This is a genomic window from Mycobacterium pinniadriaticum (genome assembly GCF_026242045.1).
Taxonomy (GTDB): domain Bacteria; phylum Actinomycetota; class Actinomycetes; order Mycobacteriales; family Mycobacteriaceae; genus Mycobacterium; species Mycobacterium pinniadriaticum.
This window is the reverse complement of sequence record NZ_JAPJDO010000018.1, coordinates 1-57,671: the sequence shown is the minus strand read 5'-3', so window position 1 is coordinate 57,671 and position 57,671 is coordinate 1. Positions and strand designations below refer to the sequence as shown.

Annotated in this window: 45 protein-coding genes, 1 pseudogene and 1 riboswitch (1 of these 47 running past the window's edge); of the genes and pseudogenes, 19 read left to right on the top strand and 27 right to left on the bottom strand. The window is 66.8% G+C overall.

All coding sequences use genetic code 11. The annotated features are described in order from the left end of the window. Window positions 1-1,235, top strand: the 3' portion of a protein-coding gene (locus ORI27_RS19505; RefSeq protein ID WP_265998646.1) for a glycosyltransferase. The gene continues 64 nt to the left of window position 1, outside the view; the window shows 1,235 of its 1,299 coding nt (coding positions 65-1,299); the start codon falls outside the window, past its left edge; the stop codon is at window positions 1,233-1,235. On the opposite strand, the gene ORI27_RS19500 is transcribed toward ORI27_RS19505, so the two are convergent. From ORI27_RS19500 to ORI27_RS19480, 5 genes are all read right to left on the bottom strand, one after another. Continuing rightward, window positions 1,158-1,745 carry a MarR family winged helix-turn-helix transcriptional regulator gene (locus ORI27_RS19500; RefSeq protein ID WP_407666369.1) on the bottom strand — a complete coding sequence of 196 codons (588 nt, stop codon included), beginning with the start codon at window positions 1,743-1,745 and terminating at the stop codon, window positions 1,158-1,160. The genes ORI27_RS19505 and ORI27_RS19500 overlap by 78 nt on opposite strands. Before the next feature lie 80 nt (window positions 1,746-1,825). Beyond that, window positions 1,826-2,224, bottom strand: coding sequence for a DUF2784 domain-containing protein (locus ORI27_RS19495; RefSeq protein WP_265998647.1), 399 nt, complete (start codon window positions 2,222-2,224; stop codon window positions 1,826-1,828). Window positions 2,225-2,348: 124 nt separating this feature from the next. Continuing rightward, on the bottom strand, window positions 2,349-3,293 hold the full coding sequence (locus ORI27_RS19490; protein WP_265998648.1) for a phytoene/squalene synthase family protein: 945 nt from the start codon (window positions 3,291-3,293) through the stop codon (window positions 2,349-2,351). Continuing rightward, window positions 3,293-4,810 (bottom strand): phytoene desaturase family protein, encoded by a 1,518-nt coding sequence (gene crtI, locus ORI27_RS19485; protein WP_265998650.1) that lies wholly within the window; start codon window positions 4,808-4,810, stop codon window positions 3,293-3,295. The genes ORI27_RS19490 and crtI overlap by 1 nt, the downstream gene beginning before the upstream one ends. A gap of 19 nt (window positions 4,811-4,829) precedes the next feature. Beyond that, window positions 4,830-5,936 (bottom strand): polyprenyl synthetase family protein, encoded by a 1,107-nt coding sequence (locus ORI27_RS19480; RefSeq protein WP_265998652.1) that lies wholly within the window; start codon window positions 5,934-5,936, stop codon window positions 4,830-4,832. A 667-nt stretch (window positions 5,937-6,603) separates the two neighbouring features. Here ORI27_RS19480 and ORI27_RS19475 point away from each other — a divergent pair. Beyond that, window positions 6,604-8,340, top strand: a complete 1,737-nt coding sequence (locus tag ORI27_RS19475; protein ID WP_265998654.1) for an FAD-dependent oxidoreductase — start codon at window positions 6,604-6,606, stop codon at window positions 8,338-8,340. 12 nt (window positions 8,341-8,352) lie between these two features. Here ORI27_RS19475 and ORI27_RS19470 read toward each other — a convergent pair whose 3' ends face one another. Beyond that, a complete protein-coding gene (locus tag ORI27_RS19470) occupies window positions 8,353-9,327 on the bottom strand; it encodes an alpha/beta hydrolase (protein ID WP_265998655.1) in 975 nt (324 codons plus the stop codon). A 64-nt stretch (window positions 9,328-9,391) separates the two neighbouring features. Here ORI27_RS19470 and guaA point away from each other — a divergent pair, with 64 nt between their 5' ends. Then, window positions 9,392-10,960, top strand: a complete 1,569-nt coding sequence (gene guaA / locus ORI27_RS19465) for a glutamine-hydrolyzing GMP synthase (RefSeq protein WP_265998656.1) — start codon at window positions 9,392-9,394, stop codon at window positions 10,958-10,960. 9 nt (window positions 10,961-10,969) lie between these two features. Here guaA and ORI27_RS19460 read toward each other — a convergent pair whose 3' ends face one another. Next, window positions 10,970-11,854, bottom strand: a complete 885-nt coding sequence (locus ORI27_RS19460; protein WP_265998657.1) for a fructose bisphosphate aldolase — start codon at window positions 11,852-11,854, stop codon at window positions 10,970-10,972. A gap of 120 nt (window positions 11,855-11,974) precedes the next feature. Next, window positions 11,975-12,367 (bottom strand): RidA family protein, encoded by a 393-nt coding sequence (locus ORI27_RS19455; protein ID WP_265998658.1) that lies wholly within the window; start codon window positions 12,365-12,367, stop codon window positions 11,975-11,977. Window positions 12,368-12,574: 207 nt separating this feature from the next. Between ORI27_RS19455 and ORI27_RS19450 the strand changes: the two genes are divergently transcribed. Next, a complete protein-coding gene (locus tag ORI27_RS19450) occupies window positions 12,575-13,261 on the top strand; it encodes a hypothetical protein (RefSeq protein ID WP_265998706.1) in 687 nt (228 codons plus the stop codon). A gap of 31 nt (window positions 13,262-13,292) precedes the next feature. Beyond that, window positions 13,293-14,852, top strand: a complete 1,560-nt coding sequence (locus ORI27_RS19445) for a DNA polymerase Y family protein (protein WP_265998707.1) — start codon at window positions 13,293-13,295, stop codon at window positions 14,850-14,852. Between the two features lie 14 nt (window positions 14,853-14,866). Here ORI27_RS19445 and ORI27_RS19440 read toward each other — a convergent pair whose 3' ends face one another. From ORI27_RS19440 to ORI27_RS19420, 5 genes and pseudogenes are all read right to left on the bottom strand, one after another. After that, window positions 14,867-15,943, bottom strand: a complete 1,077-nt coding sequence (locus ORI27_RS19440; protein ID WP_265998660.1) for a nucleoside hydrolase — start codon at window positions 15,941-15,943, stop codon at window positions 14,867-14,869. A 25-nt stretch (window positions 15,944-15,968) separates the two neighbouring features. Further along, entirely contained in the window at window positions 15,969-18,581 is a 2,613-nt protein-coding gene (locus ORI27_RS19435) for a helix-turn-helix transcriptional regulator (protein ID WP_265998661.1), read from the bottom strand. A gap of 59 nt (window positions 18,582-18,640) precedes the next feature. After that, a pseudogene (locus tag ORI27_RS19430) lies at window positions 18,641-20,441 on the bottom strand (SDR family oxidoreductase). A 31-nt stretch (window positions 20,442-20,472) separates the two neighbouring features. Further along, the gene (locus ORI27_RS19425; RefSeq protein ID WP_265998662.1) at window positions 20,473-20,877 is read right to left on the bottom strand and encodes an acyl-CoA thioesterase; all 405 of its coding nucleotides are present in this window, start codon (window positions 20,875-20,877) and stop codon (window positions 20,473-20,475) included. A 1-nt stretch (window position 20,878) separates the two neighbouring features. After that, entirely contained in the window at window positions 20,879-21,595 is a 717-nt protein-coding gene (locus tag ORI27_RS19420; protein WP_265998663.1) for a histidine phosphatase family protein, read from the bottom strand. 90 nt (window positions 21,596-21,685) lie between these two features. On the opposite strand from ORI27_RS19420, the gene ORI27_RS19415 reads away from it, so the two are divergent. Then, entirely contained in the window at window positions 21,686-22,555 is an 870-nt protein-coding gene (locus tag ORI27_RS19415; RefSeq protein ID WP_265998664.1) for a MaoC family dehydratase, read from the top strand. Window positions 22,556-22,580: 25 nt separating this feature from the next. Here the strand turns inward: ORI27_RS19415 and ORI27_RS19410 are convergent, their stop codons facing one another. From ORI27_RS19410 to helR, 3 genes are all read right to left on the bottom strand, one after another. After that, window positions 22,581-23,306: a VIT1/CCC1 transporter family protein gene (locus ORI27_RS19410; protein ID WP_265998665.1), complete on the bottom strand. Its 726-nt coding sequence runs from the start codon at window positions 23,304-23,306 to the stop codon at window positions 22,581-22,583. Further along, window positions 23,303-23,995, bottom strand: a complete 693-nt coding sequence (locus ORI27_RS19405) for a DUF899 domain-containing protein (protein WP_265998666.1) — start codon at window positions 23,993-23,995, stop codon at window positions 23,303-23,305. The genes ORI27_RS19410 and ORI27_RS19405 overlap by 4 nt, the downstream gene beginning before the upstream one ends. Before the next feature lie 143 nt (window positions 23,996-24,138). Beyond that, window positions 24,139-26,343, bottom strand: a complete 2,205-nt coding sequence (helR, locus tag ORI27_RS19400) for an RNA polymerase recycling motor ATPase HelR (RefSeq protein ID WP_265998708.1) — start codon at window positions 26,341-26,343, stop codon at window positions 24,139-24,141. Between the two features lie 185 nt (window positions 26,344-26,528). Between helR and ORI27_RS19395 the strand changes: the two genes are divergently transcribed. Next, a complete protein-coding gene (locus ORI27_RS19395; protein WP_265998667.1) occupies window positions 26,529-29,846 on the top strand; it encodes an error-prone DNA polymerase in 3,318 nt (1,105 codons plus the stop codon). Between the two features lie 61 nt (window positions 29,847-29,907). After that, window positions 29,908-30,345 (top strand): SRPBCC family protein, encoded by a 438-nt coding sequence (locus tag ORI27_RS19390; protein WP_265998668.1) that lies wholly within the window; start codon window positions 29,908-29,910, stop codon window positions 30,343-30,345. A gap of 35 nt (window positions 30,346-30,380) precedes the next feature. Here the strand turns inward: ORI27_RS19390 and ORI27_RS19385 are convergent, their stop codons facing one another. Together ORI27_RS19385 and ORI27_RS19380 are read right to left on the bottom strand one after the other, a co-directional pair. Continuing rightward, window positions 30,381-34,418: a bifunctional nitrate reductase/sulfite reductase flavoprotein subunit alpha gene (locus tag ORI27_RS19385; RefSeq protein WP_265998669.1), complete on the bottom strand. Its 4,038-nt coding sequence runs from the start codon at window positions 34,416-34,418 to the stop codon at window positions 30,381-30,383. Between the two features lie 73 nt (window positions 34,419-34,491). After that, on the bottom strand, window positions 34,492-35,883 hold the full coding sequence (locus tag ORI27_RS19380) for an MFS transporter (protein ID WP_265998670.1): 1,392 nt from the start codon (window positions 35,881-35,883) through the stop codon (window positions 34,492-34,494). A gap of 466 nt (window positions 35,884-36,349) precedes the next feature. Here ORI27_RS19380 and nirB point away from each other — a divergent pair, with 466 nt between their 5' ends. After that, window positions 36,350-38,902 (top strand): nitrite reductase large subunit NirB, encoded by a 2,553-nt coding sequence (gene nirB, locus ORI27_RS19375; protein WP_265998671.1) that lies wholly within the window; start codon window positions 36,350-36,352, stop codon window positions 38,900-38,902. Further along, the gene (gene nirD, locus ORI27_RS19370; RefSeq protein WP_265998672.1) at window positions 38,899-39,249 is read left to right on the top strand and encodes a nitrite reductase small subunit NirD; all 351 of its coding nucleotides are present in this window, start codon (window positions 38,899-38,901) and stop codon (window positions 39,247-39,249) included. Before nirB ends, nirD begins: the two co-directional genes overlap by 4 nt. Before the next feature lie 27 nt (window positions 39,250-39,276). Here the strand turns inward: nirD and ORI27_RS19365 are convergent, their stop codons facing one another. Then, complete coding sequence (locus ORI27_RS19365) at window positions 39,277-39,687, bottom strand: TIGR03667 family PPOX class F420-dependent oxidoreductase (protein WP_265998673.1); 411 nt, start codon at window positions 39,685-39,687, stop codon at window positions 39,277-39,279. Between the two features lie 23 nt (window positions 39,688-39,710). Here ORI27_RS19365 and ORI27_RS19360 point away from each other — a divergent pair, with 23 nt between their 5' ends. Then, complete coding sequence (locus ORI27_RS19360; RefSeq protein ID WP_265998674.1) at window positions 39,711-40,352, top strand: nitroreductase family protein; 642 nt, start codon at window positions 39,711-39,713, stop codon at window positions 40,350-40,352. Between the two features lie 33 nt (window positions 40,353-40,385). Here ORI27_RS19360 and ORI27_RS19355 read toward each other — a convergent pair whose 3' ends face one another. Both ORI27_RS19355 and ORI27_RS19350 read right to left on the bottom strand, forming a co-directional pair. After that, on the bottom strand, window positions 40,386-40,838 hold the full coding sequence (locus ORI27_RS19355; protein ID WP_407666371.1) for a tRNA (cytidine(34)-2'-O)-methyltransferase: 453 nt from the start codon (window positions 40,836-40,838) through the stop codon (window positions 40,386-40,388). Between the two features lie 63 nt (window positions 40,839-40,901). Further along, on the bottom strand, window positions 40,902-41,231 hold the full coding sequence (locus ORI27_RS19350; RefSeq protein WP_265998677.1) for a hypothetical protein: 330 nt from the start codon (window positions 41,229-41,231) through the stop codon (window positions 40,902-40,904). Window positions 41,232-41,674: 443 nt separating this feature from the next. Here ORI27_RS19350 and ORI27_RS19345 point away from each other — a divergent pair, with 443 nt between their 5' ends. The 5 genes from ORI27_RS19345 to ORI27_RS19325 are packed head-to-tail and all read left to right on the top strand — an operon-like array spanning window position 41,675 to window position 46,155. Beyond that, complete coding sequence (locus ORI27_RS19345; protein ID WP_265998678.1) at window positions 41,675-44,230, top strand: ATP-binding protein; 2,556 nt, start codon at window positions 41,675-41,677, stop codon at window positions 44,228-44,230. Beyond that, complete coding sequence (locus ORI27_RS19340) at window positions 44,227-44,655, top strand: roadblock/LC7 domain-containing protein (protein ID WP_265998680.1); 429 nt, start codon at window positions 44,227-44,229, stop codon at window positions 44,653-44,655. Before ORI27_RS19345 ends, ORI27_RS19340 begins: the two co-directional genes overlap by 4 nt. 6 nt (window positions 44,656-44,661) lie before the next feature. Further along, window positions 44,662-45,033 carry a DUF742 domain-containing protein gene (locus ORI27_RS19335; RefSeq protein ID WP_265998681.1) on the top strand — a complete coding sequence of 124 codons (372 nt, stop codon included), beginning with the start codon at window positions 44,662-44,664 and terminating at the stop codon, window positions 45,031-45,033. After that, window positions 45,014-45,595 carry a GTP-binding protein gene (locus tag ORI27_RS19330; RefSeq protein ID WP_265998682.1) on the top strand — a complete coding sequence of 194 codons (582 nt, stop codon included), beginning with the start codon at window positions 45,014-45,016 and terminating at the stop codon, window positions 45,593-45,595. The genes ORI27_RS19335 and ORI27_RS19330 overlap by 20 nt, the downstream gene beginning before the upstream one ends. Before the next feature lie 8 nt (window positions 45,596-45,603). Further along, window positions 45,604-46,155, top strand: a complete 552-nt coding sequence (locus ORI27_RS19325; RefSeq protein WP_265998683.1) for a pentapeptide repeat-containing protein — start codon at window positions 45,604-45,606, stop codon at window positions 46,153-46,155. 114 nt (window positions 46,156-46,269) lie between these two features. Here the strand turns inward: ORI27_RS19325 and ORI27_RS19315 are convergent, their stop codons facing one another. Genes ORI27_RS19315 through ORI27_RS19305 form a run of 3 tightly spaced genes read right to left on the bottom strand, consistent with a single transcriptional unit; the run spans window position 46,270 to window position 50,268 of the window. Beyond that, window positions 46,270-46,437 (bottom strand): MmpS family transport accessory protein, encoded by a 168-nt coding sequence (locus ORI27_RS19315; RefSeq protein ID WP_410174323.1) that lies wholly within the window; start codon window positions 46,435-46,437, stop codon window positions 46,270-46,272. A gap of 14 nt (window positions 46,438-46,451) precedes the next feature. Next, window positions 46,452-49,031: an ATP-binding cassette domain-containing protein gene (locus ORI27_RS19310; protein ID WP_265998684.1), complete on the bottom strand. Its 2,580-nt coding sequence runs from the start codon at window positions 49,029-49,031 to the stop codon at window positions 46,452-46,454. Between the two features lie 37 nt (window positions 49,032-49,068). Continuing rightward, on the bottom strand, window positions 49,069-50,268 hold the full coding sequence (locus tag ORI27_RS19305; RefSeq protein WP_265998685.1) for an NADH:flavin oxidoreductase: 1,200 nt from the start codon (window positions 50,266-50,268) through the stop codon (window positions 49,069-49,071). 70 nt (window positions 50,269-50,338) lie between these two features. On the opposite strand from ORI27_RS19305, the gene ORI27_RS19300 reads away from it, so the two are divergent. Together ORI27_RS19300 and ORI27_RS19295 are read left to right on the top strand one after the other, a co-directional pair. Then, window positions 50,339-51,199, top strand: coding sequence for a bifunctional methylenetetrahydrofolate dehydrogenase/methenyltetrahydrofolate cyclohydrolase (locus ORI27_RS19300; protein WP_265998686.1), 861 nt, complete (start codon window positions 50,339-50,341; stop codon window positions 51,197-51,199). A 41-nt stretch (window positions 51,200-51,240) separates the two neighbouring features. Next, on the top strand, window positions 51,241-51,525 hold the full coding sequence (locus ORI27_RS19295; protein WP_323055631.1) for a DUF3017 domain-containing protein: 285 nt from the start codon (window positions 51,241-51,243) through the stop codon (window positions 51,523-51,525). Window positions 51,526-51,611: 86 nt separating this feature from the next. Here ORI27_RS19295 and ORI27_RS19290 read toward each other — a convergent pair whose 3' ends face one another. From ORI27_RS19290 to ORI27_RS19280, 3 genes are read right to left on the bottom strand one after another with little or no spacing between them, the layout of a single operon-like run. Next, window positions 51,612-52,346 carry a class I SAM-dependent methyltransferase gene (locus ORI27_RS19290; protein WP_265998688.1) on the bottom strand — a complete coding sequence of 245 codons (735 nt, stop codon included), beginning with the start codon at window positions 52,344-52,346 and terminating at the stop codon, window positions 51,612-51,614. After that, complete coding sequence (metX, locus tag ORI27_RS19285) at window positions 52,343-53,482, bottom strand: homoserine O-acetyltransferase MetX (RefSeq protein WP_265998690.1); 1,140 nt, start codon at window positions 53,480-53,482, stop codon at window positions 52,343-52,345. The genes ORI27_RS19290 and metX overlap by 4 nt, the downstream gene beginning before the upstream one ends. Before the next feature lie 11 nt (window positions 53,483-53,493). Then, window positions 53,494-54,843 carry a bifunctional o-acetylhomoserine/o-acetylserine sulfhydrylase gene (locus tag ORI27_RS19280; protein ID WP_265998691.1) on the bottom strand — a complete coding sequence of 450 codons (1,350 nt, stop codon included), beginning with the start codon at window positions 54,841-54,843 and terminating at the stop codon, window positions 53,494-53,496. Between the two features lie 175 nt (window positions 54,844-55,018). Further along, a riboswitch (SAM riboswitch) is annotated at window positions 55,019-55,138 on the bottom strand. A 182-nt stretch (window positions 55,139-55,320) separates the two neighbouring features. Here ORI27_RS19280 and ORI27_RS19275 point away from each other — a divergent pair. Beyond that, window positions 55,321-57,546 (top strand): NADP-dependent isocitrate dehydrogenase, encoded by a 2,226-nt coding sequence (locus ORI27_RS19275; protein WP_265998693.1) that lies wholly within the window; start codon window positions 55,321-55,323, stop codon window positions 57,544-57,546. Window positions 57,547-57,671: the final 125 nt, after the last annotated feature.

Here is a 57,671-nt window from a genome sequence, read left to right as displayed (position 1 = left end):
TGGTCGAACTGGCGCGGCGGGGTCATCAGGTTCATCTGCGCACAATGGCCGATCAGATCGACACGATGCGCGCGGCGGGTCTACACGCCGAGGCGGTGGATACCCGCATCGAGGCCATTGACGGGCAAGATTGGTTGGCGCGCAACGCCGTGGGAGTACTCAAAAGGTCGACGGATGTTCTGTGCCGCCGGGCGGTCATCGAGGTCGAGGACTATCGTGGCGCGGTCGAGCAAGTGCGCCCCGACGTGGTCATCGTTGATGCGAACTGCTGGGGTGCGATCTCAGCGGCTGAGGTGGGAGGTGTTCCCTGGGCGGTGTTTTCACCGTTCACGCCCTACCTGAGCTCGCGGTATGCGCCACCTTTCGGGCCGGGCCTGCGACCGCGTCCCGGCATTGTCGGCCGCATTCGTGACACGGCAATGCGCCCGATCGTCAGGTATCTCTTCGATCGCCCGATACTTCCGCGACTCAACGCGCTGAGAGCGGCCCTGGCTGCGCCCCCGGTCGACTCCGTGGACGCACTGATGCGCAGAGCCCCACTGCTGTTGGCGGTGGGCGGCGAGCCCTTCGAGTATCCGCACCCCGATTGGCGAGAGAAGGTGCACTTCATCGGCGCCTGCGTCTTCCGGCAGGATCCCAAGCCCGTCCCACAGTGGCTCGCCGCCGTCGACCGGCCGATCGTTCTGGTCGGCACTTCCTCGATCGCCCAGGGCGACGCAAAGCTTGGACATGTTGCGCTGCGGGCGCTGGCCGATCAGCCGGTCCACGTGGTCGCTTCCTTCCCGGCAGGGATACCCGCAGGCCTGCCGCGCACGCCAAATTCGACGGTATGCCGTTTTGTGCCACATGACGTGGTGCTGGAGCGTGCGGTCTGTGTGGTCACGCACGGCGGGATGGGAACGACGGTCAAGGCGCTCGACCGAGGCGTGCCGGTCTGCGTCGTACCGTTCGCCCGCGATCAAGCCGAAGTCGCGCGCAGGGTGCAAGTGGCCTGCTGCGGCACGCGTCTGCCTCCGAATAGGCTTACCCCGAGCCGACTGCGCGGCGCTGTGCTGCGCGCGACGACGATGGTCGATGGTGCGCGACGCGTGGCCAACGGCTTCGCGGCGACCGGGGGTGTGCAGCGGGGCGCGGATCTGATCGAACAGCGAGTGCTCTCACTCGGTGCGAGCGGCGGTTCGGGTTGCTCCCCGCGCTCGTCGCGCCGCCCCGGTGCTTCGCCCGACACCGGGTGATGCGTGGGCGCCGTCTTCAGGGAGTTCGTCCTCGAATACCGTCATCGCGGCGATCATTGCTGTGAAAACCCGGTGAGCGGCCATCAGATCGCTGTCGTCGAGATCGGCGAGCGCCGCGCTGAACCGGGAGCCGAGGGGTCTGAAGAAGTCATGGGCCAAGGCCATTCCGCGCTCCTCGTAGCGCAGTAGCCACTTGCGCCGGTCCGCGGGGTCGGGTTCACGTCGAATGTGGCCCGACTCGATCATCCGGTCGACGAGGTAGGTGATTGCCGGCGGTGAGAGGTTCATCCGCTGCCGAAGCTGTGCCGGGGTCAGGGGCGTCCCCGCGGTCTCGGCCACCATGATGTGCAGCAGCGCGTGAAAGTCGCTGTTGCTGACGTCATTCGCACGAGCGAAGTACCGGCCGACGCGGTCGGACCGGGCGGTCATTGCTCGGACGTCGGCGGACAACTGCCGTTCCAACTCTGCTCGGCCGGGTTGTGGTTCAACTGCGCGGCGCTTGCCGCTCACCTACCCGCATCCTTCATCAGGGTTTCAAGGGTACGGTGTCGCGGACAGAATGTCCGCAACAGGCGCACGCGGCGCGAATGTCACCGATCCGTTCGCCTGCCGGCAGCTGGGCCGTGCCCTGAGCGACTGCGTTGAACGGCCAGCATCACCCATGACACGGCAGCTGCCAGGAACGCCAGCGATTGGGCGACCCTCGTCCGGTCGGCCGGGACCAGAACGCCGGCGACGTAGTGACCGACGAATCCGGTCTCTGGCAGGCGGTCCATCCCGGCCAGTTTCCGTGCCCGCTGTTCGAGCATCGTCAAGGGGCAGGGGAGATCCGTGGCCACCACGCCGATACCCCAACACACGGCCGGTAGATGCAACCAGAATGTCCAGCGCCAGCGCAGCGCCATGAATCCACCGCTGGGCAGGTAGATCAGGTAGCCGAAATGTGCGACGACAGCGGCGATGACCGTGGCGAAATGGACTTTCTTCATGACAGCACCAGGCTATCTCGCTCGTCGCTCGTGCAGCGGGTATCGGCGAGTCGATCCGGCTGCCATGCCGTGGGGTCGAGGCATGTGGTCACAATGCCGTTCGTGTCAGGGGCTCGCCGCAGTGTTAGCGAGCGTGACCCACACCGGCGGTCCTGCGTGCCCGCCATGATCGCACCATTGCAGGCCCCGCGACCTGCAATCGTCGCGTCATCCCGACGGTGGCCCGATGGCCGAAGACCGCGAAGTCGGATTCTTCGATGCGATCCAGAATCTCCGAGTAGAGCGTCATTGCGGTCGTCACACACGGGCGGGAGCGCGGGGCCAGAGCCGTGATCCCCGCAGCGGCAAACCGATATATTGCCCTGGTTATTTCGTGCTGCACGGCCAAGGCGTCTCGCACGCGGGGGTCGGTGCGGCGGTGATTGTGGCACCACTGCAACAGCTCTCGGTCCACGCCGTATGCCGCGAGTTCGTCGGCGGGTAGGTATACGCGGTTGCGCACGAGATCTTCATCGATGTCTCGCAGAAAGTTGGTCAGCTGGAAGGCTTGGCCGAGTGCGGCCGCGTACGGCTCCGCCTCGCGCGGATCGCCAACGGTTCCCAGAACCGGAAGCATCTGCAGCCCGATCACTTCCGCCGAGCCATGCATGTAGCGGTCGAGTGCGGCACGGTCGGGATAGTCGGTGATGGTGAGGTCCATCCGCATGGAGGTCAGGAAATCCTCGAAGAGCTCACGGGAGATCCGGTAGCGCGCCACGGTGTGGTCCACCGCCGTCAGAACCGGCTCGTCGAGACGGCCTCTGCGGCTGAAGAATTGATCGGACAGGCGTTGTAGGCGCACACCTCTTTCCGCGGCGTCAAGGGCAGGGTTGAACTCATCGAGGATGTCGTCCGCGTAGCGAGCGAAGGCATACAGCGCGTGCACGGCTGGGCGTTGATCCGGAGCCAACAGGCGGGTGGCCAGAAAATACGTTCGCCCGTTCTTGGCCGCGATGCGTCGGCAGCGACGGTATGCCGCACGCAGCGCAGGGTCGTCGATACCGGCGGCCGCCAATTCGGTGTTGATCATCAGGGCCGGGCCTTCAGGTCGATTGTGGTCGATGGCCGGGCGGGGGCGCCGGTGATGCGGTCCGCGGCAAGTCGCCCGGAGATCAGAGTGGTCGGTACGCCCACACCTGGGGTGGTCGACGAACCGGCCAGCACGGCGTTGTCGATGCCGCGCACCAGGTTGGCCGGCCGAAACGGTCCGGTTTGAGCGAAGGTGTGCGCGAGCGCGAATGGTGTCCCGGACACCATGCCTTGGCGGTCCCAGTCGGCGGGAGTGTCGAGGTGCAGCAGTTCGACGTCGTCGCGCAGATTCGGGAGCAGCCGTTGCGCGACGGCGTCGAGGATGGATTGCGCGTAAGGCTCGGCGGCACTGGCCCAGTCGATGCGGCCGCGGGCCAGATTCGGCGCGGGCGCGAGCACGTAGAGCAGTTCACGGTCCCGGGGAGCTAGCCTGTTGTCGCTGGCTGTCGGGCAGCTCACCAGTAGTGACGGGTCCCGCATCAGTCGGCCATCACGGATGATGTCGGCGAAGGTCTGTTCCCACGCGTCGCCGAACAAAATGGTGTGGTGCGGCGGACGCGTTGTGGTCGCCCGGCTTCCCAGGTGCAAGACCACCGCTGACGGCGCTGCACGCAGTGGTATCGGCCGCGTCGGTTGGCGGCCCAGCAGTCGGTAGGTGTGCGGCAGTTCGGTGGTCAACACCACCGCGTCACAGGGGATGCGTTCGCCGGCGCCGGTGATCACCGCGGTGACCCGGTCCGCGGAGCGTTCGAGGTCGGTGACCGTCACCTCATAACGGAACGTAACCCCCGCATTCTGCGCCGCGGCGGCGAGTGCGTCGGGGAGTGCTCGAACACCACCCCGGGGGAAGAAGACCCCGGAAACGGTGTCCATATACGCGATCACCGCATATACCGCGAGCGCCTCTCGCGGAGCGACTCCGGCGTAGAGGGACTGGAAGGTGAAGATTCGTCGCAATCGGGGGTCGGCGATGTGCCGCTTGACCATTGTCTCCCATTTGCGGAAGCCGCCGAGGCTCGCCAGCCGCATCAGCTGGGGGGTCAGCATCGACAGCGGGGAGTCGAAATTCGCGGCGATGAACCCCGCGAACTCGGTCCGGTACAACGTTTCCAGCCAGTTCCGCAACGCGGTGTACCCGGCGGCCTCCCGCGGGCCGGCGAACTCGCGCACCGCCGTCGTCATCCGGTCGGCGTCGCAGTGGACGTCGATGCTGGAGCCGTCGGCGAACATGGCGTGGTAAGCCGGGTCCACGGGGATCAGTTCCACTCGTTGAGAACTGCTTTCGCCGACTGCGGCGAACGTCTCGTCGATGATCTCCGGCATCGTGATCACCGTCGGCCCGGTGTCGAGGAGGTATCCGCCGATATCGCGCCGACCGGCACGTCCGCCGGGCCAGGGCTCACGCTCGACGACCGTGACGTCTCGACCGTGGCCGGCAAGGTGAAGTGCCGCGGAGAGCCCGGCGAAGCCCGCGCCGACAACGACCACCCGATCGGTCGGCCCTCCAACCGTGCGCATCAGTCCACCACCTCGCCGCTCATGCGACACGGCACGTGCAGATGCTGGCCATCTCCAATAGCGCGGCCCGGGTCGTTTCGGCGATCCCACTGCCGTCGAGCGCTTCTTGTGCGCTCTGGACGCGTTGCGCGATGAGCCCTTCGATGCGCTGCACGGCTCCGGTCGCGAGGATGAGGCGCCGCCAGCGCTCCAGGTCGGCGTCATCGAGGTGCTCGCTGTTGATCAGCTCGTCGAACTGGTCACGTATCGACGGCCCGGCCATCTGTTGCGCTGCCACCATGACTGAGGTTGCCTTGCGTTCCAGGAGATCTCCACTCGTGGGCTTGCCAGTCTCTGCGGGCGAGCCGAAGGTCCCCAGGATGTCGTCGCGCAGCTGGAATGCCTCGCCAACTGCAAGACCGTACTGCCCGATCCGGGTGAGCATCGCCGTGTCGCAGCCGGCCATCGCGGCGCCGATCTCCAACGGCCGTCGCACGGTGTAGTTGCCCGACTTCATGCGTGCCATGCGCAGAACCGATTCCAGTGTCGGCGATTTCCGGATGTCCAGTGCCAGATCCATGAACTGGCCGGCAGCGAGTTCGGTGCGCATGGCGTCGTAACGGGGCCATGCGCGGTCGAGTTGGTCGGCGCCCAGACCACTTTCCCGCAGCAGGCGCTCGGCCCAGATCAGGCACAGATCGCCCAACAGCACCGCCGCCGATTCACCGAACCGGCGCGACGATCCGGCCAGGCCGCGCGCGGCATGCCAGTCGGCCAGCTGAACGTGTGCCGCAGGACGTCCGCGCCGCGACGGCGAATCGTCCATCACGTCGTCTTGCAACAAAGCGAATGCGTGGACTAACTCCAAGCTTGCCGATGCTGACAGCGCAGAGTTGTCGGGTGGCGCGGCGCACAGCCAGCCCAGGTACATGAACGTCGATCGCAGGCACTTGCCACCGCTCACGAACTCCAAGAGCATCTCGCCGGCCGTATCAACGCCGCATTCCTCCAGCGTGTCTGCACAGCGGTCAGCCATGAATTCGGTGACCCGCGTGCGGATGCGTTCTCGCAAATCGGTGCGCCAGGAATCGAAGTGGTCCACCAGCGGCAGGTGAGCATTGCTCGGGGATGCGCTCTCGGACAACATGATCTGTGGAGATTCACACCCAGTTCCCACCACGACTCCGTTGTGATCGCGGCTCGGCGGTGGCTGGCGATGGACTTGCTGCACCGCTTCGCAACCCTTCGTCGAGAGACGGCCGGCGCACCAGTGTCCTGAGCGCCAGCCGATTTATTCACATAATTAATCGTTAATTTAGTGAATAAATCACCGTCGCGCCAGCCCCGATGGTGGATCAGCCGGCTCGCGTGCTCAACCGCCGAGCAGTCACGCGTTCGGCTCGCTTCGTCCGGTCTGGGCCGGGCTTCGCTCGATGACCAAGGTCGGGCGCCGGGGTTGGCCACGCCGCCGTTGCAGCCGCCGTTGCCGCCGGGGTTGGGGACGCCGCCGTTGCAGCCGACGTCGCTGGTGATGCAGATGCTCGATCGGTGTGTCCAGGTCACGCCTGGGGGAGTCCTGCCCAGCGCATGTGCTGGTGGTGGGGTGACTCCGGTGGGACAACGCGCCGACTTCGCAGTTGGCTCTCATCACCTGCGGTGGGGACTTTGATAGGTCGTTTCGTGCCAGCGAGCACAGCATCGTCGCCTTCGCGGTCGCGGCGTAGGGATCCGTTTCGGCGGATGGACCAGGGATTGGGCGAGGTTTAGATGATCGGCTCTAGCTTGTTACCCGTCGGTAAGTTCATACTGGTTCGATGGAGCCGGATTTTGACGTTCTGATCATCGGTTCGGGTTTCGGCGGCAGCGTCAGCGCGCTGCGGCTGACCGAAAAGGGCTACCGAGTCGGGGTACTGGAGGCCGGTCGCCGATACGCTGACCACGAGTTCGCCAAGACGTCGTGGCGGCTGCGCGAATTCCTGTGGGCGCCGCGGCTGGGTTGCTATGGCATCCAGCGGATCCACCTGCTTCGCAACGTGATGATCCTGGCCGGCGCCGGTGTCGGCGGCGGCTCACTGAACTACGCGAACACCCTCTATGTGCCACCGGACCCGTTCTTCAACGATCCGCAATGGAAGACCATCACCGACTGGCGTGCGGAACTGATGCCGCACTATGACCAGGCGCAGCGGATGCTCGGTGTTGTCAAGAACCCGACGTTCACCGACGCCGACCGCGTCATGAAAGAAGTGGCCGACGAGATGGGAGTCGGCGATACCTACACCCCCACCCCGGTCGGGGTTTTCTTCGGGGTGAATGGCGAGAAGACTCCCGGCAAGACGGTGCCCGATCCCTACTTCGGTGGTGTCGGCCCAGCGCGGACCGGCTGCATCGAGTGCGGTGAATGTATGACCGGCTGCCGCCATGGCGCCAAGAACACTCTGGTCAAGAACTACCTTGCCCTCGCGGAACGTGCTGGCGCACAAGTATTTCCGATGACCACGGTGACCGGGTTCGCGCACCGTGCCGACGGGGTCTGGGAAATCCACACCGCGCACACCGGCCGCTGGGCCCGCAAGGACCGCCGGATGTTCACCGCGCGTCAACTGGTCCTGGCAGCGGGTACCTGGGGCACCCAGCAACTGCTGTTCAAGATGCGCGACACCGGTGCGCTGCCCACGCTGTCCGACAAGCTCGGCGTGCTGACCCGCACCAATTCGGAATCGATCGTGGGTGCCGGACGCCTGCAGGCGCGCCCCGACCTCGACCTCACCCACGGGGTGGCCATCACGTCGTCGATTCATCCCAGTCCCGACACCCATGTCGAACCCGTGCGCTACGGCAAGGGCTCCAACGCGATGGGGCTGCTGCAGACCCTGATGACCGACGGCCCTGGCCCAGAGGGCACCGATGTGCCGCGCTGGAGGCAGTTGCTCATCAACGCTTCCGAGGATCCGCGGGGAATGCTGAGGATGCTCAGCCCGCGCCGATGGAGCGAGCGCACCATGATCTCCTTGGTGATGCAGCACCTGGACAACTCGATCACCACCTACACCAAACGCGGTGTGCTCGGTATTCGCCGGATGACCAGCAAGCAGGGCCACGGCCAACCGAACCCGACCTGGATTCCGGCCGGCAACACGGTCACCCGCCGGGTCGCCGAGAAGATCGACGGTGTCGCCGGCGGAACCTGGGGAGAGCTGTTCAACATTCCGCTGACCGCGCACTTCCTCGGCGGCGCCGCGATCGGCGACACACCCGAGCACGGTGTCATCGACCCCTACCAGCGGGTCTACGGCTACCCGACGCTGCACGTGATGGACGGTGCGGCGATCTCGGCCAATCTCGGCGTCAATCCGGCGCTGTCCATCACCGCCCAGGCTGAGCGGGCAACATCGTTGTGGCCCAACAAGGATGAGGACGATCAGCGTCCGGCCCAGGGGCAGCCTTACCGGCGGCTGGCACCGATCGAGCCGAAGAATCCGGTCGTGCCGGTCGACGCGCCGGGCGGTCTGCGGCACCTGCCGATCGAGCCGATCAACACCGACGGCTAGTGCGCCCCGGCCTCAGAGGTGGTTGCGTAAGAACTCGCTGACGCCGCGCCGGAACGCGCGCATCGCCGGGGCCTTGCGAGCCAGGCCGTCGGCGCCGTGGTACATCCCCGGTACGGTCACCAGCTCGCAGTCGACGCCCGCGGTCCGCAGCCGATCGGCGTAGTCGATCGATTCGTCGTAGAACAGATCAAGGTCGCCGATACCGATCCATGCCGGCGCCAGGCCGGACAAGTCTTCTCGCCGGGCCGGGGCGGCGTACTCCGGTGCGTCCGCCTCGCGCGGTGAGCGGCCGAGGTACGCGGTCCAGCCGAGCCGATTGGACGCCGGAGTCCACAGGAATCGGCCGCGTCCGTCGTGGTCGGCGCGCAGTACGGTGCGGTCGTCGATCATCGGGTAGGCCATTGCCTGTGCCCGCAAGACGATTCCCTCATCGTGGGCGCGCTGCGCGACGGCGGCGGTGAGTCCGCCACCGGCGCTGGACCCGGTGACAGCGATGCGGTCCGGATCGATACCCAGCTCGTCAGCGCTTTCCCGGATCCAGTAGAGGGCCGCCATGCAATCGTCCAGGGCAGCGGGGAACGGGTGTTCCGGTGCCAGCCGGTAGTCGGGGGAGACGACGACGGCGCCGAGTTCGCGCGCGAGCGCGGCGGCGCCCCTGATCTCTGACTGCGGGGAGCCCACCACCATCCCGCCGCCGTGGATGTACAGCACCGCCGCGCGATTCTGGGTCGCCGGCGTCAGCACGAGCACCAGTCGCCCCGCGATGCGGCGTTTGGTCAGGGTGACCCCCGCGCCGGGTGGGATGGGAATACGGCCGACAATCCTGGCGAGCGTCACCGACCGGGCGGTGGTGTCGACGGCCATCATCGGCAGCAACGGACTGCGTAACTCCGCCGGCACGGCGGCGAGGTCATCACGCACGGACAGATAGCGGCGCAACGCCAGTGCGGCGCCCGCCCCGGCCACGGCTAGTGGCAAGGCTCTCATCAGCGGGAGGCTACCTGCGGAGGGTGAGCCGGTCGGCCGATCCGGCGCACTAGACTCAGTACCCGTGACATCCCCATCGCCCCGTCCCGTGTTGGTGGTCGACTTCGGTGCCCAGTACGCCCAGCTGATCGCAAGACGAGTTCGGGAAGCCCGGGTGTTCTCCGAGGTCATCCCACACACTGCCACCGTCGAGGAGATCAAGGCCAAGGATCCGCAGGCCATCGTGCTCTCCGGCGGACCGGCCAGCGTGTATGCCGACGGCGCACCGCAGTTGGATCCCGCGGTGTTCGACCTCGACGTGCCGGTCTTCGGCATCTGCTACGGATTTCAGGCCATGGCCCAGGCGCTCGGCGGCACCGTCGCCCGTACGGGCACCAGCGAATATGGTCGCACCGAATTGGAAGTGCTTGGCGGCGAACTGCATTCGGGACTTCCTGGCAAACAGCCGGTCTGGATGAGTCACGGCGACGCGGTCACCGCCGCGCCGGCGGGATTCGAGGTGGTGGCCGTCAGCTCAGGCGCCCCGGTTGCCGCGTTCGAGGACCGGGCCCGTCGCCTGGCCGGCGTGCAGTATCACCCCGAAGTCATGCACACCCCGCACGGCCAGCAGATCCTCAGCCGATTCCTGCACGATTTCGCCGGAATCGGCGCCCGCTGGACGCCGGCCAACATTGCCGAGAGCCTGATCGAGCAGGTGCGCGAGCAGATCGGCGATGGTAAGGCCATCTGCGGGCTGTCCGGCGGCGTGGACTCCGCGGTGGCGGCCGCACTGGTCCAGCGGGCCATCGGGGACCGCCTGACGTGTGTCTTCGTCGACCACGGCTTGCTACGAGCCGGTGAACGAGCGCAGGTGCAAAGGGATTTCGTGGCGGCAACCGGTGCCCGGCTGGTGACAGTAGACGCCGAAGGACGGTTCTTGCAGGCGCTGTCCGGCGTGCACGACCCGGAGGGCAAGCGCAAGATCATCGGCCGGGAATTCATCCGGGCGTTCGAGGGCTCGGTGCGAGATCTGCTGGCCGAAGGTGACTCCGATGACCACCCGATCGAATTCCTGGTGCAGGGCACGTTGTATCCCGACGTCGTCGAGTCCGGCGGCGGCACAGGGACGGCGAACATCAAGAGCCACCACAATGTTGGTGGCCTGCCGGCGGATCTGAAATTCAAGCTCGTCGAACCGTTACGCTTGCTGTTCAAGGACGAGGTGCGTGCGGTGGGGCGTGAGCTGGGCCTGCCGGAGGAAATTGTTGCCCGCCAACCGTTCCCGGGACCCGGCCTGGGTATTCGGATCGTCGGCGAGGTGACGGCGTCGCGGCTGGATACGTTGCGTCGCGCCGACCTGATCGCCCGCGAAGAGTTGTCGTCAGCCGGTCTGGACGCCCAGATCTGGCAGTGCCCGGTGGTGCTGCTCGCCGACATCCGTTCGGTCGGTGTGCAGGGTGACGGACGCACCTACGGTCACCCGATCGTGCTGCGGCCGGTGTCCAGCGAGGATGCGATGACCGCCGACTGGACGCGGGTGCCCTATGAGGTGCTGGAGCGCATCTCCACCCGCATCACCAACGAAGTGCCCGAGGTGAACCGGGTGGTGCTCGATGTCACGAGCAAGCCACCCGGCACCATCGAGTGGGAGTAGTTGCAGACCTTAAGTCCTCGAAGCGGCCGCGATTTCGGAGATCGCCTCGTCCAGGGTCTTGTCGAACTCGTCGTCGCTCTGCGCAGCGGTCAGGCCCTCGGTCAGCGCCCGGGAGAAGCTGGCGATGACGCCGTGGTTGCGGGCCAGCCGTTCACAGGCCTCGGCGCGAGAATAGCCGCCGGACAGCGCGAGCACCCGCATCACGTTGGGATGCTCGACGAGGTCGCGGTAGAGGTTGTCGGTCTCGGGCAGGGTGAGCTTGAGCATCACCTGCTGGTCGGCATCGAGGGCACCCAGCTGGCGAAGGATTGAGGCCCTGAGCTGATCTTCGGCCTCGCCCTTTTCGGGGGAGTGAATATCGACCTCCGGCTCGATGATCGGTACCAGTCCGACCGCCAGGATCTGGCGGGCGATCTCGAACTGCTGGTCGACCACCGCATCCAGCCCGCCGCCGGGCAGCTTGATGACTGAGCGCATTTTGGTACCGAAGATGCCCTTGTCGACCGCGCGGGCGAGCAGATCGTCGAGGCCGTCGATGGGCTTCATCACCTGAGCGCCGTCCTGTTCGGCGGCCAGGCCCTTGTCCACCTTGAGGATCGGCACGACCTTCTTGACGTTCCAGAGGTAGTCGGCGGTCGGGCGACCTTCGATCTCGCGGTCCATGGTCATCTCGAACAGGATCGCGGCGATGATCCGGTCACCGTCGAAACTCGGGCTGGTGATGATCCGGGTGCGCATCTGGTGCACCAGATCGAACATCTGCTCATCGCCGGAGTACTGGTCCTCGGCGATGCCGTAGAGCTTCAGCGCCTTGGGTGTGCTGCCGCCGCTCTGGTCCAGAGCGGCAACGAATCCGTTTCCAGCTGTGACCTTGCTGGCCTGGTCGGCGTTCATTGTCATCCTTCCCCGTGGTTCCCGTCGTTGGGATGTGCCACCTGTATGCATGCTGCCAGGCCGAAGTCCGGCCGGGTGGCCCCGGGGGCAGGTCGTAGAACGCTCAGAGCGTGATGGGCCCTAGGGCCTACGGGCAACGAAATCGACTTCGACCAGCGCATCCAGCGCCAGTGCGGTGACACCGATGCAGGTGCGAGCCGGCAACTTGCCGGGCTCGAAGTAGGACGCATAGACCTGGTTGAAGGTCTCGTAGTCACGCTTGAACTCGGTGAGGAAGGCCCGGGCTTGGACCACGTTGCCCAATCCGATCCCCAGCTCACCGAGCACGATCTGCAGGTTGTGCATCACGTTGTGGGTTTGGGCCTCGATACCTTCTGGCAGCGGTTTGGTGTCGTCGGCATAGTTGGGCATCTGGCCGGTTATCCAGAGCCAGCCGTCGATTTCGACTGCGTGGCTATATGGCGCGCAGGCTTCGGGGGCAGCATCGAACATCATGAATTTCGGAGTGCCCATCGTGGCTACCTTCCCTGGCCGGCTTTCAACAGGTCAGATCCTCCCTGATCGGACCGCCATTCGCTGTGGGGCGAGCTGAAACCGATCCTTTTCGGAGGTCTGCACCCGAGTCCTCGATCGCTTGACGCTGTCGGGGGGTGGGTGTTTACTCCTGTATCGAACATATATTCGAACATGGTGCAGATTGATCGCAGCTGGAGGTGGGCGATGGTGGCCGCGATTGCCCTGGGGAAGCGTCAGCAAAACCGTGCTGAGCAGCTTGAACAGCTTCGACGTCAGATGGCGGCGGTGCCGGGGAGGGTCGGCGCCACCCCGGCTGTTACGGATGTGGCGAATGGGGTGTTGCCGGCCTCGGAAAGTTTGCTGCCAATCCCCGAATCGCTGGCGGGAGCGCTGCCCACCGGGTTGCCGAGGGGTGCGATCGTGGTGGCGTCGGGGGCCCGTTCCCTGCCGGTGAGCATGGCCGCGGCGGTGACGGTGGGCGGTGGTCACGTGGCGATCGTCGGGGTGCCGGACTTCGGCTTGCTGGCCGCCGTGGAGATGGGTGCGGACCTGAGCCGGTTGGCGGTGATCCCGGACCCGGGTACCGATCCGGTGGAGGTGGCCGCGGTGCTGATGGACGGGATGGATCTGGTGGTGCTCGGCCTGGCGGGCCGGACGGTGACCGCCACCCGGGCGCGGGCGGTAGTGGCCCGGGCCAGGCAGAAAGGCTGCACCCTGCTGATTGCGCGGGGGGACTGGCAGGGTGCGACGATGCGCCTGGATGCGCGGGTGGGTGGCTATGAGATCACCGCGGGCCTCGGGAGCGCGCCGGTGTCGGGCTCCGGCCGTATCGGCCGGGTGCGGTTGTCGGTCCGGGCGCACGGCCGCGCGACACGGTCCAGGGTGAGCTGATGTGACCGGCCGGGCGCTGGCGATCTGGTGCATGGACTGGCCCGCCGTGGCGGCGGCGGCGGCGGCCGGTCTGCCTGCCACCGCTCCGATTGCCGTCACCCTGGCCAACCGGGTGATCGCCTGTTCGGCGGCCGCCCGCGCGGTCGGGGTACGCCGCACCCTGCGCCGGCGCGAGGCGCAGGCGCGTTGTCCGCGGCTGCATGTGGTCACCGCCGACCCGGCTCGCGATGCCCGTTACTTCGAGGGGGTGACGGCAGCGGTCGACGAGGTGGTGCCACGCGCGGAGGTGCTGCGCCCGGGGCTGCTGGTGCTGTCGGTCCGCGGCGCCGCACGTTTTTTCGGTTCCGAACCGGCCGCGGCTGAGCGGCTGGTTGATGCCGTCGCCGCCGCGGGCGCCGAATGTCAGGTGGGTATTGCCGATCAGCTGCCGACGGCCGTTTTTGCCGCCCGCGCCGGTCGGATGATCGAGCCCGGTGGGGACGCCGCGTTTCTGTCGGCGTTGTCCATCCGCCAGCTGTCCGGCGAGCCCAGCCTGTCTGGTCCTGGCCGAGAAGAATTGGCTGATCTTTTGTGGCGCATGGGTATCCGCAATCTTGGCCAGTTCGCGTCGCTCTCTCGCAGTGATGTTGCCTCCAGGTTCGGAGCCGACGCGGTGGTCGCGCACCGCTTCGCCCGCGGCGAACCGGTACGTGGGCCGTCAGGGCGCGAGCCGGCCGCCGACCTCGATGCGGTGCTGCACTGCGACCCGCCGGTCGACCGGGTCGACTCGGCCGCATTTGCCGGCCGGACGTTGGCCAGTGCCCTACACCGAAGCCTGGAGGCGGCGGGTGTGGGATGTACCCGACTTGCCATCCATGCCCTCACCGCGGGGGGCGGGGAGCTGACCCGAGTGTGGCGGTGCGCCGAACCGTTGACCGAAGACGCCACCGCCGACCGGGTGCGCTGGCAACTCGACGGCTGGCTCAATCGGCGCAACCCGGACGACCGGCCGAACTCTCCGGTGACGATGCTGCGGTTGCAGCCGGTGGAAGTTGTTTCCGCAGAAGCGCTTCAGCTTCCATTGTGGGGCGGTATTGGAGAGGAAGACCGGTTGCGCGCCCGCCGGGCACTGGTTCGGGTGCAGGGCCTGTTGGGGCAGGAGGCCGTCCAGCTGCCGGTGTTGTCCGGCGGCCGCGGCCCCGCCGAACGCATCACCTTGACTCCGCTCGGTGACGAGCTGACACCTCAGGCCGACCCGGACCGGCCCTGGCCCGGCCAATTGCCCGAACCCGCCCCGGCGGTAATCCTCGATGAACCGGTGGAATTGATTGATGCCCAAGGTAATCCGGTTCGAGTGACCGGGCGCGGGATGTTCACCGCAGAACCGGCCCGATTGGACGGCGCGGGTCACCGCTACCGCGGAGCGTTGCGTTGGTGGGCCGGGCCGTGGTCGGTGGATGAGCGGTGGTGGGATCAGGGCGAACAGTCGTCGCGGACCGGCCGGACCGCGCGTGTCCAGGTATTGGTGGACAACCAGTCCGGTGAGGCGGGAGTTGCGTTGCTGCTGTGCTACCGACAGCGCCGGTGGTATCTGGAGGGGGTCTACGAATGAGCCAGCCGCACCGCTTATATGTCGGCTTTCAGCCGACGTGCGAACGGCGCCACCCGCTCGATGAATCGATCAAAGAACTCAGCCGGATCGACCCCCACGCCGACGTGCGCATTCGGCTCCCGATCCCACCGCCGGCTCCAATCGGCGATGGTCATGCCGCGAGTCAGGGTCCCGGTGATCTCCACATCGACGGTCGTCGCCCTGGTCTGGACCAGACCGGGATCAAGAGCCACCGCCGCCGCGAGCGGATCGTGCAGATGCGCCAGGAAGCCCTCACCCTGATCGAAGTGGAACTCGAAGTAGAACCGCATCGCGTCCTCGAGCGCACGGATCAACGTGTTGTCGGCCGTCGACCGGGTACCCCGGGAATCGAGCACGCTCATCGCTGTCGTGGCGGTTTCCGAGGCCCCGGCCAACCGGCTGAGGATCGCCGGCGTCAAGGCGACATTTTCCGTCAGGTTCAGTCCGCATACGATCGGAAGCTGATGTGGCTGAATGGTTTTGGCATCCGCGGCCCGCCCCCATGCGTCGAACACCTCAGCCGCGGCCTCCGGGTCGACGCTGATGTTCCACTCGGCCACCGGGGTGGTGTTGCCGCGGTAGTCGAACGAACCACCCATGATGACCAGCCGCCGCAACAGCGACGGCAGGTTGGGTTCGTCGCGCACCGCGAGCGCGAGGTTGGTCAGTGGCCCCGTGACCAGACCGACCAACTCGCCGGGAAGGGCGTGGGCGGCGCGCACCCATGCCTCGGCGGAGTCATAATCGGTGAGTTCGCGGGTGTGTACCGGCAGTTCGGCGTAGCCGAGTCCAGCGGGGCCGTGCGTGTCCTCGGCGGTGCGCATCGCGGCGCTCAGCGGCTGATCGGCGCCTCGGGACACCGGAATCGAGCCGGTTCGGCACAGCTCCAGCAGCCCGAGGTTGTTGCGGCACACCTGATCCACTGCGACGTTGCCACCGGTGGACGCGATTCCCACGAGATCGGCGTCGGGGCTGGCCAGCAGGTACACCAGCGCCATCGCGTCATCGACGCCGGTGTCCACATCAGCAAAAACGGGCAGCGCAACGGCCTGGTCTTCCCCGACAGTCATCGCGGTAAGGATACCCGCCCCGGCATCAACTTCCGGAAGAGCGCTGCCCGCCATCCCGGATGATGGCAGCGAGCCCATCGCGATCGGACACACCGAGTTTCAGGCAGGCCCGGTATACGTGGCCTTCGACGGTGCGGACCGACACCGACAGCTGGTCGGCGATCTCCCGATTCGACGCGCCGGCGGCGACCAACTCGGCGACCTCGAGTTCACGCGAGGTCACCGGCAACGGCCGTGCGGCACCCCGGATCGCGGGGGAGGAGGTGCCGCCGCACTCCGCCGCCAGACGCATTGCGCGGCTGACAGATTCGATCTCCCGGTGGCGGGCACCGCGCTGCCCGTGGACTCCGGCCGCCTGTGCGGCGGCGTCGGCGGCGGACAGCAGCAGCCCGGCCTGTTCGAAATCGATGCTGACCGCGTCCAGGGCATCGGCGTCAGCGCAGGCCACCGCGGCCGCGTGGCGGGCATAAAGCTGCGCCAGGGGACCGTCGACAACCGCCGCCAGCGACTTCAACCGGAGGGACAGTTTGCGGTCACCGAACCGCGTCGCGTCGTGCAATGCCTCGGCTTCCACCGCGTACTGGCCGCTGCGGTGCGCGGCGTCGGCGGCTGACCGGGACAGCTCGATGGCTCGGCGTCCGCCGCCGCGCGCGGCGGCGATCCACGCCTTGACGGCCAGCAGTTGAGGGTCGAACAACGCCACTGTGACACCGGCATGTTCGGCGGCCTCGGCCAGTACCCGGTCGGCATCGTCAGGGCGGCCCGAGCCGGCGTAGGCGCGGGCCAGCAGAAGCCGGCCGGGCAACCGCCAGGGCAGCGAGTTCTCTGCGTTGAGCGCGGCGAGCGCCTGTTCGATCGTCGGGATCGCCTCGGCGAACCTGCCCCGAGCGGTCGCCACGACGGCGGCCATCATCTTGGCGATCGCCCACCCGAGGAACTCTCCGGATGACGAGAACTCGCCATAGGCCACCGCCCGCTTTTCAGCCTTGTCCAGCTCGCCGGTGTACACCAGTGCCAGCACCTCGCCGTACCGGGCGATCATCCGGATCAGGCCGTCGGTGGACTTCTGGGTGTCGAAGCAGCGTTCGGTGATCGCCGTGAAGTCGCAGCCACGCCCGGTCAACGGCATGGCCAGTCCGGCCGCGAATGCGGCCGTCTCCACCGCTTGTTCGGGCGCACCGGGATTGGCCAGCACCGCCTCGGCCATCGCCAGACCTTCGGGCAGCTTGTTCTCGAATATCGTGAAGGCAGCATCGGCCGCATCCACCATCGGCCGAAGAATCGGGTTGCTGACCCGAGTCCGAAGCAGCTCCATGACCTCGTCGGCGCGGGCCACCTCTCCGAGCGACCAGAACAAGATCGACGCCCGAGGGATGCCCCACAACAACAGCTGGGCCTCGTCGAGGTCATCGGGGTTGAAGTGGGCCAAGATCTCGTCAGCCTCGCGGGGCCGGCCCTGCCACAGCAACGCCCTGGATAGCAGATGGGCGGCTCGCATTCCGTATCCGCGCTCGAATGCGGTGCGCGCCAGCCGTTCACCCAGTGGGGCGTTGGCAAGCGACACCGCATCCTTGGCCGCTGCGACCAGCAGGCGGGTGTCGGCGCTTTGGTCGCTATCCAGATACAGCTGCGCAAGCCGGATCCGGCCGGCCGCCGATGTCGGCTTGTGCCGGTTGAGTACGGTGACGATCTTGCCGCGCAGCATCCGGGCCGACGCAGTGCCGATCTGCTGGCGCACCACATCGCCATACAGCGGATGGCTGATCCGTGCGTTGAGACCCGGCCCGTCACGGTCGATCCGGATCAGCTGCGCCTTCTCGGCGGCATCGACCGCCTGCTCGCCGGCGAGCTCCACCAGCGCGTCGATGTCCAGCGGTTCGCACAGCGCCAGCAATCGCAGCACCGTGACGGCTCCCGGGTCGGCGGTGTCGAAGCGGGTCTCCAGCAGCGAGGCCAGGCCGGACGACACCGTGGTCGCCCCGCGTAGCTGCCAGACCCCGTTGACTTCGCTCAGGGTTCCCGACTCCAGCGCTGCCTCCACCATGTGGCGCAGGAACAACGGGTTGCCCGCCGACTGTGACCAGATCACGTTGGCGCTCAGCTCTTCCAGGGTGCCGCCGAGGACCGACTCGACCAGGGCGGTGCATTCCTCAAGGCTGAACGGCTCCAAGTCGATGCGACGCAGGTAGCCGTCCTTCCAGAGGGTCACCACCGAATCGGGCACCGGCTCGCCACTGCGCACGGTCGCCACGATTGACCCGGTGCGTTCCACCGCGATCTGGTGCAGCAGCGTGGCCGACAGTTGGTCGAGTAGATGGGCGTCGTCGACGCCGATCACCACAGGTCCGTCCGCCAACAAGGACTGCCGCGCGGAGACGAGGAGTTCGATCGGATCGCGGGCGTCGGTGGGTTTGACCCACTGGGCGAAAGCCCCGAGTGGGATGCTGGCGGAGGACGCGGTGCAGGCCGCCCACCGGACGCGGCCCGGAAGCGATGCGGTGACCGAGCGCGCCAGAGTCGTCTTGCCGACGCCGGCGGCGCCGGTGATCACCACCCCGGAGACTTCGCTGTCGGACAGCGCGGACTTGATGACCTCGCGCTTGGCGGGCCGCTCCAGTAGCTGCCAAGCCGACGCCATGCGAGCAGCCTAAGTGGCGAGTCCGCCCGCCGCAGACTCTCGCCGGGATCCGGTCGAGCTCACCAGTGCACCCCGGGCACCAGTCGGACGACCCGCTTGACCGGGCGAGGGGCGCGAAGCCGTACCACCGGCCGGCGCGGGGACGGCGCCGAGGGGCGTCGAGCCTCGCCACGCGCGGCCGGTGAGTCGGGATAGCCCAGATAGAGCTGATGGAGCACCCGGCGGGCCAGTTTCGGGGTGAAGTACTGTCCGGCGTCGGCCAGGGTCCCCAGCGGTGTATCGATCCGCACCGGCTTGTCCACCAGTGCGCGGACCACCATCGCCGCGGCGTGTTCGGCGCTGATCGGCGGCACCGGGTTCAGCCGTCCCGACGGTGCGATCATCGGCGTCCGCACCAGTGCTGTATTTGGGATTGCGGGCCTGCACACCGGCACTCGACACATTGACCACGTGGCCGAATCGGCGTGCCCGCCAGTGCGGCAGCAGCGCCAGCACCATCCGGACCGCGCCGAAGTAGTTGACCGCCATGACGCGCTCGTAGTCGTGTAACCGGTCTGTCGAGGCGTTGACCGACCGCCGGATCGAGCGACCGGCATTGTTGACCAGATAGTCGACATGGCCGAACCGGCCGAGGATGTCGGCGACCGTCGTCTCGACCGATTCAGTGTCGGTGACATCGCAACTGAAGGCGAACGCCCGGCCGCCGTCGGCTTCGATCTCCTCGACGAGCTCCCGCAGTGCCGCGCTGTTGCGCGCCAGGGCGAACACGGTGGCACCACGCGCGGCCACCGCGACGGCCGACGCCCGGCCGATGCCGCTGGACGCCCCGGTGATGATCACGTGCCTGCCCACCAGCGGGCCGTCCGAGTCGCCGGAACGGGTGCGTTCGGGATCCAGCTGCTCCGCCCAGTACCGCCAGAGGGCGGGGGCATAGGTCGCGAATGGCGGCGGCTCGATCCCGCTGCTGCGCAGCGCTTCCCGGGTTTGATCCGATCGGAATACCGCGGCCGTCTCGAGGCTCTCGATGGCTTCGGGTGGCACGCCCAGCTGTGTAACCGCCATGTCCCGCAACACCTTCGCGCGACCGCGCACCTCCAGAAGCGGTTCGGCCACCCGCCGGGGCAACCCACCCCGCAGCGACGGCAATCCGGCGCTGCGGGCCACCCCGCGGTAGATCTGCCGCAGCCCGATCGGCTCGAGCGCCGTCAGGTGGAAGGTATCGCCGTCGCGGTTCTCAGCGTGCATCAGTTCGACCAACGCGGTGCCGACGTAGTCGACCGGGACGACATTGATCCGGCCGATGTCGGGCAGCAGCACCGGAGTCATCGGGGGCAGTCCGGCGAGGCGGGCCAGCAGTCCGAAGACGTGGTAGGGCCCGGTGATCCGGTCGGTCTCGCCGGTGCTCGAGTCGCCGACCACCACACCGGTCCGGAAGATGCGGAATCGCACCTCGGATGCCGATCGCACCAGCTGCTCGGCCTCGAACGCGGCCCGCTGCTGACGGCTGGACAGCTGCTGGCCGACGTCGAAATCGTCCTCGGTGTATTCCCCGGCGAAGTCACCGGCCACCGCGATCGAGGAGAGTTGGTGCAAGGTGGCGTCGAACTCGCGACTGAGACTCAGGGCCGCCCGGGTGTCGGCCAGTCTGCAGTTCACGACGTGGTCGGCGCCGGCCGGGGCGGAACCGGCCGACAGGGCACGTACCCGGGGACCCCTATCCGCCGCCAGCAACGCGAAGCGGGCCTGCGCCGACGGGTCGTCGACGTTGACCCACACCTCGGCGTCGTCGTCGCGGTCGAGCAGATGAGTCACGATCCGGCGCCCGATGAACCCGGTACCGCCGGTAACGACATAGCGCATTGCTCATCTTTGATCGGCGATCGGGTCGCGGTCAACCCTGTCCGATCCTTTCCCGAAACCATTCCGGCCACGGTTGCTTCACCAACGTCGCCGCGTCGACACACACGTGAATCATCGCCGCCTCCGCGATCAGCTCCTCGCCGCGACGGATCCGGTAGGTGCTGCGCAACGACGTGCGGCCCAGGGGATCGAATCCCACGCCCACCATCAGGTCGTCGTCGAAGTGCGCGGGCCGGCGGAACTGCAGTTCGGCCGCGGCGACGACGAAATCGATACCCCCGTCGATCAGCGTCTGATAATCGCCGAAGATGTGCCGGACGGCCTCATTGAGGGCCATGTCGACCCACGTCAGGTAGTGGCCGTTGAACACCCGGCCCTGCATGTCGCATTCGACGTACCGCACCCGCAGCGGCATGCCGAACCTGTCCGGCTCCATCTCAGAACTGGGTGATCCCGTCCCAGTCCACCAGCGTCCACCCGGTCACCGGACTGCCGGTGAGCACCACCCGGCCGGTGTTGGGCAGCGGGTGATCGGTCGCCAGGCTGTCCTTGCCGTTGCGCGCATTCATCAAGGTCCACATCATGATCGAGGCGGCGCTGGAGAAGGCGACCGGCTTGCTGTTGCCGCTGTCGTAGATGCGCTGGACGGCCGCGGTGAACTCGGAGTTGAACTCGTTGCCGCTCACCGATCCCGGGATGCTGAAGCTGGTGTCGCCGCGCAGCCAGTCGGCCGGCGCCACCATGAAGGTCCGGGCGGCGCTCTCCACCGAGTCGCCGTTGAACCAACCCGCCGAGATCTCGTCCAGCCCCGGCAGAACGGTCACCTGTTTGCCGAGCTCCTTGGCCATCGGCGCGGCGGTCTGCTGGGTGCGGACCATCTTCGAGGCGTAGACACCGTCATAGCCGTTGCCCTTCAGTCGCTCGGCCAGCGCGGCGGCTTGCTTCTGGCCAGTCGACGTCAGTGCCGGCCCGGGCACCGACGTGTCGATCACGCCGTCGGCGTTGGCCTCCGATTCCGCGTGGCGGATGAACGTCAACGTGATCGTGCGCTCGGTCGGCGTGGACGAACTGCAGGCGCCGAGCAGAACGGCTGCCAACAGCGCGGCGAAGGTCGCGACGAGGGTCCGGGTGCGGGAGACATGCGGTCCGTGCATGGTCTCAGCGTGCCCTGTCCACCAGCGTGGTGGACGCGATTCCGGCAATGCGACGATGAAGTTTGTCCAACCACGACCCAGGAGTGCGGCATGCCCATCGACCCCACGGCAATCGGAGCGGTCACCGAAGCTCAGCGGAACCAGTGGACCGACCGTGACACCATGCTCTACGCGCTCGGCGTGGGCGCGGGCACCGACGATCTGTCCTTCACCACCGACAACAGCCACGACATCGCCCAACAGGTTCTGCCGACGTTCGCCGTGATCTGCTGCCCGGCATTCGGGGCCGCCACGAAGGTGGGCTCGTTCAACTGGGGCATGTTGCTGCATGGATCACAGGAGATCCGGTTGCACGCGCCATTGCCCGCCTCGGGTGAGCTGTCGGTCGTCTCCGAGGTTGCCGACATCCAGGACAAGGGTGAGGGCAAGAACGCGATCATCGTGATGCGCGGCCGGGGCACCGATCCGGCCACCGGCGAACTGATCGCCGAGACACTGTCCACCGCGGTCATCCGCGGCGAAGGCGGTTTCGGTGGACAGCCGGGGCAGCGTCCGCCCGCCCCGGAATTCCCCGATCGCGAACCCGACGCTCGCGTGGCCATGCCCACCCGTGGCGATCAGGCATTGATCTACCGGCTCTCCGGCGACCGCAACCCGCTGCACAGCGATCCCTGGTTCGCCCGGGAGATGGCCGGTTTCGAAACTCCGATCCTGCACGGGCTGTGCACCTTCGGATTCGCCGGGCGTGCACTGCTTTCCGAGCTCGCCGGCGACGATGCCGCGAAGCTCACCGCGGTCAGTGCGCGGTTCTCGGCGCCGGTGTTCCCCGGCGAGACGCTGACGACCTCGATCTGGCGCACCGAGCCGGGACGAGCGGTCTACCGCACCGAGGCCAGCGGCCCGGACGGCGCCAACGCCCGGATCGTGCTCGACGACGGTTCGGCCGAACACACGGTTTGACTCGCGGCGCTGTCGCGCCGACGGGCTAACCGACCGCACCGCCGACGAGGTGGCCGATGCCGAACGTGATCGCCATCGCCAGCGCACCGCCGATCACCACCCGGTAGATCGCCCGTTGCGGGTTCGCGCCGCCGAGGCGCGCGCTGAGCCAGCCGGTGACCGTCAGCGCGATCAACACCGCGACGAAAGTGATGGGTACCCGCGTCGACGGCGGCGGCAACAGGATCGCCAGCAGCGGGAGCAAAGCGCCGACCGTGAAAGCCAATGCTGACGAAATCGCGGCGTGCCACGGGTTGGTCAACTCGTCGGGATCGAGACGCAGTTCCATGTCGACGTGCGCGGCGAACGCATCGTGGTCGGTGAGTTCCTCGGCGACGGTGCGTGCGGTGGCGGGGGACAGACCCTTGGCCTCGTAGAGCGCGGTGAGTTCGTCGAGTTCCTCTGCGGGTTGGGTCTCCAGCTCGCGGCGCTCCTTTTTGAGCATCGCCTTCTCGGAATCGCGCTGGGTGCTGACGGACACGTATTCACCGACGGCCATCGACAGCGCTCCGGCGGCCAGCGCCGCGATTCCGGCGGTGAGAATCGGCGCGCGGTCGATGGTGGCCGCGGCGACGCCGACGACGATTCCCGCGGTGGATACGATCCCGTCATTGGCTCCGAGCACCCCGGCGCGCAGCCAGTTCAGTCGGCTTCCGAATGCTCCGTGGTGTGGCTCATAGGGGTGAGTGGGCTGGTCTGGCGGCGTTGTCACGTGTGCAGCGTAGAACCTTCGCCGTAGTACCGCGCGATGTCCGGCGAGCCGGCCCAGCCGGAATACGTCGGGCGCTGCGGCCAGCCCTCCGGCGAGTCCTGCCACTCCTCCTGTCGGCCCCACGGCAGCAGGTCGATGAGCGCGAACGAATGGCTGAGCTGTTCGGTACCGCGGCCGTTGGTTTGCCAGGTGCGATAGACGGTATTGCCTTCGCGCAGAAAGACATTGACCCCGAATCCTGCTCCGGGCGCGGCATCCACGTCGGCGCCGAAGGCGCTGTCCGACGATGAGTACCAGTCCATCTTGTTGCCGACCTTGACCTTGTAAGCCAAGGCTTCCTTAATCGGTCCGTTGGTGACGATGACGAAGCGGGCGTCGTAGTTGTCCAGAAACTCCAGCCGGGTGAACTGTGAGGTGAACCCGGTGCAGCCCGGGCACTGCCATTCCTCACCATCGGTCCACATGTGGTTGTAGACGATCAGCTGGGAACGCCCGCCGAACACCTCCGCCAACGAGACGGGCCCGTCGGCGCCGATCAGGGTGTACTCGGGCATCCGCACCATCGGCAGCCGCCTGCGCTGCGCGGCGATCGCATCGAGTTCGCGGGTGGCGGCCTTTTCCCGGGTGCGTAGTTCGTCGAGTGCGGTGCGCCAGGTCTGCTGGTCGACTACCGGGGGCAGGGCGGACATGGGGGGCTCCTTGTCGTCGGGTTCCGTCACAAGGATTGACTCGCCCCGCCGCCGTTAGTCATCGGGACCCAGCCGCGCTTGCTGTGGCCCTGTGCCGCCTTGCCACTCCGGTGTTCCGGACAAAGACATGTGGCACGTGGTAACTACCGGCCGGATTCGGCGAGTCCGGCCAGCGCAGCGGGCAGTGGTTGGTGATGTAACACGCCCAACCGCTGGGTGGCGCGGGTGAGGGCGACATACAGCTCAGCCGCTCCACGCGGGCCATCGGCGAGGATACGGTCGGGCTCCACCACCAGCACCGCATCGAATTCCAGGCCCTTGGTCTCCGACGGCGCGACCGCGCCCGGCACGTATGGCGGCCCGATTACGATGCTGGTGCCGTCCCGGCCGGCTTCCTTTGCTGTGAACTCCTCGATCGCGTCCGATAGGCGGTCCGCGGCGACGCGTCGTGACCAGGGGCGGATGCCGCACGCGCGTACCGACTCCGGTGCCCGGACATCGGGCGCGAAGTCGGCGAGCAACGCCGCCGCGACGGCCATGATCTCGGCGGGGGTGCGGTAGTTCACCGTCAGCGACCGGTACACCCACCGGCCGGGCACATACGGCTCCAACATCTCGGCCCACGACGTCGCCCCGGCCATCGAGCGGCGTTGCGCCAGGTCGCCGACCACGGTGAAGGACCGGCTCGGGCAGCGGCGCATGAGTACGCGCCAGTCCATTTCCGAGAGCTCCTGGGCTTCGTCGACCACGACGTGGCGGTACGTCCAGTTCCGGTCGGCGGCGGCCCGCTCGGCAAGATCACGGGTGTCACGCTCTACGAAGCGCTCGGCGAGGCCCTCGGCGTCGATCAAGTCCTGCGCGAGCAGGCGGTCTTCGTCGTCCATCAGATCCTCGTGGGCGACCATATTCTCTAAAACACCTGCGGCATATCGGGTTTCTTCCTTGAGTGCCTGTTCGGCGGCATCGTCGGTCGCTTTGTCGCGGCCAAGCATGTCGATCAGTTCGTCGAGCAGTGGCACGTCCGAGGTTGTCCAGGCGTCACCGACTTCCCGCCATAGCGCCGGGTCGGCACCGGCCGCGCGTAGCCGTTCGGCCGACGTGTACAGGTCGGACAACAGATCTTGCGGAGTCAGGACCGGCCAGAGTTCGTCGAGTGCGGCGACGAACCGGTCGTTGTCGTCGAGATCGGCGAGTAGATCGGCGCGCACCTTCTCCCACGCGTCACGATTGTTGCGGGTTAGCCAGCCACGGCCGATCCGGGCGATCGCGCGCTCGGTCAGCACATAGGTGACGATGTCCCGGAACACCGAACGGGCTGCGTTGTGCGGCAGCCCACTTGCGCGCGCTTCGTCGATCGCCCACTGGGTGGTGTCGGCCGCGAGGTGCATCGTGACGTCGGCCAACGGGATCTCTAGGGGATGTTCGGGCAGGCGTTGGCGGTCTGTGATCGCCGCCGCCAGCACGTCGAGCATCGCGCGAGAGCCCTTGATCCGGGCGACGTGCGGGGCATCCTCGGCGGTGACATGCAGGCCGGGGACGAGGTCACCGACGGTCATGAACACCACCTCCGACTCGCCCAGGGACGGCAGCACGCGGCCGATGTGGTTGATGAACGCGTGGTTGGGTCCGACGACCAGCACCCCGTGGCGTTCGATCCGCTGCCGTTGTGTGTACAGCAGATAGGCGACGCGGTGCAGTGCCACCACGGTCTTGCCGGTGCCGGGCCCGCCCTCGATCACCAGCACGCCCGGGTGATCGAGTCGGATGATGTCGTCCTGTTCGGCCTGGATGGTCGCCACGATGTCGCGCATGCCCTCACCACGCGGCGCGTTGATCGCCGCGAGCAGGGCCGCGTCGCTGCTGAAGGGGCTGTCGTCGCCGGCGTCGGGGTCGGGGCGGCCGAAAACCTCGTCGGTGAAATCGACCAGTCGTCGCCCGTGGGAGTGGAACTGGCGACGCCGGCGCATGCCCTCGGGGCTGGCAGCGGTGGCGACGTAGAACGCGCGGGCGGCCGGTGCCCGCCAGTCCAGCAGCAGCGGTTCGTGGTCGTTGTGCTGGTCGAAGATGCCGATGCGGCCGACGTAGAGGCGTTCACCCGAGATGGCGTCCAGCCGCCCGAAGCACAGTCCGTGGTCGGCCACGTCCAACCGGGCCACTGCCTGGGCCAGAGTCCGCACCTCGGCGTCCCGGGCCACCAGGGTGCCGCCGTCCTGCAGATCGATCGGCCCGCCTAGCGCGGAGCGATACTGCGCCTTGACTCGCATGCGTTTGCCGTCGAGCCATTCGTAGAGCCCGGCCAGATAGTCTCGCTCGGACTGCAGTTCGTGCTCGTGGGCGTGAGTCGACATGGCGTCGGTTTCCCTCAATTTCGTAGTCTGATCAGCGGGTGTGCTCCGACGGATCCCGGACTTGCCGGATGTGCCGGTGGTGGGTCGATGGGGCAACAGTTTGCCGGGTTCTTCAGGCACACCCATCTTCGTCCTCATCCGGCTCGCCGGCCGCATATAGAACATATGTTCGATACACTTGGCCGGTGAGTTGGTTCAACGGTCCGCCCAGCTGGGGCGAAATGGAACGGGTCCTCAACGGCAAGCCACGCCGGCCCGGCCAGTCGCTGGGGGAACCGCACGCCGACGGCGGCGACAGCCCGGCCTGGTCTCGGCGTCGGGAACCCTACGAATCGGCCGGGGAGCGCCCGGTGCGCTCGGCTGTGCCCTATGCCGAGCTGCACACGCATTCTGCCTACAGCTTCCTCGACGGGGCCAGCACCCCGGAAGAGCTCGTCGAGGAGGCCTCGAGGCTGGACTTGCGGGCCATCGCACTGACCGATCACGACGGCCTCTACGGGGTGGTGCGGTTCGCCGAGGCTGCCAAGGAGCTCAACATGCGCACCGTCTTCGGCGCCGAACTATCGCTGGGCAATACCGCCCGCACCGAACTGCCCGACCCGCCCGGTCCACACCTGCTGGTGCTTGCCCGCGGCCCGGAGGGCTATCGTCGGCTGTCCCGCCAGCTGTCCGCCGCGCATCTGGCCGGCGGCGAGAAAGGAAAGCCGCGCTACGACTACGATTCGCTGACCGAGGCCGCGGGCGGGCATTGGCACATTCTTACCGGCTGCCGTAAAGGTCATGTCCGGCAGGCCCTTTCGGAAGGCGGACCGCAGGCGGCGGCGGTGGCGCTGGCCAACCTGGTGGACCGCTTCGGCCACGATCGGATCAGTATCGAACTCGCCTGCCACGGCGATCCACTCGATGACGAACGCAACGCCGCACTGGCCGCGCTGGCGCCGCGGTTCGGCGTCGGTGTCGTCGCCACCACCGGAGCCCACTTCGCCGAGCCGAGTCGCGGCCGATTGGCCATGGCCATGGGGGCGATCCGGGCGCGTCAGTCGCTGGACGAAGCGGCGGGCTGGCTGGCCCCGCTGGGTGGGTCGCATCTGCGTTCCGGTGACGAGATGGCCGAGCTGTTCGCCAGCCATCCCGAGGCCGTCAGCGCTGCAGCCGATCTCGGCGAGCAGTGCGCCTTCGGGCTGGCGCTGATCGCTCCGCAGCTGCCGCCCTTCGACGTACCCGATGGACACACCGAGGACAGCTGGCTGCGCGAGCTGGTGATGGTGGGTGCCGGCCGACGTTACGGGCCGCGTCCCAGCGCACCGGAGGCCTACGCCCAGATCGAACGCGAACTCGACATCATCGCCGCTTTGAAGTTCCCGGGCTACTTCCTGGTGGTGCACGACATCACCCGGTTCTGCCGGGAGAACGACATCCTGTGCCAGGGTAGGGGATCGGCGGCCAACTCCGCGGTCTGCTATGCACTCGGCGTCACCGCCGTCGACCCGATCGCCAACGAGTTGCTCTTCGAGCGGTTCCTGTCCCCGGCCCGCGACGGGCCACCCGACATCGACATCGACATCGAATCGGATCTTCGGGAAAACGCCATCCAGTACGTCTATGACCGCTACGGCCGCGATTACGCCGCACAGGTCGCCAACGTCATCACCTACCGGGGCCGCAGTGCGGTACGCGACATGGCACGTGCGCTCGGTTTCTCCCAGGGGCAACAGGATGCCTGGAGCAAGCAGATCAGTCACTGGCACACGCCGCGAGAGCAGCAATCGGACGGAGTGGCCGATCAACCCGATCTCGAAGACATCCCCGCGGCGGTGGTCGAGCTGGCAACCCAGATCAAGAACCTGCCGCGGCACATGGGCATCCATTCCGGCGGAATGGTGATCTGTGACCGTCCGATCGCCGATGTGTGCCCGGTGGAGTGGGCCCGCATGGAGAACCGCAGCGTGTTGCAGTGGGATAAAGACGACTGTGCGGCAATTGGTTTGGTGAAGTTCGATATGCTCGGCCTCGGTATGCTCTCAGCCCTGCACTACTGCATCGACCTGGTGGCCGAGCACAAGGGCATCGAGGTTGACCTGGCTCGGCTGGATCTCGCCGAGCCGGCGGTCTACGAGATGTTGCAGAAGGCCGACTCCGTCGGGGTGTTCCAGGTGGAGTCGCGGGCCCAGATGGCCACTCTGCCGCGGCTGAAGCCGCGGGTGTTCTACGACCTGGTGGTGGAGGTGGCGCTGATCCGGCCCGGGCCCATCCAGGGTGGTTCGGTGCATCCTTACATCAAGCGCCGCAACGGCCTGGAGCCCGTCACCTACGACCACCCGTCGATGGAACCTGCACTGCGCAAGACTTTGGGGGTTCCACTGTTCCAGGAACAGCTCATGCAGCTGGCGGTGGACTGCGCGGGGTTCTCGGCTGCCGAAGCCGATCAGCTGCGCCGGGCGATGGGGTCCAAGCGCTCCACCGAAAAGATGCGCAGGCTGCGGGACCGATTCTATGCCGGGATGGCACAGCGGCACGGTATCACCGGCGAGGTGGCCGAACGGATCTACGAGAAACTGGAAGCCTTCGCCAACTTCGGTTTCCCGGAGAGTCATTCGCTGAGCTTCGCATCGCTGGTGTACTACTCCTCGTGGTTCAAGCTGCATCATCCGGCAGCGTTCTGCGCCGCGCTGCTGCGCGCCCAACCGATGGGTTTCTACTCGCCGCAGTCGCTGGTTGCCGACGCCCGCAGGCACGGCGTCGCCGTGCGTGGACCCGATGTCAACGCCAGCCTGGCGTACCCCACGCTGGAGAACAACGGCTTGGATGTGCGACTGGGATTGGGTGCTGTGCGCCATATCGGTGACGAACTGGCCCAGTGCATCGTCGACGAACGCGAGGCCGGCGGCCGGTATGTCTCATTGCTGGACTTGACTGGGCGAGTGCAGCTTTCGGTGCCACAAACCGAAGCACTTGCCACCGCGGGGGCGTTGGCCTGCTTCTCGATCACCCGCCGGGAGGGGCTGTGGGCGGCCGGGGCGGCGGCCACCCAGCGCCCCGACCGACTGCCCGGTGTCGGCTCGTCGTCACACGTGCCTACCCTGCCCGGCATGACCAAGGTGGAGTTGGCCGCCGCCGACGTGTGGGCCACCGGCATTTCGCCGGACAGCTACCCGACCCAGTTCCTGCGCGAAGACCTCGACGCGATGGGGGTGATCCGGGCCGACCGGCTGCTGGAGGTGCCCGACGGCAGCCGGGTGTTGATCGCCGGGGCGGTGACGCACCGGCAGCGGCCCGCCACCGCACAGGGCGTGACGTTCATGAACATCGAGGACGAAACCGGCATGGTCAACGTGCTGTGCACTCCGGGGGTGTGGACCCGTCATCGCAAACTGGCTCAGACCGCATCCGCACTGCTGATCCGCGGGCAGGTGCAAAACGCCACCGGAGCGGTGACGGTGGTGGCCGAGCGGATGGGTCGTATCACCATGAAGGTGAGTTCCCGCTCCAGGGATTTCAGGTAGCCCACACACCCCTGACTTATCTGGCTACCCTTACTCGGGTGACGACCTTCCGGTACCCCTGATGGGCACCGTCGCGGTCAGCACCGAGCTGCCGCTCCCGGCGCAGACCGCGGCGGCGCTCGCGCGCAAACCGGAACTCATGCGGTTCGTGCTCAGCCCCATCGTCCAACTGCCCAGGCTGGTCGCCCCCGAGCATTTTGACGTCGGAGCGAGCGCCTCGGCACGGCTGTGGTGGTTCGGCATCATCCCGTCCTGGACGCACCACATCGAAATCAAGCAGCTCGACGATCTGGTCCTCTATACCAACGAACACGGCGGACCCATCAGAACCTGGAACCACCGGCTCACGTTTGTTCCCATCGACGAACACCGCTGTCGCTACACCGACGAGATCGAGGTCGACGACGGCGTGATCGGCTTCGCCACCAGGTTGTTCATCAAGGTGATCTTTGCCCACCGGCATCGTCGCTGGCATACGTTGGCCGCAATCCTGGCCTGAGGTCGGTGTGCTACCACCGCGAAAAGAGTTCCCGCTCAGTACACGTCGCGGACATACCGCTTCTCTGCCACCATTTCACGCTTGTAGTCGGCGGCCACTTGATTCGACATCCCGCCGTGTGTCCGGAGGATCTTGACAAGGGCATCGTCGACGTCCTTGGCCATCCTCGCCGCGTCACCGCACACATAGAAGTGCGCACCTTCGGCCAGCCAGCGCCACACTTCGGCACCTTGATCGATCATCTTGTGCTGCACGTAGATCCGTTGATCCTGATCGCGGGAGAACGCAAGATCGAGATAGCTGAGCAGGCCGTCGCTCACCATGTGCTCGAGCTCTTCGCGGTAGTAGAAGTTCTGGGCACGATGCTGGTCGCCGAAGAACAGCCAGTTGCGTCCGGTATGCCCCAGTGCGCGGCGCTCCTGCAGAAAGCCCCGGAACGGTGCGATCCCGGTACCGGGACCGACCATGATCATCGGGGTCTGCGAATCCTGTGGCGGCCTGAAGTTGGGTGAGCGTTGCAGGAACACCGGGACCCGGGTGTCGTCGGGAAGATCGGCAAGGAAAGTCGAGGCGACCCCGCCGCGCGGGCTTCCGTCGCTGCCGCGATAGCGGACCACCGATACGGTCAGCCCGATCTCATGCGGATGAACCAGGGGACTGGTCGAGATCGAGTACTGGCGCGGGGCCAGCCGCACCAGCGCGGTCTGCCATTCGGCCGGGTCGGCCCGCACGGTGAACTCCCGGACCAGATCCAGCCCGTTGCGGTTGGTCAGCCACGCGTCGAGCTTGGGGCGTGGGGCGCCGAGAATCTGCGCGGCCGAGGGGTCGCCACAGTGCTCGGACACGAAGGAGAGCAGATCGGGCGTCACCCGGCAGATATCGTAGGCCCAGGTCAATGCGTCTCGCAGGCTCCGTTCGGATCCGTCGACGGTGACCGCCGCGTTTGGATCGAGGCCGGTTGCCGACAACCAGCTTTGGACGGAGTGCGAACTGTTGGCGGCCCAGATACCCAGTGAATCGCCGACCGAATAGCCGACGTCATAGGCGGAGATGTCGAATCCGAACTGGCGCACTTCCTTTTCAGCTGTCTCCGGCGTGAGCCGGACGTTACGACTCAACGGCGCGAAGATCGGATCGGACCGGGTGAACGGCCCCGCCGCCTTGGTGACAGTCACGCCGACCGGTGCGGAGGTCGCGAGGGTGGCGCCGCCGGCTTCGCGCATGAGTTCCGCCACCCGCTCAGTCCAGTCGACGACCGGATCCTCGTCGTGGATTTCGCATACCGTGCAGTCGGTCAACCTGGTCGCGCCGAGTTCGGCGAGTCGGGCGTCCACCGATTTCGCATAGCCGCAGAAGTTGTCGTAGGAGCGGTCGCCGATCCCGAGCACCGCGTACCGGAGCTTCGGTAGTTCCGGCGCGTCGGTCGCGGTGATGCGATCCCAGAAGTCTGAGGCGTTGTCCGGTGGGCCGCCGTCACCGAATGTGCTTGTCACCACGATTGCCTGCGATGCCGTCGTCAGCTGGTCGAGGGTGCAATCGTTCATCGTGACCAGGCGCGGCTTGCCGCCCAGTCGGGTGGCGAACTGTGCGGCGATTTCTTCGGCGTTGCCGGTCTGCGATCCCCAGATCACCAGTGAGCCGTCGGTGTCGTCCTCGACCGAGCCGCCTACCCCGGCGCGCGAGTGTGCTCCGGCGAGCATGCCGTCGATCCACAGCCGCGCCTTGCGGCTCACCGGAGCCGACGCGGGCAATACCGGGACCCCCGCCTGGCTGTTCGGTACCCCGGCCAAGAATCCGGCGAGATAGGTCATCTCATCGTCATCGAGAACCGGGGCTGCCTCGGTGATCCCCAGGGCGAGGGCGAGCGGGTGAGTACTGGGTGGCGCGCTGTCAATAGGTAACGGCCGCAGCCGGACCGCGCACACTTTGAACTCCGGCTGCAGTGAGTCGGGGTCGACGGCGTCACTGGTCACCGCGTTGATCGTGAGGTTCTCGCCCTGCTGGTCGTTCCAATGAAAGGGGACGAAGCAGTTGCCGGGCCGCACCCGGTCGGTGATCACCGCCGGCAGCACCGCGCGTCCCCGCCGCGAGACGACTTCGGTGGGCTGGCGATCGACGATGCCCGTGGCCTTCGCGTCATCGGGGTGGATCTCGATGAACGGCTGGCCGTTGAGCTTGTTGAGCTTGTCCACCCGGCCGGTTTTGGTCATTGTGTGCCACTGGTGTTGCAACCGACCGGTGTTGAGGATCGTCGGGTAGTCGTCGTCGGGCAGCTCGGCGGCGGGAAGATGCGGGCGCGGGTGGAACACCGCACGCCGTGACGGGGTCGGAAACGCCAGGCGCGGACGGTAGCCGTTGGAATCGACGTGAAGCTCCTGGCTGACACCGTCGTTGAGATAGCGGATCGGGTTGCGGCCGGTGTCGCCGCCAGCTGGTTCCGGTGGGACCGGCCACTGCAACGGACCCTGTCGCAGCCGCTCGTAGCTGGCGCCGCGCAGATCGTAGCCGGTCTTCGGATTCGCGAACCGGCGGATCTCGTCGAAGATCTCCTCGCTGCTCTTGAAGGAGAACGCCTCGCCGAATCCGAGCTGCTCGGCGACGTCACAGATCAACTCCCAGTCGGGTCGAGCCGACCCTGGCGGTGGAATCGACTCGGCGAGCAGTGTCAGAGTGCGATCGGAATTCACCATCACCGCGTCGGCTTCCGCCCACAGTGTGGCCGGCAAGACGATGTCGGCGTACCGATTGGTCGCGGTGTCGGCGTAAACATCTTGAGTGACGACCAGTTCCGCGGCCTGTAGGCCGGCGGCCACCGTTGCCCGGTTGGCCACGCTGACAACCGGGTTGGTGCAGACGATCCAGCACGCTTTGATATAGCCGGCCGCCATCTGTTCGAACATCGCGATCGTGCCCGGGCCGACATCACTTCGGATGGTGCCGGGCTCGAGGTCCCACTGTTGTTCGACGAATTCACGGTCCCCGGGCGACAGCACCGAGCGCTGGCCGGGCAGACCCGGTCCCATGTATCCCATCTCGCGCCCGCCCATGGCGTTGGGCTGGCCCGTCAGTGACATCGGGCCGCTGCCCGGCCGGCAGATGGCCCCGGTCGCCAGGTGAAGATTGCAGATGGCGTTGGTGTTCCAGGTGCCGTGGGTGCTCTGGTTGAGTCCCATCGTCCAGCACGACATCCATTCGCCGGCATCGGCGATCATGGCGGCGGCGCGCCGGATGTCGGCCTCGGCCAGCCCGGTGATCTCGGCTACTCGGGCCGGTGGGTAGTCGGCCAGGAACTCCGGCATCGCCTCCCAACCCTCGGTGTGCTCGGCGATGAATTCGTGGTCGATGTCGCGCGACTCGACGAGTAGGTGCAGCAGGCCGTTGAGCAGCGCCAGATCGGTCCCCGGCCGAATCGGCAGGTGCAGGTCGGCCTTTTCGGCGGTCGTAGTGCGACGCGGGTCCACCACGATGAGCTTCGCGCCCGCTTTGAGCCGATCCGCCATCCGAAGAAAAAGGATGGGATGGCAGTCGGCCATATTCGACCCGATCACGAAAAACAGTTCGGCACAGTCGAAGTCAGTGTACGAACCGGGCGGCCCGTCGGCGCCGAGCGACTGCTTGTAGCCTGTCCCGGCGCTGGCCATGCACAGTCTGGAGTTGGATTCGATGTGGACGGTGCGCAGGTAGCCCTTGGCCAGTTTGTTGGCCAGGTATTGGGCTTCTAGCGACATCTGGCCGGAGACATAGAGCGCGACAGCATCCGGGCCGTGCTCGGAGATGATGGCGCGCAGTCGATCCGCGACTTCGGCCACCGCATCGTCCACCGGGGTTTCGACGGGTTCTTCGTCGCGTCCGGGCCGGACGAGCGCGGTGGTGAGTCTGGTGTCCCGAGCCGCCATCATCTCCGCGTGGGTGGCCCCTTTGGTGCACAGCCGTCCGAAATTGGTGGGGTGCGACTTGTCTCCGCTGACGCGGGTGATGGTTGCGATCCCGGACTCGGCATCGTGCCGGGTCTGGACCTCGATGCCGCAGCCGACACCGCAGTACGAACACAGGGTCCGTACTGCGGATGTCATCTCGTTCTCACCGGCCACGAACGCCGCGGTCTCCTCTCAGGTCATCGGGCCATGCCGCCCGTCGGCTGGGCGCTCAGACTCCGGCCTGTGCCATCCGGGTGCCCTTGCGCAGATAGCAGAACCAGGTCACGCCCAGCAGCAGCAGGAAGAACACCACGTAAAACTGCAGTGCGGGCTCGATGTTGCCGAAGGTCGCCTTTGACCAGGCGTACGCCAGTGGGACGATGAACCCGCCGAACGCGCCGACCGAGGAGATGATACCCAGCGCGCCCGCCGCCTGCCGCCGCATGGACACCATGGTGTCGGGATCACCGCCGGCGTCGAAGCCCTTGACCTGGAAGATCTTCGAGATCATCCGGTAGGTCGAGCCGTTGCCGATTCCGGTTGCGACGAACAGGAACATGAACGCGGCGAAGAAGACCGGCAGATTCTTTTCCTGCACCGACCACAGCGCGGCCGCGGCGCCCAGGGCCAGCATCACGAAGCTGATCGCGGTGATCCGTGCCCCACCGACCCGGTCGGACAGCTTGCCGCCCAGCGGGCGGGCGATCGAACCGATGCCCGCACCGAGGAACGCCCACGCCAACGCGATGTCACCGCGACCGAAGACCGCCTTGAGCAGCGTCGGGAACGCCGCCGAGTAGCCGATGAACGATCCGAACGTGCCGATGTAGAGCAGCGACATCACCCAGGTGTCGGCGTGCCGCAGCGACTGCCAGACCGGTTTCACGTCGGCCTTGGCCTCGGAAAGGTTGTTCATGAACAGAAACGCACATACCGCTGCGGTGATGGCGAAGGGAACGTAGAAGAGGCCCGCGCGGGACAGGGCGAGTCCGCCGCCGGCCACCACAACCATCGGGATGAGTTTTTGCGCGACGGCAACGCCGATGTTGCCGCCGGCAGCATTGAGGCCCAGCGCCCAACCTTTCTCCTTCTCCGGGTAGAAGAACGAGATGTTGGCCATCGAGGAAGCGAAGTTGCCGCCACCGAAGCCGGCGGTGGCCGCGATCAGGAGCAGGACGGCGAAGTTGATGCTCGGATCGGTGACGACCCAGGCCATCAACAGACACGGAATCAGCAACATCATGGCCGAGATCACCGTCCAGTTGCGCCCGCCGAACACGGGTACCGCGAAGGTGTAGGGGATCCGGAGGAACGCGCCCACGCCGCTGGGCACCGCCACCAGCCACAGCGCCTGGGTGGTGGTCAGTGCCCAGCCCGACGCCGTCGCGGCCCCGTTCGCACCGGCGGTCATCTGAACCACGACGATGCTCCACAGCAGCCACACCGAGAATCCGATGTGCTCGGCGAAGATGGAGAAGATCAGATTGCGGCGGGCGATCGGCCGGCCGACGCTGGACCAGAATTCCGGGTCCTCGGGCGTCCAGTGCTCGATCCAGTGCTTTCCCTTTCGGGTCGAGGTGGCGCCTGAGTCGAGGGTGGGCTCAGTGCTGGTGATGGTCATTCGGACTTCCTGTCTGACGACGGCCCCGGCCCGGTGGGACGGCCCCGCAAAGTGGGTGAGAACCTCTGATCCGGGTGTTGCGATGCCGACAACGCTAAGGATCTCGTGTTACACCAGCGACCTGTCACGGTTAATCTGCCGCAACTAACTTCTCAGCGCGCCCCACATCGCTTTGCCAGCATCGGTATTCATCGTTGACCCATGTCGGAAATACAGGCGAAACAATCGGCTCCTAGTTTCGGGTCGGTCGATCGGGTGACGATGCCGCGGGCGGGAGCCAATGGCTAGGTACCCGCGAATCCAGAAGGCCGCCGTGGAATACGAAGCCCTGCAACCACTAAATTCCCGCCCCTGGATGGTTCGCAGACAGATCTCACCGGGTGGCCGACTGCCATGTGAGCACACAGTGATGGTGCGTTCACACGCTCCGATCAAGTTCGCAACATCGGATTCGTAGGGTGGCGGCATGGTGTCGCATCGAGACGGTCGCACAGGTTCGAAACACCTTGTCGTCGTGGGTCATGGCATGGTGGGCCATCGCCTGGTCGAGGCGTTGCGCTCGCGTGATGCCGAGAATTATTGGCGAGTAACAATTCTCGGTGAAGAGGCCGATCCTGCATACGACCGGGTGGGCCTGACCGGATACACCGAACATTGGGACCGTGCGCGCATGGCGTTGTCCGGCAACACCTACGTCGACGACGATCAAGTCACCCTGTCGCTCGGCGGCGCGGTCGCCGCTATCGACCGGTCAGCCAGGACCGTGACGACGCCCCGGGGCGTCATCGGCTATGACGCGCTGGTGCTGGCTACCGGTTCGTATGCCTTCGTCCCGCCGGTGCCCGGTCACGACCTTCCCGGCTGTCATGTCTACCGGACCCTCGACGACCTCGACGCCATCCGGGCCGGTGCGGTCGCCGCGATGCGGGCCGGACGTTCGAAGTCCGGTGTGGTGATCGGCGGCGGCCTGCTTGGTTTGGAGGCGGCCAACGCCCTGCGTGGGTTCGGCATGACATCCCACGTGGTGGAGCGGGCTCCCCGGCTGATGGCCCAGCAGCTCGACGAAGGTGGCGGAACGCTGCTGGTCAAGATGATCTCCGATCTGGGCATCCAGGTGCACGTCGGGGTGGGGACGGAGTCGATCGACGCCGACGAGTCCGGCAGCCTGCGGGTGGAGCTGAGCGACTCGACGGTGATCGAGGCCGGCGTCGTGGTCTTTGCCGCTGGCGTGCGCCCGCGCGATGAACTGGCCCGTGCCGCCGGTTTGCACGTTGCCGAGCGGGGCGGTGTCATGACCGACCTCACCTGCGCGACCAGCGATCCCGACATCTTCGCTGTCGGCGAGGTGGCAGCGATCCAGGGTCGGTGCTACGGCTTGGTGGCGCCGGGCTACACCTCGGCCGAGGTCGTCGCCGACCGGCTGCTCGGCGGATCTGCCGAGTTCCCCGGAGCGGACACGTCGACGAAACTCAAGCTGCTGGGCGTCGATGTGGCGAGTTTCGGTGATGCGCATGGTGTTTCGGATAACTGCCTTGAGGTCGTCGTCAACGACGCGGTCCGCCAGACGTATGCGAAACTGGTCCTCTCCGACGACGCGACCACGCTGTTGGGCGGCATCCTGGTCGGCGATGCGTCGGCTTACGGGGTGTTGCGGCCCATGATCGGTAGCAGCCTGCCGGGGGATCCGCTGGCGCTGATCGCCGGATCGCAGGCCGACTCCGGCGGGGCGGCGCTCGGCGTGGGTTCGCTGCCGGACGCGGCGCAGATATGTTCCTGCAACAACGTGAGCAAGGGCGACTTGGTCGCCGCTATCGCCGACGGTTGTTCTGACGTTGCCGCGCTGAAGAACTGCACCGCGGCGGGAACCTCCTGCGGGTCGTGCGTGCCGTTGCTCAAGCAACTGCTCGATGCCGAGGGGGTCGAGCAGTCCACTGCCCTGTGTGAGCACTTCGGCCAGTCGCGAGCCGAACTGTTCGAGATCATCAGCGCCACATCAATCCGGACGTTTTCCGGGCTGATCGCCAAGTTCGGGACCGGAAAGGGCTGCGACATCTGCAAGCCTGCGGTCGCGTCGATCCTGGCCTCCACCGGCTCAGACCACATCCTCGACGGCGAGCAGGCTTCGCTGCAGGACACCAACGACCATTTTCTGGCCAACATCCAACGCAACGGCAGCTATTCGGTGGTGCCCCGGGTTCCTGGTGGCGAGATCACCCCCGAACATCTGATCCTGATCGGCGAGATCGCCCGCGACTACGGTCTCTACACCAAGATCACCGGGGGGCAGCGCATCGACATGTTCGGTGCTCGGGTCGATCAGCTGCCGGGGATCTGGCGCCGGCTGGTCGACGGCGGGATGGAGTCCGGGCACGCCTACGGCAAGGCGTTGCGCACGGTCAAGAGTTGCGTCGGTACCGACTGGTGCCGTTATGGGCAACAGGATTCGGTGCAGCTGGCCATCGATCTCGAGCTCCGCTACCGCGGCCTGCGCGCACCACACAAGATCAAGATGGGCGTCTCCGGCTGTGCCCGCGAATGTGCGGAGGCTCGGTCCAAGGACGTCGGGGTGATCGCTACCGAGCAGGGCTGGAACCTCTACGTCGGCGGCAATGGCGGGATGAGCCCGCGGCACGCCCAACTGCTGGCCTCGGACCTGGACACCGAGTCGTTGGTGAGCTACATCGACCGGTTCCTGATGTTCTACATCCGCACCGCAGACCGGTTACAACGAACCGCGCCGTGGATGGAGGCTCTCGACGGAGGCCTCGATCATGTCCGGGACGTGGTTTGCCACGACTCACTGGGCCTGGCCGGGGAATTCGAGGCGGCGATCGCCGCACATGTCGCGGGCTACGCGTGTGAGTGGAAGGGTGTGCTGGAAGACCCGGACAAACTGTCCCGGTTCGTGTCATTCGTCAACGCACCCGACGTTCCCGACCCCACCGTCGAGTTCACCGAACGGTCCGGGCGCAAGGTGCCTGTGGTTCTGGGCATGCCGCAACTGAAGGAGCAATCGTGACGCTACTCGACGATACCCGGGTCTGGACGACGGCTTGCGCCTACGAGCGGTTGATACCGGGTCGAGGTGTCGGCGTGCTCCTCGAGGACGGCTCCCAGGCGGCGTTGTTCCTCCTCGACGACGGGTCTTTGCACGCATTGGGCAACATCGATCCGTTCTCCGGCGCGGCGGTGCTGTCCCGCGGTGTCGTGGGTGACCGGGCCGGCAGGTCATGCGTCCAGTCGCCGATCAAGAAGCAGGCCTTCGCCTTTGACGATGGAACGTGTCTGGACGACCCGCGACTGGCCGTGGCGGTGTATACGACCAGGGTTACTGCCGACGGATGGGTTCAGGTCGGCTCCTGCTGAGCACTGCGACCAGTGTGTCCTAGCCGGCTACGCCGTCGGGGTGGTCCACACTTTGTCGATGCTGATTCGCAGCCGCAGGTGGTACCCGCCCATCGCGTCGGTGAGGCCGAATTGCGCTGCAGCATTGGCATATTTCGCCCAGAATGCGGCATCGTCGCGGGGATCCGCGTCCTCGTTGTCCACGATTGCTGGGCCGCCGATGACGATGATGCCCCCGCCGTTGCCGTCGGAATCCAGGTTCAGGCTGACCCGAGGATGCGCTCGGATGTGGCGAACCTTGGCCGTGTTCGGCTCGGTGTAGACGACGATATCGGTGCCGTCGAAGTAGAACCACACCAACTTGGGCACCGGCTGGCCGGATTTGGCGACTGTGGTCAGCCAGCCGTAACTGTCGCCGGTGAGTCGATCGGCCACTTCTTTGGTCAGTTCAGTTCCCATAGGCCCGAATGTAGTCTCTGGTCGTGACACTCGATCTGACCGTTGATGAACTCCTGACCTCCACTCGATCGGTTCGCAAGCGGCTCGACTTCGACCGGCCGGTGCCGCGTGAGGTGTTGATGGAGTGTCTGAACCTGGCACTGCAGGCGCCCACCGGATCCAATGCCCAGGGGTGGCAGTGGGTGTTCGTGGAGGACGCCGCCAAGAAGAAGGCGCTGGCCGACATCTACCGGGCTAATGCCACGCCCTATCTCGGCCTGCCCAAACCGGTGCGCGGCGACATGCGTGACCAGCAGATGGATTCGGTGCTGAGCTCGGCCAAGTACCTCAACGAGAACCTCGAGAAGGCACCGGTGTTTCTGATCCCCTGCCTGGAGGGACGCCCCGACGGCGCCCCCGCCGGCATGCAGGCGTCCTACTGGGGGTCGCTGCTGCCAGCGGTGTGGAGTTTCATGCTCGCCCTGCGGTCGCGCGGTCTGGGTTCGGCGTACACGACGCTGCACCTGATCGGGGACGGGGAGAAGCAGGCGGCCGAGGTGCTCGGCATTCCGTTCGAGCATTACGCCCAGGGTGGGCTGTGGCCGATCACCTACACCAAGGGCACCGACTTCAAACCCGCCAAGCGGCTGCCGGCCGAGGACCTCACCCACTGGGACAGCTGGTGACTGTGCCCATCCGGGGGTCGCTCCGGCCCGTCGCTACGCGCCCCCGCTGAACCCGTACTGCCGCCACGCCTCGTAGGCCGCCACCGCGGCGGCGTTGGACAGATTCAGTGACCGCCGGCCGGGCAGCATCGGGATCCGCACCTGTTCGGTGATGTGCGGGTCGGCCAGCGTCACGTCATCCAAGCCCGTTGGCTCGGGACCGAACAGCAATACATCGCCCGGCCGGTAAGCGATATCGGCGAACGATCGCCCGGCGTGCGCGGTGAACGCGAACACCCGGGCATCGCCCAGCGCGGCCCATGCGCGTTCGAGGCCGGCGTGCACCGTCACCGACGCGAGGTCGTGATAGTCGAGCCCGGCGCGGCGCAGCTTCGGCTCGGATAGGTCGAAGCCCATCGGCTCGACCAGATGCAGTTCGCATCCGGTGGCCGCCACCATGCGGATCGCATTGCCGGTGTTGGGTGCGATGCGCGGCGAATAGAACATCACTTTGAACACAACGCCGCCCCGTCCTCGGTGCGCCGGCAGCCAGGCTAGCAGGCAGCGCGATTAATCAGCATCCGGCTTTGCGTCGCCCTGCTTCTTGAGCGCTTCGCTGGCGCTGCCAACGACGCTTCGGATGAACTCGTACTGCGTCTTGACCAGATTGTCCGCCATATCGAGGGCGGCGTTGACGATGGTGTCGCGTCTTGAGGGATGGTCGTCGTCGTGTGCGGGCATCGACTCATCGACAGTGCCAACGAACTTGCGCACGGCGTCGATCGCGCTCCGTTGCCCGGATTCGACCGACTTGAGCACGTCGTCGGACAGGGTTACCGCCCGTTCCGTCAGGTCCGACGCTCGTTCTGCCGCAGTCTTCTTTTCGGTGTTCTCGGCCATGGTCGCGCTCCTCCAGGATCGAATGCAGAATGCGAGTCTGAATGGACTCGGCGTCAAGAATGCGCCCGGCTTTCGGCGTTCTATAGGGCCGATGGTCCCTGCTCCGCCTGACGTGAAAATGACTTTGTTGCGATACGCGGCGAATAGAACATCACCCGAAACATCGGTTGATGATGTCAGTTGCGCGGCAGCGCAATTTGCTCGCCATCCGATTGGGACAACGGCCCAGGTCGCGCCGGTATCTCTCTGTTCAGTAACGACTCTGGAGATGGGGGGCGATGGCTGTCATACTCGACGAATTGCCAGGGGTTATTCGCCGCTTCGTCGTCGACACGGGCCGCGATGACCAGGAAGTCCGGATGAAGTAGGCGAGAACACTGAATTTCAGCGCCGCCCCGCAGGGGGTGGACCAGCCGACCTCCGGCAGTCCCCAGCCAACAGCCGTGCAGCCGAAGCGGCCGTCGCGGTGGTCACCGCGCAACTGGCCGGTGCGCGGCAAAGTCATTGCGATCGTGGCCGTTCCGCTGGCCCTGGCGCTCGCCTTCGCCGGCGCCCGTCTCTGGGACGAGGTCAACTCGGCACGGGATCTGCAGGTGGCAGCCGATCGCGTCGAGATGATCCCGGTGATCGAGAGCTATGTCAGTGCGGTGGAAGGTGTCCTGCTGGCCTCCTCCTCAGGCGGGGACACCCAGGGGAAAGCAAACACATTCGACAAAGCCACAGCCACGCTGCAGAACAAGCTCAACTCCACCGACGTCGCTCCCGACGTCCGCACCGGGGTGACCAACCTGCTCACCGGTGGCCAGCAGCTCGTCGGTGCGGTTTCGGCTGATGCGATCGGGCTGCGCGAGCGGATCACCACCTACGCGCCGATCCTGCTGACGGCCGAGGACGCCATCAACGGGTCGGTGCGTCTCGACGACGAGAAACTGCGCGCACAGACCCAGGGGCTGAGCCGTGCCGTGGGCGCCCGCGGACAGATGCTGATGCAGCAACTGCTCGTCGAACAGGGCGGTGACCTGGCCGAGCCGGAACTGCGCACGTCGATGATCACGCTGGCGGGCACCGAGCCGTCGACGTTGTTCGGCATGAGCCAGGTGCTCGGCGTCGGCTCCCCGGACGCGACGGCGTTGCAGAGCGAGATGGTCCGGCGGATGGACATCATGTCCAACCCCGACGCCGTGCTGGTCGGCAACCCCGACCTGACTCAATCGCTGCAGGCCACCGACACCATCGCCGCTCAGGTCATCAAGAACACCACCGAGAAGGTCACCGCGGCCGTCCAGCAGCAGGCCACCGACCGGCGCTCCGCGGTCATCCGAGATTCCCTGCTGGTAGCGGCGGCGTTCATCGTTGCGCTGGTGGTGGTGTTCGTGGTGGCGCGGTCGTTGATCAGGCCGCTACGGGTCTTGCGTGACGGCGCCCTGCGGGTCGCGCATACCGATCTCGAGCAGGGGATCGCTCGGGTGCGGGCCGGTGACGAACGCGAGCCCGAGCCGTTGCCCGTCTACACCACCGAAGAGATCGGCCAGGTGGCGCACGCGATCGACGAACTGCACGCTCAGGCGTTGCTGCTGGCCGGTGACGAGGCGCGGTTGCGGCTGGTGATCAATGAGATGTTCGAGACGATGTCGCGGCGCAACCGCTCGCTGGTCGACCAGCAGCTCGCCCTCATCGACCGGCTGGAGAAGAGCGAGGACGATCCCGAGCGCCTCGACAATCTCTTCCGGCTGGACCACCTGGCCACCAGGATGCGCCGCATCGGCTCCAACTTGCTGGTACTCGCCGGCGCCCAAGTGTCCCGCGACCACCGTGAGTCCCTGCCGCTGGCCAGCGCGGTCAACGCCGCGGTCTCCGAGGTCGAGGACTACAAGCGGGTCGAAGTCGGTGAGCTGCCGGACTCGTCGCTGGTCGGCCGTGTCTCCGCCGATGCGGTGCACATGCTGGCCGAGCTCATCGACAACGCGTTGCGCTATTCACCGCCCATCGCATCGGTACGGGTCAGCGCGGTGCACACCAGCAATGCCGGGGTGATCATCGAGGTGCACGATGACGGGATCGGCATGACCGAAAGCGATCTGCGTATCGCGAATATGCGGCTACACGCCGGCGGAGAGGTCAGCCAGGACAACACCCGGCACATGGGGCTGTTCGTGGTCGGCCGGCTCGCGCACATGCACGGGATGGCCGTGCGGCTGCGCAACGCCGTGGAGGGCGAGCCGTCCTCGGGGACCACCGTGGAGCTCTATGTCCCGCCGAAACTGCTCGAACACGGCGCACCGATCAGCGCCGACGCACGGCGCTACGACGCACCAGCCGAGGCCCACGGGTCCGAAGAACTACCCGCAGGATCGTTCGCGGCGGTGGCCCCGGAGCAGCCCGGGCCGGGTGCGGGGACCGGGTTGCCGCAGCGGTCGCCGGGTTCCAGCGGGATCACCGGGGCGCCGCGGCCCGAACCCGAGGCCGAACCGGTGCCCTCGCCGTGGTTCGGGGGTGGCCGAGGCGAGGTGCCCGCCACGGCCAACGAGCATCCCTCGGACACCGCGCCGTTCTTCACCTCCCGCACCCGCGCCGAAGAGTCGCGTGAGGAGAACATCGACATCAGCGACATGGATGTGCTTGCCGCCGACCTTTCGGCCCCCGGCGCCGAGGACACCGACACCGACTACATCTATCAAAAGATGCTCAACGAGATCATGGTCGACCCACACACGCTGGTGGTGCCCCAGGACTGGAAGTCGGTGTGGGACAACGGCTGGGAGACAGCGGCCGAGGTGGACAACGTACCGGTACAGACCCACACGGAGCACGGCTTACCGGTGCGTGATCCCGGGGCAAGGCTGGTGCCCGGGGCGGCGGACCTGCCGTCGGCCCCCGAGCTCCCCCAACGTGACCCCGATGCGGTTCGAGCCTCCTTCAGCAGCCATTTCGGCGGCGTGCGGGCCGCGCGTTCCGATATCCAGAACGGATCCGCGGAGAACGGACGAGATCCACAATGACCAATCCGCCGACCAATCCGCCTCGCCCGCCGAACAACTCGCTGGACTGGTTGGTGTCCAATTTCACCCGCGATGTTCCCGGCGTCTCCCATGCGGTGCTGGTGTCGGTCGACGGCCTGTTGATCGCGGCCAGCGAGCAGCTGCCACGTGAGCGTGCCGAGCAGCTGGCCGCGGTGACTTCGGGGCTGGCCAGCCTGGCCGCCGGCGCGGCCCAGCTCTTCGAAGCGGGGCAGGTCCTGCAATCGGTAGTGGAGATGGCAGGCGGCTACCTGTTGGTGATGCGGGTTGGGGATGGCTCGCACTTGGCCACCTTGGCCGCTTCCAATTGCGATATTGGCCAAATCGGTTACGAAATGGCAGTTTTGGTCGAGCGAGTGGGCAATGTGGTCTCCTCGTCCCGGCGTACCACCCGGCAACCGTCGTAGCTGGTCATGGACACTCCGGAGCCGTCGCGGCCCGCACCGGCGAACCTCGTCCGTCCGTATACGCTCACAGCGGGGCGTACCAACACCACCGTGGAGCTTCCGGTCGAGGCCCCGATCCAGACATTGCCGTCCGCCCTGGCGCACCATTGGCCGTCGGCGGACATGCGCGGACGGATCTGTCGGCTGTGCGCCGACAGCCCGTCGGTGGCTGAGATCTCGGCGCTGCTGGATCTCCCGCTCGGTGTCGCGCGCGTCCTCGTCGGTGACCTTGTCGCAGCGGGTTATCTTCGGGTACACACCACGTTGACCGAGCGCTCGACACCCGACGAGCGCCGCGATCTGATCGGAAGGACGCTTCGTGGCCTACGAGCCCTCTGAGGGGCGGGCATCCGCCTCGACGAAGATCGTCGTCGCGGGTGGTTTCGGCGCCGGCAAGACGACGTTCGTCGGGGCGGTGTCGGAGATCATGCCGCTGCGCACCGAAGCGATGGTTACCGACGCATCCGTCGCGGTCGACGCGTTGGCGGACACACCGGGCAAGTCGACGACGACGGTGGCGATGGATTTCGGCAGGATCACCCTCGGTCGTGACCTGGTGCTCTACCTGTTCGGCACCCCGGGGCAGCGCCGGTTCTGGTTCATGTGGGACGACCTGGTGCGCGGTGCGATCGGTGCGATAATTTTGGTCGACGTACGCCGCCTGCAGGACAGCTTTGCCGCCGTCGACTTCTTCGAACACCGCAAGATGCCGTTCCTGATCGCTGTCAACGAATTCGACGGAGCGCCAAGATATCCCACTGATGAGGTGCGCCGCGCACTGACCCTGCCGGACGCGACCCCGGTACTGAGCCTCGACGCCAGGGACCGCAAATCGGCCACCGACGCGTTGATCGCGATCAGCGAATACGCGCTGGCGCGCCTGACCCCCGACCATCCCTAGAGGGGCACGTGCCGCACTGGACCGATTCTGAATTCACCGACCGCGACTTTCGCGATGAAGATCTCTCCGGCCTGCAGACCGAGCGGGTGGTTTTCACCGAGTGCGACTTCGGCGGCGCCAACCTATCCGAGTCGGTTCACCTCGGATCAGCGTTTCGCAACTGTCGGTTTCAGCGGACTACGCTGTGGCACAGCACCTTCCGAAACTGCAGTATGCTCGGATCGACCTTCGAGGACTGCCGGCTTCGGCCGATGGTCTGTGACGAGGTCGACTTCACGCTCGCCGTCCTCGGCGGTGCAGACCTGCGCGGCGTGGATCTCTCGGGGTGCCGGCTGCGCGAAACCAGTTTGGTTCAAACCGATTTACGCAAAGCCATCCTGCGCGGAGCCGACCTGACCGGGGCGCGCACCAACGGGTTGCGCCTCGAACAGGCCGATCTGCGTGGCGCGCGCATCGACGCCACGCTGTGGACCACGGCCGCCTGCCGGGGCGCACTCATCGACGTGGCCCAAGGGCTGGCATTCGCCGTCGCGCACGGCCTGGACGTCAGCGGTCAGTGAGCTTCACGGGGCTGCCCGCGGGCGCCCGCGTGTGCATCGCGCCGTCGAGGCCCTCCTCACTGAGCGCCTCGACCGGTAACGGCGCCTGGTCCGGACGGTGACGCATACCCTCGATCAGTAGTGCCACGTGTCGGCGCCACAGATCGGGGTCGATGTCGCCGGCGAATTCGCTGACCGTACGTCATCGACGGTGATCCGACACCTGATGGTGTCCCTGTCACCCTGGGCCAGGATGTTCGGCGAGGCCGACGGATCTGTGGTGGTCCACGCCGGGCTCAACACCGGCTTCTCGCCGGTTACGCGCCTTTCAGCCGAATCTTCCACCGCACCAGGCTCAGATACCCGACGCACAACACTCCGAGCATCGCCATGTCGAACCACCAGGCCGACGCGGTGTGTTCCCAGTGCCGGTCCTTGGGCGTCAACGGTCCCGGCACCAGCTTGATCAGATCGATCGTCGACGCCGATGCGGCGAAACCCCACCGGGCCGGGGTGAACCAGGACAACTGATCGAGCACCACACGCCCCGTCACCGGAATCATGCCGCCGGAGAACACCAGCTGACTCATGACCGCGACCACCAGCAACGGCATGATCTGCTCATTGGACTTGGCCAGTGCGGACAGTGCCAGGCCCACCATGGCCGCCGTGACGGTCGTCGCGGCCATCACCACGAACAGCTCCGCCGTCGGGCTCAGGAACGTCAGAGATCCCTGCGTCGGGCTGCCCTTGCCCGCGATGGTGATCGCGGTGACGATCGAGGATTGCACGATCGCGAAAACCGCATAGATGCAGACTTTCGCGAGCAGGTAGGCCGTCGTCGACAAACCAACGGCCTGTTCGCGACGGAAGATCGGCCGCTCGCCGATCAAGTCGCGAACCGTCAGCGCGGTACCCATGAAGATGGCGCCGACGTTGAGCAGCACCAGGATCTGGCCGGGTTCGTTGGGGGCGTCACCCATCGGATCCGGCACCCCGAATCCGACGGTGCCGGGCACCGACAACGACAGCACGCCCATGATGAACGGCAGCAGAGCCAGGAAGGCGAAGTAACCGCGGTCGGAGATGATCAGCCGCATCTGGCGGCGCGCGATCGTGGAGAACTGGCGGAACAGACTGGTGTGGGTCGGTGCGCCGATGTCCGACGGGGCCTCCAGCGGCGGCGGCGGGGGAGTCGGGCCGGCATGCGCCAGGTAGCGGTGATAGGCGGCGTCGGGATCACCGGCGACGGCGCTGAAGATGTCGGCCCAGTTTGTGGTGCCCATCGCCGGGCCGATCTGGCTGGGCGGTCCGCAGAACGCGGTCTTGCCGCCGGGCGCCAGCAGCAGCACCTGGTCGCACACGTCGAGGTAGGTCAACGAGTGCGTGACCACCAGCACCACGCGGCCGGCGTCGGCAAGCTGGCGCAGCATCGTCATGACCTGGCGGTCCAGGGCCGGGTCGAGGCCCGACGTCGGCTCGTCGAGGATCAGCAGGGACGGTCCGGTCAGCAGCTCCAGGGCCACCGACGCGCGCTTGCGCTGCCCGCCGGACAGCTTGTCCACCCGGGTGTTCGCGTGCTCGGTCATCTCCAGCTCGGCGAGCACCTGGGCCACCACCTGCTGGCGGTCTTCCTTGTTGGTGTCCGGTGGCAGCCGCAGTTCGGCGGCATACAACAGCGCCTGGTTTACCGTCAGCTGACCGTGCACCACATCGTCCTGCGGCACCATACCGATCCGGGAGCGCAGCGAAGCGTAGTCGGCGTGGATGTTGTGACCCTCGAAAGTCACTGTGCCACTTGTCGGATGGGTGTAGCCGGCGATCAGCCGGGCCAGCGTCGACTTGCCCGCACCGGACGGGCCGATCACCGCGGTCAGGGTGCCGGGCCGCGCCGTCAGCGAGATGTTGTCCAGCAGCGTCTTGTTGTGCTCGATCGTCCAGGTCACCGCGCGCACATCCAGGCCGCCGGTGGCGGTGGCGGCCTCGGTCTCGGTGCGCCGGACCAACGTGCCGCCGGCAAAGACCAGGTCGACGTTGCCGATGGTGACGACATCGCCCTCGTCCAGCATCGCGCTGTCGACCCGGCTGCCGTTGACGAACGTGCCGTTGATGCTGCGGTTGTCGACGATCTCCGTCCCACCCGGGGTCGGGATCAGCGTGGCGTGGTGACGCGACGCCAGGACGTCGGGGATGACGATGTCGTTGTCGGTTGCCCGACCGATCTTGATCCCGCCGGGCGGCACCTCGCTGGGCGCACCCGGGCGCAGGATCTTGAGCATCGACGTCGCGATGTTCGACGTGCCCGCCTGCTTGCCGACCGCCGGTCGCAGCTGGGTCGGCGCCGACGCGGGCGGGGGTGCCACCGGCCCCGACGCAGTCGGCGGCCGGGTCGGGTACGTCGGTGGCGGGTGCGAACCACCCGTTGGATACGCCGGCGGCTGGTATGTCGGTTGCGGTTGTGACGGTGACTGCGGCCATGCTCCGCCCGTTGCCGGGCCCCGGGTGGGGGCGGCGGGCCACGACGGCGAGGACAGTGGCGCGGCCAGGCGCACCGAGGAGGTCTGCGGCGGACGTCCCACCGAACCTTGGGCGCGGCCCAGCCCGAAGCCGATCGCGGGCCCGTCCGGATTGCCGACGTTGACCGACAGACCATCGGTGATGTCCACCGAAGGCACCCGGCGGCCGTTGACGAACATGCCGTTGAGCGAACCGTTGTCGACGGCCATCCACCGGCCGTGGTCGTAGCGCAGCACCAGGTGGGCGCGGGAGATCAAAGGGTGGGCGATGCGCACGTCGGCGCGCAGGTCGCGGCCGACCACGACATCGTGCCCTGCGGCGAAGGTGCGCTCCGACCCGTCGTACCGAACTGTCAGCACTGGCGCGGCTGGTCGACTCATCGACGCCAACTCTATCGGTAGCGACGCACTCGGCTCGTCAGGCCGGACCGCCCGTCACCACACAGAGGGTCCGTGAGTAGATCGTCGGCATGCATTTGTTGCAGTGCGTGCATCGCGACTGCACAGAATGTGCGTCGCCGTCGGCCTTAATCCGGTTGAGCAGATCGGGCTCGGCGAGCAGGGCCCGGCCCATCGCCACGAATTCGAAGCCCTGAGCCATCGCCCGGTCCATCGATTCGCGGTTGGTGATGCCGCCGAGCAGGATCAGCGGCATGGTCAGCTCCTTGCGGAACTGCTCGGCGTCGCGCAGCAGATAGGTCTCCCGGTAGGGGTATTCGCGCATGAATTTTTTGCCGGTCATGCGCATGCCCCAATTCAGCGGCCACTTCTGCGCCGCGGCGAACTCCTTGACCGGGGCGTCGCCGCGGAACAGGTACATCGGGTTGAGCAGCGAACTGCCCGCGGTCAGTTCGATGGCGTCCAGCCCGCCGTCGTCCTGCAGCCACTTGGCGGTCTGCAGCGACTCCTCGATGCTGATGCCGCCGCGCACCCCGTCGGCCATATTGAGCTTGGCGGTCACCGCGATCGGGGCGGGACCGAGGCGTTCGACCTCACGGCGCACCGCCGCCACGATGCCTCGGGCCACCTTGGCCCGGTTTTCCAGGGATCCGCCGAACTCGTCGTTGCGCCGGTTCACCAGCGGCGACAGAAACGAGCTGGCCAGATAGTTGTGGCCGAGATGGATTTCGACGGCGTCGAAACCGGAGTCGATGGCGAACCGGGCCGCCGACGCATGGGCGGCGATGACGTCATTGATGTCGTCTCGGCTGGCGTGCTTGGCGAACTTCATCGACAGCGGGTTGAAGAACCGGACCGGGGCCAGTGCCTGTGCCTTGTTCGAGCGTGCGTTCGCGACCGGGCCGGCGTGGCCGATCTGGGCGCTGATCGCCGCGCCCTCGGCGTGCACGGCATCGGCGAGGCGTTGCAGGCCGGGGACGGCCGCGGGGCGCATCCAGATCTGTCCGCCGTTGGTGCGGCCGCCCTGGCTCACCGCGGTGTACGCGACGGTCGTCATGCCGACGCCACCCGCGGCGACGGCCCGGTGGAAGGCGATCAGGTCATCGGAGACGACGTCATCGGGCGTGCGGGCCTCGAACGTCGCCGACTTGATGGTGCGGTTACGCAAGGTGATGGGGCCGAGTTTGGCCGGGCTGAACACATCTGGCGCACTGTTCATTACCGCAGCTGACCACGCGGTACTCCATGCTGTCAACGACAGCTCCCGGTGCGATGGAAGAATGTGCCGCGTGGTCGCTATCACCCTGGACGGCAAGCTCACCCGTGACGAGATTTTCGTCGATCTCAAAGAGCGGGTGGCGGCGCTGACCGCCGCGGGACGCACGCCGGGATTGGGCACCGTGCTGGTCGGCGACGACCCCGGTTCGCACGCCTATGTACGCGGTAAGCACTCCGACTGCGCCAAGGTCGGTATCACGTCGATCCGTCGTGACCTGCCCGCCGACGTCAGCCAGGCGCAACTCGACGAGACGCTCGATGAGCTCAATGCCAACCCGGAGTGCACCGGCTACATCGTGCAGCTGCCGTTGCCGCGCCACCTCGACGAGAACGCCGCGCTGGAACGGGTCGACCCGGCCAAGGACGCCGACGGGCTGCACCCGACGAACCTGGGCCGCCTGGTCCTCGGCGCTGGACATGGCCCAGCCGCGCCCTTACCGTGTACTCCCCGCGGCATCGTGCACCTACTGCGCCGCTACGAGGTACCGATCGCCGGGGCGCACGTGGTGGTGATCGGCCGTGGTGTCACCGTGGGCCGCCCGTTGGGGCTGTTGCTCACCCGCCGCAGTGAAAACGCCACGGTGACGTTGTGCCACACCGGAACTCGTGACCTTCCCGCGCTGACCCGGCAGGCCGACATCATCGTGGCCGCCGTCGGTGTGCCGCACATGCTGACGCCGGACATGGTGCGGCCCGGTGCGGCCGTCGTCGACGTGGGGGTGAGCCGGGTGGACGGCAAGCTCACCGGTGATGTGCATCCTGATGTCTGGGAGGTCGCCGGGCAGGTGTCACCCAACCCCGGCGGGGTGGGTCCGCTGACCCGGGCGTTCTTGCTCACCAACGTCGTCGAACTGGCCGAAGCGGCCCAGTGACCGCCCGGGCGAGGCGCCGGCTGCCGACGCGTGCGGAGGCGGTGGCCTTCACGGGGCGGGTGGTGCGTTCGCAGTGGCCGATCCTGGGCGTCGGGGTGATCTTCGTAGTCGCCTTCATCCTGGTGGCGGCGGGATTCTGGCGCCGCGGTTCGCTGCTGATCGGCATCGCGGTCGGCGTGGCCGCCGCATTGCGCCTCATGCTGACCGAAGAGCGGGCGGGGCTGTTGGTGGTGCGCTCCCGTGGCTTGGACTTCGCGACCATGACGACGGTGTGCGTGGCGATGGTGTACATCGCGTGGACGATCGACCCGCTGGGCACGTCGTAGCCCTCGCCGAGACTGCGGAACATGTACACGTTTCGCGAGTAGGGGCGCGAATAAGTGCCGTCTCGGCGCGCGGTCTGCTACCGCCCTCAGCTCGCCAGTGTCGCCCGGATGCACACCGTGATGTAGGGCAGTGCCAGTCCGGTCGAATTGGCCAGCGCGGGATGGGTGGCCAGCAACTCGCGGACTTCCTCCAGCGTCTGGGTGCGCACCGCAGCCGGTTGGGTGATGCAGTAACTGCGCGATGCCACCAGGTCGATCAACGCTTGCGGCGTCAGGTAACTCGTCCACTCCACGTGGTGGCGGGCCAGGTCGGCGAACGGTTCGGGCAAGGTGACCGAGTTGCTGAACGGATCGACCTCGTGGCCGATGATGCTGCCGAGATCCTTGACCCAGCCCAGGCGCTCATCACGGGTGTTCCACACCAGCCCCAGCCGCCCACCCGGCCGCAGCACCCGGGCCACCTCGGTGACCGCCTGCTGCGGATCGAACCAGTGCCAGGCCTGAGCCACCAGAACCGCGTCGACGCTGTTGTCGGGCAGGGGGATTTGTTCTGCGGTGCCCAGCAGCGCCGGGGTGTCGGGCAGTGCCGAGCTGAGCAGCTCCAGCATCTCGGCCAACGGGTCGACCGCCACCACGTCGAGGCCACGCTCGGCCAGTCGGGTGGTCAGCTTGCCGGTACCGGCACCGAGGTCGAGCACGTCGCGCGCACCGGGGGGCAGCAACCAGTCGATGGCTTCCGGCGGGTACGACGGGCGCCCGCGCTCGTAGGCGGCGGCCTCGGACCCGAAGGACAGTGAACGCATCCGCCGCGACTCGGTCACAGGGTGCGGGCACCTTTGCCGTCGGCCAGTTCCAAGGTTTGGCGGATCAACCCGCCCACGGCCTCGGTTTCCACGAGGAAGCCGTCGTGGCCGTAGATCGACTCGACGACGTCGACGCCCGAACAGTTCGGCAGCAAGCCGGCCAGCTCCTGCTGCAGCCGCAGTGGGTAGAGCCGGTCGGAGGTGATCCCCCCGACGACGGTGGGAACCGGGCACGACCCGAGGGCGGCGGCCACCCCGCCGCGCCCGCGCCCGACATCATGGTTGGACAGCGTCTCGGTCAGTGTCACGTAGCTGCCGGCGTCGAACCGTTCGACCAGCTTGGTGCCCTGGTATTCCAGGTAGCTCTGCACCGCGTAGCGGCCGCCGGCCAGGGTGTCCTCATCATCCTGGGCTCCGTTGCCGAACCGGTTGTCCAGCTCGAGCTCGCCGCGGTAGGTCAGGTGGGCGAACCGGCGCGCCAGCTGCAGCCCGACATCGGGATTGCGGCCGGTGCCGTGGTAGTCGCCGCCCTGCCAGTTCGGGTCGGCCTTGATCGCCGCGATCTGGGTGCTCTGGGTGCCGATCTGGTCGGCCGTGGCTCGGGCGCCGACGGCCAGCACCAGGGCGGCCCGCACCCGCTCGGGGTAAGCGACCATCCACTCCAGGGCGCGCGCGCCGCCCATCGAACCGCCCACCAGTGCGGCGACCTCGGTGATGCCGAGCGCCGCCAGCGCGGCGACATCGGCGTTGACCTGGTCGCGCACCGTGATGATCGGGAAGCGGGACCCCCACGGTTTACCGTCGCGGGCCAGTGAACTGGGCCCGGTGGATCCGCGGCAACCACCCAGCACGTTGGTGGCCACCGCGCACCAGCGATTGGTGTCGATCGGTGCGCCCGGCCCTGCCACGCCGTCCCACCAGCCCGGGGTGGGGTGGCCGGGACCGGCCGGTCCGGTCAGATGAGAGTCACCGGTGAGGGCATGCAGCGCCACCACGACGTTGTCGCGAGCCGGGGAGAGCTCACCCCAGCGCTGCACGGCGATCGAGACGTGGTCGAGCACGTCTCCGCTTTCCAGCGTCAGCGGGCCGATGTCGACGACGCCGATCTCACCCTCGGCCGGCAGGGTCACTATGCGTTCATCGCTGATAGTCATGTCAGGCTCACTCAAAAGGCCGCCACGGCCCGCGGGTCCGAAGACTCGGCCTCCGACACGGACTTGGCGGCCGCGAAGCCGCGCTCCAGGTCGGCCAGGATGTCGTCGATACCCTCGAGCCCGACGGCGAGTCGTACCAGCCCCGGCGTGACACCGGTCGCCAGCTGCTCGTCCGCGGACAACTGCTGGTGAGTGGTCGAGGCCGGGTGGATCACCAGTGATCGCACGTCACCGATGTTGGCGACGTGGCTGTGCAGGGTGAGAGCGTCGACGAACGCCTTGCCCGCCGCGACGCCGCCGGCCAGTTCAAAGGCGAGAACCGCTCCGGTTCCCTTGGGCGCCAACTTCTTTGCCCGCTCATACCACGGCGAGGTCGGCAGACCCGCGTAGTTGACCGACACCACGTCGTCGTGGCCGGAGAGGTATTCGGCCACCTTCTGGGCGTTGGCGACGTGCCGTTCGATCCGCAGGCTCAGGGTTTCCAGGCCCTGGGCGATCAGGAACGCGTTGAAGGGAGACGCCGCCGAGCCCAGGTCGCGGAGCAATTGAACGCGGGCCTTCAGCGCGTACGCCGGCGGGCCGAGTTCGGCGAACACCACGCCGTGATAGCTGGGATCGGGAGTGGTGAAGCCCGGGAACTTTCCGCTGGTCCAGTCGAACTTGCCGCTGTCGACGATCACGCCGGCGATCGCCGAGCCGTGACCGCCGAGGTACTTGGTCGCCGAGTGCACGACGATGTCGGCGCCGTGGGCGATCGGCTGGATCAGGTAGGGAGTGGCGATGGTGTTGTCGACGATCAGCGGCACCCCGTTGTCGTGGGCCACCTTGGCCACAGCCGGGATATCCAGCACATCTATTTGTGGGTTGGAGATCGTCTCGCCGAAGAACGCCTTGGTGTTCGGCTGGACGGCAGCCTGCCAGGACTCCGGGTCGTCGGGATCGGTCACGAACGTGGTCTCGATACCCAGCTTGGGCAGCGTGTAGTGCAGCAGGTTGTAGGTGCCGCCGTACAGCCGCGGGCTCGACACGATGTGATCGCCGGCGCTGGCCAGGTTGAGGATCGCGAACGTCTCCGCGGCCTGGCCGGAGGCCAGGAACAGGGCCGCGACGCCACCCTCCAGCGCCGCAATGCGCTGCTCGACGGTATCGGTGGTCGGATTCATGATCCGGGTGTAGATGTTGCCGGGCTCGGCCAGCCCGAACAGTGCGGCGGCGTGGTCGGTGTTGTCGAAGGTGTACGAGGTGGTCGCGTAGATCGGCAGGGCCCGGGCGTGCGTTGCGACGTCGGGGGTCTGGCCGGCGTGGATCTGTTTGGTCTCGAACGACCAGGTGGCGCTCGGATCGGTCTCTGGTGCGCTCATGGAAAAGGTGCTCCTCAGGAGGAAAGGGTCAGGTCAGCTGGGGTTTGCCCGGTGCAGCTGGGTCAACAGGATGACGCGCGCGCCGTGGCGGTGGGTTCAGTAACAGTGGCTCATACAAGGCCCCAAACGGGTACGCATCAGGTTTCCCTGTCTACTCGGGGGGCCCGTTCAAGCGGACCCGCGCTTGCCGTGCAGCCGGTTGCGGCTGCTCAACCTGGTCTTCACCCGGAGCACCCCACCGCGGTTGGAGGGTTGCCGGCCAGCGAGCCGGGGCTTGACGCTGGCGCTCATGACCGACCCAAAGCGTAGCGCACCTTTGTAAGGGGAGGCCAGCGGGATATCTGGGAGACCCGGGTAGGCACTGTGACGTAGACCTCTGCACGGATCCCGCGACCGCGATCACGTAGCGTCGGATGCGACGCGATACTGATATTCGCCACCGCACCTGACTGACTGACGCCCGGGAGACAACAGCACATGAGCGCCGAGCACCCCACCATCATCTACACGCTCACCGACGAGGCGCCGCTGCTGGCGACGTACGGATTTCTGCCGGTCCTGCGGGCCTTCGTCGAGCCGGCCGGCATCGACGTCAAGACCAGTGACATCTCGGTGGCCGCCCGCATCCTCGCGGAGTTCAGCGACCGGCTGACCGACGAGCAGAAGGTGCCCGACAACCTGGCCGAACTGGGCGAGCTGACCAAGCACCCTGAGGCCAATATCATCAAGCTGCCCAATATCAGCGCCTCGGTGCCGCAGCTGGTCGCCGCCATCAAAGAGCTCAAAGGCAAGGGCTACGACCTGCCGGACTACCCGGACGACCCGAAGACCGACGAGGAAAAAGAGATCAAGGCCCGCTATGCCAAGGTGCTGGGCAGCGCGGTGAATCCGGTTCTCCGCGAAGGCAACTCGGACCGTCGTGCGCCCAATGCGGTCAAGGAATACGCCCGGAAGAATCCGCACAGCATGGGCGAGTGGTCGCAGGCGTCGCGCACTCACGTCGCGACCATGAAGCACGGCGACTTCTATCACGGCGAGAAGTCGCTGACGCTGGACTCCGACCGCAAGGTCCGGATGGAACTCAAGACCAAGAGTGGCCAAACCATCGTGCTCAAGCCCGAGGTGAAGCTCGACAAGGGCGACGTCATCGACAGCATGTTCATGAGCAAGACGGCGCTGTGCGACTTCTTCGAAGAGCAGATCGAGGACGCCTACAAGACCGGTGTGATGTTCTCGCTGCACGTCAAGGCGACCATGATGAAGGTCAGCCATCCCATCGTGTTCGGCTACGCGGTCAAGGTGTTCTACAAGGACGCCTTCGCCAAGCACCAGAAGCTGTTCGACGAGTTGGGCGTCAACGTCAACAACGGCCTGTCCGATCTCTACGACAAGATCGACTCGCTGCCCGCCTCGCAGCACGAGGAGATCATTCGCGACCTGCACGCCTGCCACGAGCACCGGCCCGAGTTGGCCATGGTGGACTCGGCCAAGGGGATCACCAACTTCCATTCCCCGAGCGACGTCATCGTCGACGCCTCGATGCCGGCGATGATCCGGGCCGGCGGCAAGATGTACGGCGCCGACGGGCGTACCAAGGACACCAAGGCGGTCAACCCGGAGTCGACCTTCTCTCGGATGTACCAGGAAGTCATCAACTTCTGTAAGACCAACGGCCAGTTCGATCCGACCACCATGGGCACCGTCCCGAACGTCGGTCTGATGGCGCAGAAGGCCGAGGAGTACGGCAGCCACGACAAGACCTTCGAAATCCCCGAGGACGGGGTCGCCGACATCGTCGACAACGACACCGGCGAGGTGTTGCTGACGCAGAACGTCGAAGAGGGCGACATCTGGCGGATGCCGATCGTCAAGGACGCCCCGATCCGGGACTGGGTCAAGCTGGCCGTCACCCGCGCGCGGCTGTCCGGGATGCCGGTGGTGTTCTGGCTGGATGACGAGCGGCCGCACGAGAATGAGCTGCGCAAGAAGGTGAAGACCTACCTCAAGGATCACGACACCGAGGGCCTGGAGATCACGATCCTGCCGCAGGTGTGGGCGATGCGGTACACCCTCGAGCGGCTGATCCGCGGCCAGGACACCATCTCGGCGACCGGCAACATCCTGCGCGACTACCTCACCGACCTGTTCCCGATCCTGGAGTTGGGCACCAGCGCCAAGATGCTGTCGATCGTGCCGCTGATGGCCGGCGGCGGCATGTACGAGACGGGTGCCGGTGGTTCAGCCCCCAAGCACGTCAGCCAGTTGGTGGAGGAAAACCATCTGCGCTGGGATTCCCTCGGCGAGTTCCTGGCGATCGGGGCCAGCCTCGAGGACCTGGGCAACAAGACCGACAATGCCAAGGCCAAGGTGTTGGCGACGACTTTGGACACCGCGGTCGGAGAATTGTTGGACGCCAACAAGGGTCCGTCGCGCAAGACCGGTGAGCTCGACAACCGGGGCAGTCAGTTCTACCTCGCGCTGTACTGGGCGCAGGCGCTCGCCGAGCAGACCGAGGACAAGGACCTGGCCGAGCATTTCGCGCCGTTGGCCAAGACACTTGCCGAGAACGAGGACGCGATCGTCGCCGAGCTCAACGAAGTTCAGGGCAAGCCGGCCGATATCGGCGGGTACTACTACCCGGACGCCGAGAAGACCGCCGCGGTGATGCGCCCGAGCAAGACCTTCAACTCCGCACTCGCCTGACGGGCGTTCCCCTGCGCGAGCAGCTGTCTGGGGGGCTGCGCCCGGTGGTGGAGGATGAAAATTTGGCCGTGGTGTTCGGCCTGGTGAGGTGCTTGCGTCGCAGACGGGCGGGGTCAACCATGAAG

What these genes read in the sequence shown, in the direction of transcription:
- ORI27_RS19495 (WP_265998647.1), bottom strand. Translation starts at nt 2,224, where the DNA reads ATGAAGAAAGTCCATTTCGCCACGGTCATCGCCGCTGTCGTCGCACAT.
- ORI27_RS19490 (WP_265998648.1), bottom strand. Translation starts at nt 3,293, where the DNA reads ATGATCAACACCGAATTGGCGGCCGCCGGTATCGACGACCCTGCGCTG.
- crtI (WP_265998650.1), bottom strand. Translation starts at nt 4,810, where the DNA reads ATGCGCACGGTTGGAGGGCCGACCGATCGGGTGGTCGTTGTCGGCGCG.
- ORI27_RS19480 (WP_265998652.1), bottom strand. Translation starts at nt 5,936, where the DNA reads ATGTTGTCCGAGAGCGCATCCCCGAGCAATGCTCACCTGCCGCTGGTG.
- ORI27_RS19475 (WP_265998654.1), top strand. Translation starts at nt 6,604, where the DNA reads ATGGAGCCGGATTTTGACGTTCTGATCATCGGTTCGGGTTTCGGCGGC.
- ORI27_RS19470 (WP_265998655.1), bottom strand. Translation starts at nt 9,327, where the DNA reads ATGAGAGCCTTGCCACTAGCCGTGGCCGGGGCGGGCGCCGCACTGGCG.
- ORI27_RS19460 (WP_265998657.1), bottom strand. Translation starts at nt 11,854, where the DNA reads ATGAACGCCGACCAGGCCAGCAAGGTCACAGCTGGAAACGGATTCGTT.
- ORI27_RS19455 (WP_265998658.1), bottom strand. Translation starts at nt 12,367, where the DNA reads ATGGGCACTCCGAAATTCATGATGTTCGATGCTGCCCCCGAAGCCTGC.
- ORI27_RS19450 (WP_265998706.1), top strand. Translation starts at nt 12,575, where the DNA reads ATGGTGGCCGCGATTGCCCTGGGGAAGCGTCAGCAAAACCGTGCTGAG.
- ORI27_RS19445 (WP_265998707.1), top strand. Translation starts at nt 13,293, where the DNA reads ATGGACTGGCCCGCCGTGGCGGCGGCGGCGGCGGCCGGTCTGCCTGCC.
- ORI27_RS19440 (WP_265998660.1), bottom strand. Translation starts at nt 15,943, where the DNA reads ATGACTGTCGGGGAAGACCAGGCCGTTGCGCTGCCCGTTTTTGCTGAT.
- ORI27_RS19435 (WP_265998661.1), bottom strand. Translation starts at nt 18,581, where the DNA reads ATGGCGTCGGCTTGGCAGCTACTGGAGCGGCCCGCCAAGCGCGAGGTC.
- ORI27_RS19425 (WP_265998662.1), bottom strand. Translation starts at nt 20,877, where the DNA reads ATGGAGCCGGACAGGTTCGGCATGCCGCTGCGGGTGCGGTACGTCGAA.
- ORI27_RS19420 (WP_265998663.1), bottom strand. Translation starts at nt 21,595, where the DNA reads ATGCACGGACCGCATGTCTCCCGCACCCGGACCCTCGTCGCGACCTTC.
- ORI27_RS19415 (WP_265998664.1), top strand. Translation starts at nt 21,686, where the DNA reads ATGCCCATCGACCCCACGGCAATCGGAGCGGTCACCGAAGCTCAGCGG.
- ORI27_RS19405 (WP_265998666.1), bottom strand. Translation starts at nt 23,995, where the DNA reads ATGTCCGCCCTGCCCCCGGTAGTCGACCAGCAGACCTGGCGCACCGCA.
- helR (WP_265998708.1), bottom strand. Translation starts at nt 26,343, where the DNA reads ATGTCGACTCACGCCCACGAGCACGAACTGCAGTCCGAGCGAGACTAT.
- ORI27_RS19390 (WP_265998668.1), top strand. Translation starts at nt 29,908, where the DNA reads ATGGGCACCGTCGCGGTCAGCACCGAGCTGCCGCTCCCGGCGCAGACC.
- ORI27_RS19385 (WP_265998669.1), bottom strand. Translation starts at nt 34,418, where the DNA reads ATGACATCCGCAGTACGGACCCTGTGTTCGTACTGCGGTGTCGGCTGC.
- ORI27_RS19380 (WP_265998670.1), bottom strand. Translation starts at nt 35,883, where the DNA reads ATGACCATCACCAGCACTGAGCCCACCCTCGACTCAGGCGCCACCTCG.
- nirB (WP_265998671.1), top strand. Translation starts at nt 36,350, where the DNA reads ATGGTGTCGCATCGAGACGGTCGCACAGGTTCGAAACACCTTGTCGTC.
- ORI27_RS19365 (WP_265998673.1), bottom strand. Translation starts at nt 39,687, where the DNA reads ATGGGAACTGAACTGACCAAAGAAGTGGCCGATCGACTCACCGGCGAC.
- ORI27_RS19355 (WP_407666371.1), bottom strand. Translation starts at nt 40,838, where the DNA reads ATGTTCTATTCGCCGCGCATCGCACCCAACACCGGCAATGCGATCCGC.
- ORI27_RS19350 (WP_265998677.1), bottom strand. Translation starts at nt 41,231, where the DNA reads ATGGCCGAGAACACCGAAAAGAAGACTGCGGCAGAACGAGCGTCGGAC.
- ORI27_RS19340 (WP_265998680.1), top strand. Translation starts at nt 44,227, where the DNA reads ATGACCAATCCGCCGACCAATCCGCCTCGCCCGCCGAACAACTCGCTG.
- ORI27_RS19335 (WP_265998681.1), top strand. Translation starts at nt 44,662, where the DNA reads ATGGACACTCCGGAGCCGTCGCGGCCCGCACCGGCGAACCTCGTCCGT.
- ORI27_RS19310 (WP_265998684.1), bottom strand. Translation starts at nt 49,031, where the DNA reads ATGAGTCGACCAGCCGCGCCAGTGCTGACAGTTCGGTACGACGGGTCG.
- ORI27_RS19305 (WP_265998685.1), bottom strand. Translation starts at nt 50,268, where the DNA reads ATGAACAGTGCGCCAGATGTGTTCAGCCCGGCCAAACTCGGCCCCATC.
- metX (WP_265998690.1), bottom strand. Translation starts at nt 53,482, where the DNA reads ATGACTATCAGCGATGAACGCATAGTGACCCTGCCGGCCGAGGGTGAG.
- ORI27_RS19280 (WP_265998691.1), bottom strand. Translation starts at nt 54,843, where the DNA reads ATGAGCGCACCAGAGACCGATCCGAGCGCCACCTGGTCGTTCGAGACC.
- ORI27_RS19275 (WP_265998693.1), top strand. Translation starts at nt 55,321, where the DNA reads ATGAGCGCCGAGCACCCCACCATCATCTACACGCTCACCGACGAGGCG.